This is a genomic window from Massilia sp. BHUDP2 (genome assembly GCF_046236355.1).
Taxonomy (GTDB): domain Bacteria; phylum Pseudomonadota; class Gammaproteobacteria; order Burkholderiales; family Burkholderiaceae_D; genus Telluria; species Telluria varians.
In genome coordinates this window covers 1-56,881 of the sequence record NZ_JBJUVW010000004.1, presented here as the reverse complement: position 1 = coordinate 56,881, position 56,881 = coordinate 1, and the positions used below count along the sequence as shown (strand labels likewise).

At 66.3% G+C, this 56,881-nt stretch carries 49 protein-coding genes and 2 tRNA genes (1 of these 51 cut by a window edge); 29 read left to right on the top strand and 22 right to left on the bottom strand.

The annotated features are described in order from the left end of the window. From ACK6C6_RS21850 to ACK6C6_RS21840, 3 genes are all read right to left on the bottom strand, one after another. Positions 1 to 69 carry the beginning of a flagellin gene (locus tag ACK6C6_RS21850; protein WP_209588063.1) on the bottom strand. Its footprint begins 771 nt before the window's first position, so the window shows 69 of its 840 coding nt (coding positions 1–69); its start codon is at positions 67 to 69; its stop codon lies off the left edge, out of view. Between the two features lie 181 nt (positions 70 to 250). Further along, positions 251 to 1,081: a flagellin gene (locus tag ACK6C6_RS21845; protein WP_409269262.1), complete on the bottom strand. Its 831-nt coding sequence runs from the start codon at positions 1,079 to 1,081 to the stop codon at positions 251 to 253. 181 nt (positions 1,082 to 1,262) lie between these two features. Next, positions 1,263 to 2,096 (bottom strand): flagellin, encoded by an 834-nt coding sequence (locus ACK6C6_RS21840; RefSeq protein WP_209588065.1) that lies wholly within the window; start codon positions 2,094 to 2,096, stop codon positions 1,263 to 1,265. Between the two features lie 197 nt (positions 2,097 to 2,293). Between ACK6C6_RS21840 and dusA the strand changes: the two genes are divergently transcribed. The 4 genes from dusA (at position 2,294) to ACK6C6_RS21820 (ending at position 6,417) form a co-directional block, all read left to right on the top strand. Continuing rightward, entirely contained in the window at positions 2,294 to 3,301 is a 1,008-nt protein-coding gene (gene dusA / locus ACK6C6_RS21835; RefSeq protein ID WP_409269261.1) for a tRNA dihydrouridine(20/20a) synthase DusA, read from the top strand. A 364-nt stretch (positions 3,302 to 3,665) separates the two neighbouring features. Further along, positions 3,666 to 5,438 carry a methyl-accepting chemotaxis protein gene (locus tag ACK6C6_RS21830; protein WP_409269694.1) on the top strand — a complete coding sequence of 591 codons (1,773 nt, stop codon included), beginning with the start codon at positions 3,666 to 3,668 and terminating at the stop codon, positions 5,436 to 5,438. Between the two features lie 60 nt (positions 5,439 to 5,498). Continuing rightward, positions 5,499 to 5,843 (top strand): energy transducer TonB, encoded by a 345-nt coding sequence (locus ACK6C6_RS21825; protein WP_027866883.1) that lies wholly within the window; start codon positions 5,499 to 5,501, stop codon positions 5,841 to 5,843. A 172-nt stretch (positions 5,844 to 6,015) separates the two neighbouring features. Continuing rightward, positions 6,016 to 6,417: a YXWGXW repeat-containing protein gene (locus tag ACK6C6_RS21820; protein ID WP_409269259.1), complete on the top strand. Its 402-nt coding sequence runs from the start codon at positions 6,016 to 6,018 to the stop codon at positions 6,415 to 6,417. 47 nt (positions 6,418 to 6,464) lie between these two features. On the opposite strand, the gene ACK6C6_RS21815 is transcribed toward ACK6C6_RS21820, so the two are convergent. From ACK6C6_RS21815 to ACK6C6_RS21795, 5 genes are all read right to left on the bottom strand, one after another. Next, complete coding sequence (locus ACK6C6_RS21815; protein WP_409269257.1) at positions 6,465 to 8,054, bottom strand: diguanylate cyclase; 1,590 nt, start codon at positions 8,052 to 8,054, stop codon at positions 6,465 to 6,467. A gap of 165 nt (positions 8,055 to 8,219) precedes the next feature. After that, a tRNA-His gene (locus ACK6C6_RS21810) sits at positions 8,220 to 8,295 on the bottom strand. 74 nt (positions 8,296 to 8,369) lie between these two features. After that, positions 8,370 to 9,239: a glutamate racemase gene (gene murI, locus ACK6C6_RS21805; RefSeq protein ID WP_409269256.1), complete on the bottom strand. Its 870-nt coding sequence runs from the start codon at positions 9,237 to 9,239 to the stop codon at positions 8,370 to 8,372. Positions 9,240 to 9,284: 45 nt separating this feature from the next. Continuing rightward, entirely contained in the window at positions 9,285 to 10,820 is a 1,536-nt protein-coding gene (locus ACK6C6_RS21800) for a fumarate hydratase (protein WP_409269255.1), read from the bottom strand. 24 nt (positions 10,821 to 10,844) lie between these two features. After that, positions 10,845 to 11,447, bottom strand: a complete 603-nt coding sequence (locus ACK6C6_RS21795) for a TIGR00645 family protein (protein WP_027866879.1) — start codon at positions 11,445 to 11,447, stop codon at positions 10,845 to 10,847. 207 nt (positions 11,448 to 11,654) lie between these two features. Here ACK6C6_RS21795 and acs point away from each other — a divergent pair, with 207 nt between their 5' ends. Next, positions 11,655 to 13,652 carry an acetate--CoA ligase gene (gene acs / locus ACK6C6_RS21790; protein WP_409269254.1) on the top strand — a complete coding sequence of 666 codons (1,998 nt, stop codon included), beginning with the start codon at positions 11,655 to 11,657 and terminating at the stop codon, positions 13,650 to 13,652. Positions 13,653 to 13,736: 84 nt separating this feature from the next. Here acs and ACK6C6_RS21785 read toward each other — a convergent pair whose 3' ends face one another. Then, positions 13,737 to 14,027 (bottom strand): KTSC domain-containing protein, encoded by a 291-nt coding sequence (locus ACK6C6_RS21785; protein WP_409269253.1) that lies wholly within the window; start codon positions 14,025 to 14,027, stop codon positions 13,737 to 13,739. 24 nt (positions 14,028 to 14,051) lie between these two features. Further along, positions 14,052 to 14,417: a VOC family protein gene (locus ACK6C6_RS21780; protein ID WP_209588072.1), complete on the bottom strand. Its 366-nt coding sequence runs from the start codon at positions 14,415 to 14,417 to the stop codon at positions 14,052 to 14,054. 80 nt (positions 14,418 to 14,497) lie between these two features. Between ACK6C6_RS21780 and ACK6C6_RS21775 the strand changes: the two genes are divergently transcribed. Next, positions 14,498 to 14,812 carry a helix-turn-helix domain-containing protein gene (locus ACK6C6_RS21775; protein ID WP_409269251.1) on the top strand — a complete coding sequence of 105 codons (315 nt, stop codon included), beginning with the start codon at positions 14,498 to 14,500 and terminating at the stop codon, positions 14,810 to 14,812. A gap of 90 nt (positions 14,813 to 14,902) precedes the next feature. Continuing rightward, positions 14,903 to 14,993, top strand: a tRNA-Ser gene (locus ACK6C6_RS21770). Positions 14,994 to 15,453: 460 nt separating this feature from the next. On the opposite strand, the gene ACK6C6_RS21765 is transcribed toward ACK6C6_RS21770, so the two are convergent. From ACK6C6_RS21765 to ACK6C6_RS21750, 4 genes are all read right to left on the bottom strand, one after another. Continuing rightward, the gene (locus ACK6C6_RS21765; protein WP_409269250.1) at positions 15,454 to 15,711 is read right to left on the bottom strand and encodes a Txe/YoeB family addiction module toxin; all 258 of its coding nucleotides are present in this window, start codon (positions 15,709 to 15,711) and stop codon (positions 15,454 to 15,456) included. After that, entirely contained in the window at positions 15,686 to 15,985 is a 300-nt protein-coding gene (locus ACK6C6_RS21760) for a type II toxin-antitoxin system Phd/YefM family antitoxin (protein WP_409269692.1), read from the bottom strand. The genes ACK6C6_RS21765 and ACK6C6_RS21760 overlap by 26 nt, the downstream gene beginning before the upstream one ends. 334 nt (positions 15,986 to 16,319) lie before the next feature. Next, entirely contained in the window at positions 16,320 to 18,590 is a 2,271-nt protein-coding gene (locus ACK6C6_RS21755) for a TonB-dependent receptor (RefSeq protein WP_409269248.1), read from the bottom strand. A gap of 90 nt (positions 18,591 to 18,680) precedes the next feature. Beyond that, the gene (locus tag ACK6C6_RS21750; RefSeq protein WP_409269247.1) at positions 18,681 to 19,067 is read right to left on the bottom strand and encodes a DUF2946 domain-containing protein; all 387 of its coding nucleotides are present in this window, start codon (positions 19,065 to 19,067) and stop codon (positions 18,681 to 18,683) included. Positions 19,068 to 19,171: 104 nt separating this feature from the next. On the opposite strand from ACK6C6_RS21750, the gene ACK6C6_RS21745 reads away from it, so the two are divergent. From ACK6C6_RS21745 to ACK6C6_RS21685, 13 genes are all read left to right on the top strand, one after another. Then, positions 19,172 to 21,994 (top strand): MASE4 domain-containing protein, encoded by a 2,823-nt coding sequence (locus ACK6C6_RS21745; RefSeq protein ID WP_409269245.1) that lies wholly within the window; start codon positions 19,172 to 19,174, stop codon positions 21,992 to 21,994. Between the two features lie 147 nt (positions 21,995 to 22,141). Next, entirely contained in the window at positions 22,142 to 23,755 is a 1,614-nt protein-coding gene (locus ACK6C6_RS21740; protein WP_409269244.1) for an ABC-F family ATP-binding cassette domain-containing protein, read from the top strand. Between the two features lie 34 nt (positions 23,756 to 23,789). After that, positions 23,790 to 24,809, top strand: a complete 1,020-nt coding sequence (gene waaF, locus ACK6C6_RS21735) for a lipopolysaccharide heptosyltransferase II (RefSeq protein ID WP_409269243.1) — start codon at positions 23,790 to 23,792, stop codon at positions 24,807 to 24,809. Positions 24,810 to 24,833: 24 nt separating this feature from the next. Continuing rightward, complete coding sequence (gene rfaD / locus ACK6C6_RS21730) at positions 24,834 to 25,835, top strand: ADP-glyceromanno-heptose 6-epimerase (RefSeq protein WP_409269242.1); 1,002 nt, start codon at positions 24,834 to 24,836, stop codon at positions 25,833 to 25,835. A 146-nt stretch (positions 25,836 to 25,981) separates the two neighbouring features. After that, positions 25,982 to 26,728, top strand: coding sequence for a TorF family putative porin (locus tag ACK6C6_RS21725; RefSeq protein ID WP_209588080.1), 747 nt, complete (start codon positions 25,982 to 25,984; stop codon positions 26,726 to 26,728). Between the two features lie 130 nt (positions 26,729 to 26,858). Continuing rightward, complete coding sequence (locus ACK6C6_RS21720) at positions 26,859 to 26,951, top strand: potassium ABC transporter ATPase (protein WP_200880009.1); 93 nt, start codon at positions 26,859 to 26,861, stop codon at positions 26,949 to 26,951. After that, entirely contained in the window at positions 26,948 to 27,037 is a 90-nt protein-coding gene (locus tag ACK6C6_RS21715) for a potassium-transporting ATPase subunit F (RefSeq protein ID WP_036215423.1), read from the top strand. Before ACK6C6_RS21720 ends, ACK6C6_RS21715 begins: the two co-directional genes overlap by 4 nt. Before the next feature lie 2 nt (positions 27,038 to 27,039). Continuing rightward, positions 27,040 to 28,782, top strand: a complete 1,743-nt coding sequence (kdpA, locus tag ACK6C6_RS21710; protein WP_409269690.1) for a potassium-transporting ATPase subunit KdpA — start codon at positions 27,040 to 27,042, stop codon at positions 28,780 to 28,782. Between the two features lie 2 nt (positions 28,783 to 28,784). Then, positions 28,785 to 30,893, top strand: coding sequence for a potassium-transporting ATPase subunit KdpB (kdpB, locus tag ACK6C6_RS21705; RefSeq protein WP_409269241.1), 2,109 nt, complete (start codon positions 28,785 to 28,787; stop codon positions 30,891 to 30,893). 10 nt (positions 30,894 to 30,903) lie between these two features. Beyond that, entirely contained in the window at positions 30,904 to 31,488 is a 585-nt protein-coding gene (gene kdpC, locus ACK6C6_RS21700) for a potassium-transporting ATPase subunit KdpC (RefSeq protein WP_409269240.1), read from the top strand. 3 nt (positions 31,489 to 31,491) lie between these two features. Beyond that, positions 31,492 to 34,200 (top strand): DUF4118 domain-containing protein, encoded by a 2,709-nt coding sequence (locus tag ACK6C6_RS21695; RefSeq protein WP_409269239.1) that lies wholly within the window; start codon positions 31,492 to 31,494, stop codon positions 34,198 to 34,200. Then, positions 34,197 to 34,892, top strand: a complete 696-nt coding sequence (kdpE, locus tag ACK6C6_RS21690; protein ID WP_209588084.1) for a two-component system response regulator KdpE — start codon at positions 34,197 to 34,199, stop codon at positions 34,890 to 34,892. Before ACK6C6_RS21695 ends, kdpE begins: the two co-directional genes overlap by 4 nt. A gap of 115 nt (positions 34,893 to 35,007) precedes the next feature. Continuing rightward, a complete protein-coding gene (locus ACK6C6_RS21685; RefSeq protein ID WP_209588085.1) occupies positions 35,008 to 36,165 on the top strand; it encodes a HAMP domain-containing sensor histidine kinase in 1,158 nt (385 codons plus the stop codon). 3 nt (positions 36,166 to 36,168) lie between these two features. Here the strand turns inward: ACK6C6_RS21685 and ACK6C6_RS21680 are convergent, their stop codons facing one another. Then, complete coding sequence (locus ACK6C6_RS21680) at positions 36,169 to 36,582, bottom strand: putative quinol monooxygenase (protein WP_409269237.1); 414 nt, start codon at positions 36,580 to 36,582, stop codon at positions 36,169 to 36,171. 131 nt (positions 36,583 to 36,713) lie between these two features. On the opposite strand from ACK6C6_RS21680, the gene ACK6C6_RS21675 reads away from it, so the two are divergent. Next, entirely contained in the window at positions 36,714 to 38,342 is a 1,629-nt protein-coding gene (locus tag ACK6C6_RS21675; RefSeq protein WP_409269235.1) for a M28 family peptidase, read from the top strand. On the opposite strand, the gene ACK6C6_RS21670 is transcribed toward ACK6C6_RS21675, so the two are convergent. From ACK6C6_RS21670 to ACK6C6_RS21660, 3 genes are all read right to left on the bottom strand, one after another. Continuing rightward, a complete protein-coding gene (locus tag ACK6C6_RS21670; RefSeq protein ID WP_409269234.1) occupies positions 38,332 to 40,905 on the bottom strand; it encodes an ATP-binding protein in 2,574 nt (857 codons plus the stop codon). The two genes, ACK6C6_RS21675 and ACK6C6_RS21670, sit on opposite strands and share 11 nt — an antisense overlap. A gap of 81 nt (positions 40,906 to 40,986) precedes the next feature. Beyond that, the gene (locus ACK6C6_RS21665; RefSeq protein ID WP_409269232.1) at positions 40,987 to 41,484 is read right to left on the bottom strand and encodes an urease accessory protein UreE; all 498 of its coding nucleotides are present in this window, start codon (positions 41,482 to 41,484) and stop codon (positions 40,987 to 40,989) included. Next, positions 41,478 to 42,011 carry a GNAT family N-acetyltransferase gene (locus ACK6C6_RS21660; protein WP_409269231.1) on the bottom strand — a complete coding sequence of 178 codons (534 nt, stop codon included), beginning with the start codon at positions 42,009 to 42,011 and terminating at the stop codon, positions 41,478 to 41,480. Before ACK6C6_RS21660 ends, ACK6C6_RS21665 begins: the two co-directional genes overlap by 7 nt. 271 nt (positions 42,012 to 42,282) lie before the next feature. On the opposite strand from ACK6C6_RS21660, the gene ACK6C6_RS21655 reads away from it, so the two are divergent. Both ACK6C6_RS21655 and ACK6C6_RS21650 read left to right on the top strand, forming a co-directional pair. Continuing rightward, positions 42,283 to 42,762, top strand: coding sequence for a chemotaxis protein CheW (locus ACK6C6_RS21655; protein ID WP_409269230.1), 480 nt, complete (start codon positions 42,283 to 42,285; stop codon positions 42,760 to 42,762). A 47-nt stretch (positions 42,763 to 42,809) separates the two neighbouring features. After that, positions 42,810 to 44,420, top strand: a complete 1,611-nt coding sequence (locus ACK6C6_RS21650; RefSeq protein ID WP_409269228.1) for a methyl-accepting chemotaxis protein — start codon at positions 42,810 to 42,812, stop codon at positions 44,418 to 44,420. Between the two features lie 65 nt (positions 44,421 to 44,485). On the opposite strand, the gene ACK6C6_RS21645 is transcribed toward ACK6C6_RS21650, so the two are convergent. Then, positions 44,486 to 45,508, bottom strand: coding sequence for a porin (locus ACK6C6_RS21645; RefSeq protein WP_209588091.1), 1,023 nt, complete (start codon positions 45,506 to 45,508; stop codon positions 44,486 to 44,488). 337 nt (positions 45,509 to 45,845) lie between these two features. Here ACK6C6_RS21645 and ACK6C6_RS21640 point away from each other — a divergent pair, with 337 nt between their 5' ends. From ACK6C6_RS21640 to ACK6C6_RS21630, 3 genes are all read left to right on the top strand, one after another. Then, the gene (locus ACK6C6_RS21640; RefSeq protein ID WP_409269226.1) at positions 45,846 to 46,901 is read left to right on the top strand and encodes an aldose epimerase family protein; all 1,056 of its coding nucleotides are present in this window, start codon (positions 45,846 to 45,848) and stop codon (positions 46,899 to 46,901) included. A 409-nt stretch (positions 46,902 to 47,310) separates the two neighbouring features. Continuing rightward, positions 47,311 to 49,923 (top strand): GAF domain-containing protein, encoded by a 2,613-nt coding sequence (locus ACK6C6_RS21635; protein ID WP_409269225.1) that lies wholly within the window; start codon positions 47,311 to 47,313, stop codon positions 49,921 to 49,923. A 52-nt stretch (positions 49,924 to 49,975) separates the two neighbouring features. Beyond that, entirely contained in the window at positions 49,976 to 50,665 is a 690-nt protein-coding gene (locus tag ACK6C6_RS21630) for a fumarylacetoacetate hydrolase family protein (RefSeq protein ID WP_409269223.1), read from the top strand. On the opposite strand, the gene ACK6C6_RS21625 is transcribed toward ACK6C6_RS21630, so the two are convergent. Continuing rightward, complete coding sequence (locus ACK6C6_RS21625; RefSeq protein ID WP_409269221.1) at positions 50,637 to 51,452, bottom strand: hypothetical protein; 816 nt, start codon at positions 51,450 to 51,452, stop codon at positions 50,637 to 50,639. The two genes, ACK6C6_RS21630 and ACK6C6_RS21625, sit on opposite strands and share 29 nt — an antisense overlap. A 150-nt stretch (positions 51,453 to 51,602) precedes the next feature. On the opposite strand from ACK6C6_RS21625, the gene ACK6C6_RS21620 reads away from it, so the two are divergent. Continuing rightward, on the top strand, positions 51,603 to 52,460 hold the full coding sequence (locus tag ACK6C6_RS21620) for a hypothetical protein (RefSeq protein ID WP_409269219.1): 858 nt from the start codon (positions 51,603 to 51,605) through the stop codon (positions 52,458 to 52,460). Here ACK6C6_RS21620 and ACK6C6_RS21615 read toward each other — a convergent pair. Beyond that, positions 52,457 to 53,494, bottom strand: coding sequence for an asparaginase (locus ACK6C6_RS21615; RefSeq protein ID WP_409269218.1), 1,038 nt, complete (start codon positions 53,492 to 53,494; stop codon positions 52,457 to 52,459). The genes ACK6C6_RS21620 and ACK6C6_RS21615 overlap by 4 nt on opposite strands. A 398-nt stretch (positions 53,495 to 53,892) precedes the next feature. On the opposite strand from ACK6C6_RS21615, the gene ACK6C6_RS21610 reads away from it, so the two are divergent. Then, positions 53,893 to 54,291: a hypothetical protein gene (locus ACK6C6_RS21610; RefSeq protein ID WP_313034840.1), complete on the top strand. Its 399-nt coding sequence runs from the start codon at positions 53,893 to 53,895 to the stop codon at positions 54,289 to 54,291. On the opposite strand, the gene ACK6C6_RS21605 is transcribed toward ACK6C6_RS21610, so the two are convergent. Continuing rightward, complete coding sequence (locus ACK6C6_RS21605; protein WP_409269216.1) at positions 54,277 to 55,143, bottom strand: pirin family protein; 867 nt, start codon at positions 55,141 to 55,143, stop codon at positions 54,277 to 54,279. The two genes, ACK6C6_RS21610 and ACK6C6_RS21605, sit on opposite strands and share 15 nt — an antisense overlap. A gap of 123 nt (positions 55,144 to 55,266) precedes the next feature. Here ACK6C6_RS21605 and ACK6C6_RS21600 point away from each other — a divergent pair, with 123 nt between their 5' ends. After that, positions 55,267 to 56,790 (top strand): dipeptidase, encoded by a 1,524-nt coding sequence (locus tag ACK6C6_RS21600; protein WP_409269214.1) that lies wholly within the window; start codon positions 55,267 to 55,269, stop codon positions 56,788 to 56,790. The last annotated feature ends 91 nt before the right edge of the window (positions 56,791 to 56,881 follow it).

The window sequence follows — 56,881 nt, the reverse complement described above, 5'->3', positions numbered from 1 at the left end:
GGCCGACTGGGTGCGGCCGATCGAGTTTTGTGCGGACAGGGCAGCGTTGTTGGTGTGAAGGCTCAGCATGGGAACTCCTGTTGGGTTTTAGCGTTTCGGAGCAACGGTTGTCGCGCTCTTATCTGTACAAGGCGACGGTTCGGTCCCGTTCATTAAATTCCGTGTGGAAATTTTTTCGCTAAAAGTAAAAAGGCCAAGCGCGCGAACGCCTGGCCCCGGTGTTGCTGCCGGCGCGGCCGGCAAGAGGCGATTACTGCAGCAGCGACATGACCATCGAGGACATGCTGTTCGACTGCTTCAGCATGGCGGTGCCGGCTTGCATCAGCATCTGCTTGGACGACATGTTGGCGCTTTCGGCAGCGAAGTCGACGTCCATGATGCGACCGGTCGCGGCCTGGACGTTGGTGCTGATGTTCGACAGGTTGTTGTACACGTGCTCGAGGCGGTTCGATGCCGCGCCGATGGCCGAGTTCAGGGTGCCGACGGCGTCGATCGCAGCGGTCAGTTCGGTGATCGCGTCGGTTGCGCCGGTCAGGGTGCCGACGTCCTTGTTGATGTTGGTGTTGACGGCGGTGGTGACCGGGGTCAGCTTGCCGCTCAGGTCGAGCGCCCAGACTTCGCCGGCCGATGCGCCGGTCTGGAACTGCATGCCCGCGCTCAGCGTGCCGTTGAACAGGTTCTGGCCGCCGAAGGTGCTCTTGGTCATGATGTTGCTGACTTCCGAGCGCAGGCTGTCGTATTCGGCCTTGATGGCGCCGCGGTCGGCAGTGCTCGAGGACTGGTCGGCCGACTGGGTCGCCAGGTCCTTCATGCGGATCATCATGTTGGTCACTTCGGTCAGCGCGCCGCCGGCGGTCTGCAGCATCGAGGTGGAATTCTGGGTGTTGCGCATTGCAACGGCCATGCCGCTGGTCTGCGATTTCAGGCGGGTAGCGATCTGCAGGCCGGCGGCGTCGTCCATCGCCGAGTTGATGCGATAGCCGGTCGACAGGCGGGTCATCGAGGTCGACAGGGCCGACTGGGTGCGGCCGATCGAGTTCTGCGCCGACAGGGCAGCGTTGTTGGTGTGAAGGCTCAGCATGGAGGATCCTGGTTCTGGTTATTGGTTCGGAGCAGCGTCGATCGCGCTCTCATCAATACAAGACGACCGTTCTTCGACATTTATTAAATGCCGTATGGAAATTTTTTCGCTAAAAATGAAAAAGGCCAAGCGTGCGTACGCCTGGCCCGGTATTTTTGCCGGCTGGGCCGGCAAGAGGCGATTACTGCAGCAGCGACATGACCATCGAGGACATGCTATTCGACTGCTTCAGCATGGCGGTGCCGGCTTGCATCAGCATCTGCTTGGACGACATGTTGGCGCTTTCGGCGGCGAAGTCGACGTCCATGATACGGCCGGTAGCGGCCTGGACGTTGGTGCTGATGTTCGACAGGTTGTTGTACACGTGCTCGAGGCGGTTCGATGCCGCGCCCAGCGCCGAGTTCAGCGCGCCGACGGCGTTCAGCGCGTCGGTCAGGTTGGTGATGGCCGCGGTCGAGCCGGCCAGGTCGCTGACGTCGTCGGCCACGATATCGGCCACGGCGTCGGTCACGTCGGCCAGTTCCTTGGTGTGCACGTCGAGGGTCCAGATGTCGTCGTCGGCGGCGCCGGTCTGGAACTGCATGTCGGCGGCGAGGGTGCCGGTGAACAGGTTCTGGCCACCGAAGGTGGTCTTGGTCATGATGTTGTTGACTTCCGACGCCAGGCTGGAGAACTCGGCCTGGATGGCGGTACGGTCGGCATCGCTCGAGGACTGGTCGGCCGACTGGGTCGCCAGGTCCTTCATGCGGATCATCATGTTGGTCACTTCGGTCAGCGCGCCGCCGGCGGTCTGCAGCATCGAAGTGGAATTCTGGGCGTTGCGCATCGCGACAGCCATGCCGCTGGTCTGCGACTTCAGGCGGGTGGCGATCTGCAGGCCGGCGGCGTCGTCCATCGCCGAGTTGATGCGGTAACCGGTCGACAGGCGGGTCATCGAGGTCGACAGGGCCGACTGGGTGCGGCCGATCGAGTTCTGCGCGGACAGGGCAGCATTGTTGGTGTGAAGGCTCAGCATGGGAACTCCTGTTGGGTTAGCGTTTCAGAGCTAGGTTTATTGCGCTCTCAGGAGTACAAGACGACCGTCCTCGGGTGGTTATTAAGTGCCGTACGGAAATTTTTTTGATGGGACAGCATGCGAAGGACGGCAGCACGGGTTTAGCGCTATGATGTCGCCCTCGTTTCGCAACCGCATATATATACATAGAAGCCGCCGTGACCACCGCTACTTCCCCTTACCGCAGCCGCCGCCTGTCGGTCGCCCCCATGATGGACTGGACCGACCGCCACTGCCGCGTCTTCCATCGCCAGATCACCCGCCACACCTGGCTGTATACAGAGATGGTCACCACCGGCGCCCTGGTCTACGGCGACGTCGAGCGCCACCTGCGCTACGACGAGGTAGAGCACCCGATCGCCCTGCAGCTGGGCGGCAGCGACCCGCTTGATCTGGCGAAAAGCGCGAAGCTGGGCGAGCAGTGGGGCTACGAGGAGATCAACCTGAACTGCGGCTGCCCGTCCGAGCGGGTGCAGAAGGGCGCCTTCGGAGCCTGCCTGATGGGGGAGCCGCAGCTGGTGGCCGACTGCGTCAAGGCGATGCGCGACGCGGTCTCGATCGACGTCACGGTCAAGCACCGGATCGGCATCGACTACAACGAGGAATACGGTTTTGTCCGCGACTTCATCGGCACCATCGCCGACGCCGGTTGCCGGACCTTCATCGTGCATGCCCGCAATGCCGTGCTGAAGGGCCTGTCGCCGAAGGAAAACCGCGAGATCCCGCCGCTGCGCTACGAAGTCGCCTACCAGCTCAAGCGCGAGTTCCCGGAACTGGAAATCATCATCAACGGCGGCATCAAGACCGACGCGGAGATCGCCCTGCACCTGGAGCACGTGGACGGGGTCATGCTGGGCCGCGAGGCCTACCACAACCCTTGGGTCATGGCGTCCTGGGACCGCCTGTTCTACGGCGACAAGGAGGCTCAGCTGAAAACCCGGGTACAGGTGCTGGAAGCCATGATTCCCTATATCGCCGAGCAGTTGCGCCTGTACGGCCAGCATGGACTGAAGCTGAACAGCATCACGCGCCACATGCTGGGCATCATGACCGGGCTGCCGGGCGCGCGCGCCTTCCGCCAGATGCTGTCCGATCCCAAGAAACTGGCCGGCGCCGATCCGGCCCTGCTGCTGGAGGCGGCAGGGCGCATGCCGGTCGCTACCTGAGACGCGGTTTCCCTCTTCTAAAGGCGTGCTTCGGCACGCCTTTTTCATTTCCTGTCGGCAAATAGATACATTTATTGCCGAAAGCGCATAGCTGAATTGTGAAAAGCTTGCCGTGTGGAAAGTATGGACGCATAATTTCTTCCGCTCCCTACGCGTTGATGAACATCAACTCTGTTGTTGAGCTGAAACAGTTCGGATGTTACAGTCGATTTCCAACTTTCCGGGTGGAACTTTTGATTTATCCTCTTGGAAATACCATAGGCGCATGAACGGCTTGTGACACGCGTCGCACGGCGCAAGAATCCGGGCGAATTTCGATCAATAGATACAGGGATGAACAGGAAAAATGGCTTTTTTGAATAACTTGAAGGTCGGTACCCGCCTCGCGCTCGGTTTCGCACTGGTGCTGGTGCTGCTGATCGCCGTGACGGTGGTCGGCATCCTGCGCATGGCGCAGATCCAGGACCGCCTAGACAAGGTCGTCAGCGTGAGCAACGTCTCGACCGGCCTGGTCATCGAGATGCGCAACAACGTGAGCGACCGCATCGCTTCGCTGCGCGTGCTGACCCTGATGACCGATCCGGCCGACATGGAACCGGAAATGGTCAAGTTCAAGGAACAGACCCGCAAGTACGAAGAAGCCCAGAAGAAGCTGTCGGCACTGTTCGCCGCCCACGCCAGCGACAAGGAAAAATCCCTGCTGGCCCAGATCAAGGAATCCGAAGGCCTGGCCATGCCGGCCATCGCCAAGGCATCCGAACTGTACCTGTCGAACAACGCGATGGACGCCACCCGCGTCATGATCCGCGAAGTGCGTCCGGTGCAGAAGAAGTGGACCGACGCACTGGACCAGCTGGCCGCCCTGGAAGAGAAGCAGAATGCCCAGAGCAAGGCCGACGCCGAATCGGAATTCGTCAATGCCCGTAACTTCATGATCGGCATGCTGGTCGCCGCCGTCGCCATGGGCATCGCAGCAGCCTGGGTCATCTCGCGCAGCCTGCGCAAGCAGCTGGGCGGCGAGCCGGCCTACACCGCGCAGATCGCCGCCAGCATCGCCCACGGCGACCTCGCCGTGGCGATCGAGACCGAAGAATCGGACCGCGGCAGCCTGCTGGTGGAAATGAAGGAGATGCGCAACAGCCTGGTCGGCATCGTCCAGCAAGTGCGCCGCGGTACCGAAACCATCGGCACCGCCTCGCGTGAAATCGCGGCCGGCAACATCGACCTGTCCTCGCGTACCGAACTGCAGGCCAGCTCGCTGGAAAAGACCGCCTCGGCGATGGAAGAGCTAACCTCGACCGTCAAGCAGAACGCCGACAACGCCCGTCAGGCCAACGCCCTGGCCGCGACCGCCTCGGACGTGGCCCGCAAGGGTGGCGAAGTGGTGTCGCAGGTGGTGGGCACCATGGGCGAGATCAACAGCTCGGCAAGCAAGATCTCGGACATCATCGGCGTGATCGACGGCATCGCCTTCCAGACCAACATCCTGGCGCTGAACGCCGCGGTGGAAGCGGCCCGTGCCGGCGAACAGGGCCGCGGCTTCGCGGTCGTGGCATCGGAAGTGCGCAACCTGGCCCAGCGTTCGGCTGCGGCGGCCAAAGAGATCAAGACCCTGATCGGCGACTCCGTCGAGAAGGTCGAGCGCGGCAGCAAGCTGGTCGGCCAGGCCGGCGTGACGATGGATGAAGTGGTGACGAGCGTGAAGCGCGTGACCGACATCATGAGCGAAATCGCCAACGCCAGCGCCGAGCAGAGCGCCGGCATCGAACAGGTCAACCTGTCGATCATCGAGATGGACAGCATGACCCAGCAGAACGCCGCCCTGGTGGAAGAGGCCGCTGCCGCCGCGCAGAGCCTGCAGGACCAGGCAAGCGAACTGGCCCGCGTCGTCAGCATCTTCAAGCTGAGCGAGGGCGAGCAGTACCAGGCCGAGGCGGCAGTCGCTGCTCCGGCCACCGGCACCGCGGTAGTGGTGCGCCCGGCCGCCGTCAAGCGTCCGGCTCCGGCCCTCAAAAAGCCGGCAGTGAAGAAGCCTGCCGCAGCCCCGGCTGCGGCGAAGGAAGATGCACCGGCCGCACCGGCTCCTAAAGCCAAGAAAGCCGCCACCGTCGCCAGCGACGAGTGGGAAGAATTCTAAGAGAAAAGACCGCCGGTCCCCGGGCAGGCGGAGCTTAAACAAAAACCTTTTGGGGAAACCATGAAAAACCTGACCGTGAAACTGATCGCTGCAATGACCCTCGCCACCGCCGCCGGCGCCACCTTCGCTGCCGAAGTGCCGGCATCGTTCGACCCGAAGAAATGCGCGGTCGAATACCCGAAGGCCTCGCTGATGAACGAAGAGCAGGGCACCACCTCGGCATCGTTCCTGGTCAGCGCCGACGGCACCGTGACCGAATCGAAGCTGGAAAAGTCGAGCGGTTTCAAGAACCTGGACAAGGCGGCCCTGAAAGGCCTGTCCTCGTGCAAGTTCAAGCCGGGCACCAAGGACGGCGCGCCGGCCGCGACCTGGACCAAGGTCGACTACGCCTGGAAGCTGGACTGATCGGGTTTTCTTCCCTTTACAAGCAGCCGGCCTTGCGCCGGCTGTTTTGTTTTCTACCCTCGGTTACATTTTCGTGGCGGCATGTTTCGAGTGTAAGCAGGTTTTTCATTTCTCCCGTGTGCGGTCGAGGCTGGCTATAGTGGTTCCAACACCAACCGAAAGGAGAAGTACCATGAAAACGATTCTTGCCGCTACCGCAGCTGTCCTGATCAGTGCCGCAGCCTTCGCGCCGATCCAGGCGCAGGCCCAGGGCCGCACCGAAGTGATCGTGGTGCACAAGGCGCCGCCGCCGCTACGCCACGAAAGCATCCCCGCCGCCCGCCGCGGCTACGAATGGGTGCCGGGCTACTGGAACTGGAACGGCCGCCGCTACGTGTGGGAACGCGGCCACTACGAGCGGGTGCGTGCCGGCTACGTCTACCAGAAGCCGGTGTGGCGCCAGGACCGTAAGGGCTGGTACATGGACCGCGGCGGCTGGGTCCGCGACGACCACCGCCTGGCGCGCCGCGACCGTGACCGCGACGGCGTCCCGAACCGCTACGACGCCCGTCCGAACAACCCGAACCGCTACTAAGCTTCACCGGCTCGGCCACCAAACCGCCTGCATCGCAGGCGGTTTTTTTATGTGGCTGCGGGCGGCGCCATGCCGCTGTCGCTGGCATCGGTCGCGACCCGGTTGCGGCCCTCGTCCTTGGCGCGGTAGAGCAGGGCGTCGGCCTGCCGCACGAAGGCATCCGGATCCTCGTCTTCGCCCGGCTTGCCGTGGAAGGTGCAGGCGCCGGCGCTGATCGTCACCAGGCCGGGGGGATTGGCGGCATGCGCGATCCCGAGATCCAACACGGCCAGGCGCAGGCGCTCGGCCACGTAGCGCGCGCCGACCTGGCCGGTCGCGGGCAGGATGACGGCGAACTCTTCGCCGCCATAGCGGGCCGCCAGGTCGGTGGGACGGGCCAGGCCGCCGCGCAGGGCAGCCGCCACCTGGCGCAGGCAGTCGTCGCCGGCCACGTGGCCGTAGCGGTCGTTGTACTTCTTGAAGAAATCGACGTCCAGCAGCACCAGCGACAGCGGCGCCCCGGTCCGCCCGGCTCGCTTGAGTTCGAGGCGCAGCGTCTCCTCGAAATGGCGGCGGTTGGCCAGGCCGGTCAGGCCGTCGCGGGTCGCCAGCACCGTCAGTTCCTGGTTGCGCTCCTGCAGGTGCTCTTCCGCGATGCGCAGCTCGGCCTCGAGCTGGTCGCGGATCATGATCTGGCGCACCAGGCGCGCGCCGACGCCGGCCAGCAGCAGCACCACCAGCACGGTGGCGCCGGTCATGACGAGGGTCGACTGCTCCCACTCGGCCAGGATCTCCTTCTTGGATTGCGCGGTCGCGACGACCAGGGGCACGGCGCCCAGGTGGCGGTAGCTGTACAGGCGCACGACGCCGTCGATCTTCGAGCGCAGCATGGCGGTGCCGACCGGACCGGAAGAGCGGTACATCGTGAACACCGGCCCGTTGGCGATGCTGGTGCCGATCAGCTTCTCGTTCAGGGGCCGCCGGTAGATCAGGGTGCCGTCGTCGCGCGCCAGCATCACCACGCCTTCCTGGCCGACGTCGAAGCTTTCGTACAGGTCGGCGAAGAAGGCGATCTGGATGGTGCCCAGCGCCACCCCGGCAAAGCTGCCGTCGGGCTGGTCGAGGCGGCGCGACACCGGCAGCAGCCAGACCCCGGACAAGCGGCTGCGGAATGGCTTGCCGACATAGGCATTGCGGCTGCGATTGTTCAGGTGGAACTGGAAGTAGTCGCGGTCGGCGTAGGTGCCGGCGAGCGGATGGTCGATCGAGGACACCAGCCAGCTGCCATCGGCGCCATAAATGGACAGGCTGTGCAGCTCGTTCACCTGCAGCACCATGTTGCGCATGTGCGCGCGCAGGCGCTCGTTCAGGGCCGGGGTCGATCCGTCACGCTCGACTCGCTCGACCACGCCGGCCAGCACCGTTTCGACGATCCTCACCGAGCTCTCGGCCTGGGCCGCGAGCGCATTGGCCATGTTCGAGGTCGCGGCCGCATGCTCGTCCAGCCGGCTCTGGCGCGCGCTCCAGGCGCTCCAGACCTGGGCGGCGACCAGCAGCATGCAGAACAGCAGCAGGAGGCGGATGGCGTACAGGACGGCCGGGCGCTTCTTGGCCGTGAGGCTGGTGATGGGAGTCGGGGCCGGGTGCAATTGCGTCATCAGGGGCGCCACTTGCGTGACAGGGTTGCCGGAGCCCCGAGAATAGCCATGGTGCGTGGAAAAGTCGAGCAGCAAAGGGCGTGTAACCCGCCCAGACGTCCTTTGGCGCGCGGAAAACAAAAAAGGCCTACATGCGGAACATGTAGGCCTTCTTGTCGAATTCTTTGGGGTGGCTGATGGGACTCGAACCCACGACGACAGGAATCACAATCCTGGACTCTACCAACTGAGCTACAGCCACCACTGTCTTACTGCTTGTCTCGCTGTTTCCGAGACAGAACAAGATTATACAAAGCGCTTCCCGAACTGGCAAGTCTAAATGTGCGTGCCTGCCGGGTTCGAGAGCGTGGCGCCGATCGCGACCTCGTGCACGGGCGGATTTTGCCCCAGCAGGCTGGCGAAAGTGGCGCCCAGGGCGGTGCCGCTGGCACTGGTAAATCCTTCCAGGTGCGCAGCCGCGCCCCCGGCTGGGCGCAACATCCCCGCGGCCTCGAGCAGGCGCGCGAGCTGGCGCGCCACGGCCTCGCCGGTATCGATCAGCGTCACCTCGGCATCGGTATGCCGGCGGATCACGCGCTCGATCGAGGCCTGCACCAGCGGATAGTGGGTGCAGCCGAGCACCAGGGTGTCGGCGCCCTGCGCCAGCAGCGGGGCGATGTAGCGTTCCAGCATGGCGTCCAGCGCCGGTGCGCCCGGTTCGCCGAACTCGATCTGGTCGGCCAGGCCCACGCAGGCTTGCAGGAGGAAGCGCGCGCCGGTCGCTTCGACGATCTGGTCGCGCAGCAGCAGGAATTTTTCGCCGGCGAGGGTGCGCTCGGTAGCCAGTACGCCGACCGTGCCCTTGCGGGTACTGGCGGCGCCGGGTTTCAGGCCCGGCTCGACGCCGACGATCGGCATGTCGGGATAGCGCTCGCGCAGGATGCGCACGGCGGCGACGGTGGCGGTATTGCAGGCCACCACCAGCGCCTTGACGCCGCGCGACACCAGGAAGGCGGCGATGCCGAGCACGCGCTCGATGACGACGTCTTCCGGCTTGTCGCCGTAGGGAGCAAAGCCGGAATCGGCGAAGTACAGGAGGTGTTCGTGCGGCAGCTGCGCCTGGATGTGGCGCAGTACCGAGAAGCCGCCGACGCCCGAGTCGAAGATGCCGACCGGGGCGCCAGGGGAGAGGGTGGGTGTGGTCATGGTTGAAAACGCGGGCGTATCGATCGATCCGCCCGCGCGATTCAATCAGGCGGTGGCGACCGGGATGCCCTTCAGCGACTCGATCTTGGCCGACCATTCCTTGGGGCCAGTGTTGTGCACCGAGGTGCCGGTCGAATCGACGGCCACCGTGACCGGCATGTCGGTCACGTCGAATTCGTAGATCGCTTCCATGCCCAGGTCCTCGAAGCCGACCACCTTGGCCGACTTGATCGCCTTGGAGACCAGGTAGGCCGAGCCGCCCACCGCCATCAGGTAGGCCGACTTGTGCTTCTGGATCGATTCGATCGCCGCCGGGCCGCGCTCGGCCTTGCCGATCATCGAGATCAGGCCGGTCTTCTCCAGCATCATGTCGGTGAACTTGTCCATGCGGGTCGCGGTGGTCGGGCCTGCCGGGCCGACGACCTCGTCGCCCACCGGATCGACCGGGCCGACGTAGTAGATCACACGGTTGGTGAAGTCCACCGGCAGCTGCTCGCCCTTGGACAGCATGTCCTGGATGCGCTTGTGCGCGGCGTCGCGGCCGGTCAGCATCTTGCCGTTCAGGAGCAGGGTCTGGCCCGGCTTCCACGAGGCGACTTCTTCCTTCGTCAGCGTGTTGAGGTCGACGCGCTTGGACTTCTCGGTGTCCGGGGTCCAGTGCACTTCCGGCCAGGTGGACAGCGCCGGCGGTTCGATGTAGGCCGGACCCGAGCCGTCCAGCACGAAGTGGGCGTGGCGGGTGGCGGCGCAGTTCGGGATCATCGCCACCGGCTTGGAAGCCGCGTGGGTCGGGTACATGTTGATCTTCACGTCCAGCACGGTGGTCAGGCCGCCCAGGCCCTGGGCGCCGATGCCCAGCGCGTTGATCTTGTCGCACAGTTCGATGCGCAGTTCTTCCAGCTTGTTCTGCGGGCCGCGCTGCTTCAGCTCGTACATGTCGATGTCGTCCATCAGCGACTCTTTCGCCATCAGCATCGCCTTCTCGGCGGTGCCGCCGATGCCGATGCCCAGCATGCCCGGCGGGCACCAGCCGGCGCCCATCAGCGGCACGGTCTTCATGACCCAGTCGACCAGCGAATCGGACGGGTTCAGCATCACGAACTTGGTCTTGTTCTCCGAGCCGCCGCCCTTGGCCGCCACTTTCACGTCGACGGTGTCGCCCTCGACCAGTTCCATGTGGACCACGGCCGGGGTGTTGTCCTTGGTGTTCTTGCGCTCGAAGTGCGGGTCGGCCACGATCGAGGCGCGCAGCTTGTTGTCCTCGAAAGCGTAGGCACGGCGCACGCCTTCGTTGACCGCGTCGGTGACGGTGCCGGTGAAGCCTTCGAAGCGCACGCCCATGCCGATCTTCAGGAACACGTTGACGATGCCGGTGTCCTGGCAGATCGGGCGCTTGCCCTCGGCGCACATGCGCGAGTTGGTCAGGATCTGGGCGATCGCGTCCTTCGCGGCCGGGCTTTGCTCGGTCTCATACGCGCGCGCCAGGTGCTGGATATAGTCGGCCGGGTGGTAGTAGCTGATGTACTGGAGGGCTGCCGCGACCGATTCGATGAGGTCGCTCTGGGTGATAACGGTTGCCATGGATTTCTCGATCAGGAGGAAGTATTAATGTTTCGAATGCGTGGTCATGACGATGCGGTCGGTGTAGGCGATGGCCATCGCCGACAGCAGGAAGGCGATGTGGATGATGGTCTGGAACATCATCGTATTGTTGCTGTAGTTCGCCGCGTTGATGAAGGTCTTCAGCAGGTGGATCGACGAGATGCCGATGATCGCCATCGCCAGTTTCGTCTTGAGTACCGAGGCGTTCACGTGGGACAGCCATTCGGGCTGGTCCGGGTGGCCTTCGAGGTGCATGCGCGACACGAAGGTTTCGTAGCCGCCGACGATGACCATGATCAAGAGGTTCGAGATCATGACCACGTCGATCAGGCCGAGCACCACCAGCATGATGGTCGTTTCGGTCAGCTTGGTCGGACGCGCGGCGCCCGGGACGGTGACGACGTCCAGGATGTGCTCCAGCGACGCGGCATTGCCTAATGCGGCGCCGATCAGGTCCTTGAGCTCGACCCAGAAGTGGAACACGTAGACGCACTGCGCCAGGATCAGGCCCAGGTACAGCGGCAACTGCAGCCAGCGGCTGGCGAAAATCAGGTTGTTAAGCGGACTGAGCTTTTTTGCTTCGTTTGGGGGAATTAACTGCGCCATCGGGATCTGGGTTCCTGGATGCTGGACAAATTACAGCCGAGCATTCTACACCCGCTTGCACGGCTTTGCGGGTTCTTCGCCGCTTTGCGGCGAGGTTGGTAGAATGGCATTCCAGCAGAAGGCATGCTTGCGGAGCCATGTAAGGGCTCAGTAAGCGAGCGCCCCTAAGGTGTTCGGTAAAACACTTACTAAACTATGGAGACTAGCATGGCCGAGAACGAGACCCAGCAAGAAGAATTCACCCTCCAGGAAAACCGTGTGTTCCCGCCGCCGAGCGAGTTCGCCGCCAAGGCCGCCATTTCCGGCATGGAAGCCTACGAAAAACTGTGCGCCGAGGCGGCCAGCGACTACGAAGGCTTCTGGGCCCGCCTGGCGCGCGAAAACATCGACTGGCAGAAACCCTTCACCAGCACCCTCGACGAATCGAATGCGCCGTTCTACAAGTGGTTCGCCGACGGCCAGCTGAACGCGTCCTACAACTGCCTCGACCGCAACCTCACCAACGGCAACGCGGACAAGACCGCCATCATCTTCGAGGCGGACGACGGCACGGTCACCCGCGTCAGCTACCGCGAACTGCACGCGCGCGTCTGCAAGTTCGCCAACGCCCTGAAGTCGCGCGGCATCAAGAAGGGCGACCGCGTCATCATCTACATGTCGATGTCGATCGAAGGCATCACCGCGATGCAGGCCTGCGCCCGCATCGGCGCCACCCACTCGGTGGTATTCGGCGGCTTCTCGGCGAAGTCGCTGCAGGAACGCATCATCGACGCCGGCGCCGTGGCCGTCATCACCGCCGACGAGCAGCAGCGCGGCGGCAAGTCGCTGCCGCTGAAGGCCATCGTCGACGAGGCGCTGGCAATGGGCGGCTGCGACACCATCCGCGACGTCATCGTCTACAAGCGCACCGGCGGCAACATCAATTTCAAGGAAGGCCGCGACCTCTGGCTGCACGAGCTGGTCGACAGCCAGCCGGCCGAATGCGAGCCGGAATGGGTGGATGCCGAGCATCCGCTGTTCATCCTCTACACCTCGGGCTCGACCGGCACCCCGAAGGGCGTCCAGCACTCGACCGGCGGCTTCCTGCTGTGGGCCGCGCTGACGATGAAGTGGACCTTCGACATCAAGCCAAGCGATGTGTTCTGGTGCACCGCCGACATCGGCTGGGTCACCGGCCACACCTACATCTGCTACGGCCCGACCGCGGTGGGCGCCACCCAGATCGTGTTCGAAGGCGTACCGACCTTCCCGCATGCCGGCCGCTTCTGGGAAACCATCGCCAAGCACAAGGTCTCGATCTTCTACACCGCCCCGACCGCGATCCGCTCGCTGATCAAGGCATCGGACGTGGACGAGAAGGTGCATCCGAAAAACTTCGACCTGTCGAGCCTGCGCCTGCTGGGTTCGGTCGGCGAGCCGATCAATCCGGAAGCCTGGATGTGGTACTACAAGAACGTCGGCCAGGAACGTTGCCCGATCGTCGACACCTTCTGGCAGACCGAGACCGGCGGCCACATGATCACCCCGCTGCCGGGCGCGACCCCGCTGGTGCCGGGTTCGTGCACGCTGCCGCTGCCAGGCATCATGACCGCGATCGTGGACGAAGCCGGTAACGACGTCCCGAACGGGCAGGGCGGCATCCTGGTGGTCAAGCGTCCGTGGCCGTCGATGATCCGCACGATCTGGAACAACCCGGACCGCTTCCGCACCAGCTACTTCCCTGACGAACTGGGCGGCAAGTACTACCTGGCCGGCGACGGCGCGGTGCGCAACAAGGACACGGGCTACTTCACGATCACCGGCCGCATCGACGACGTGCTGAACGTGTCGGGCCACCGCATGGGCACGATGGAAATCGAATCGGCGCTGGTGGCGCACCCGATGGTGGCGGAAGCCGCGGTGGTGGGTAAACCTGACGACACCACCGGCGAGGCGATCTGCGCCTTCGTGGTGCTGAAGCAGGCGCGCCCGAGCGGCGAGGATGCCAAGAAGCTCGCGACCGAGCTGCGCAACTGGGTGGGCAAGGAGATCGGCCCGATCGCCAAGCCGAAGGAAATCCGCTTCGGCGACAACCTGCCGAAGACCCGTTCCGGCAAGATCATGCGCCGCCTGCTGCGCGTGCTGGCCAAGGGCGAGACCATCACCCAGGACGTGTCGACGCTGGAGAATCCGGCGATCCTGGAGCAACTGAAGGAAACCGCCTGATGGCGGGCGCGTCCGCCTGAACCGGCGGGCGCGGAAAGATTCTTGAGAGCGCCGCCCTGTTTTGACAGGGCGGCGCTTTTTTATTCAGGCGTCGTCCGGATTGCCGCCAAAAGCTTTCATCAGGGCTTCGCGGTCGAGGGCCTTCTTGTCTGGATTGACGGCGGCGCGGCCGCGGCGGCCAGTGAACTCTTCCTCGATGTTGTCGCGGTAATAGCTCCAGGGAGAGCCGGAACTCGACAGCTTGCGCCAGACTTCAAGGCCCACGGCGTCGTAGTCGATGGCGCTGCCGTCGTCGAATTCCACGCGCAGGATGCGTTCGCGCGCGTCATAGCCGATGGCGCGCAGCTTGCCGGCGTTGATCTTCTTCATTTCCATGGTGCTCTCCTGTTCGCGGCTCTATCAGGAAGACGATAGCACGAAGGTATTGCCGTCCGGGTCCTTGAACTTGGCGAACGAGCCCCACGGCTGCACGGTCGGCGGCTCGATGAATTCGACGCCGCGCTGGCTCAGCTGGCGGTAGGTCGCTTCCACGTTGTCGCAGGCGAAGGCGCCGTTGAAGAAAGTACCGATGCGATCTTCCTGGCCGTCCATCGTGAACAGCACGACGCGCGTGCCGGACGAGGCGATGCGCAGCTCGATCCAGCGCTTGCCCGGGCCCATTGGCTGGTCGGTCGAAATCTCGAAGCCGAGCTTGTCGGTGTAGAAGGCGAGGGCGCGGTCCTGGTCCGAGACCGGGATGCTGACGAATTTCAGTTGGGTGATCATGGTGGATTCTTGTGGTTGTGGTGGCGAGCATTATCGTGGCAGACTCGCGGTTGAGTGTGTTTTTAATGACTATAGTATTCATGACTACCCGACAGTCTTCGCTTGATGCCTATGTGTTCGAGGTCTTGATGCCGGACCTGGTCGGGCATGACCGGCGGCCTGCCGCCTTTGTCGTCTATCTCTATCTGCTCCACAGTGCGGAGGCGCTCGGCCGCGACCAGGTGCCGGCGAGCCTGCAGACGATCGCGCTCAAGACCGGCTTGTCGAAGTCGGCAGTGCAGGTGGCGCTGCGGCACCTGAAGCGGCGCGGGCTGGTGGCGGAGGACGAGCTTGGGACGCAGGTGAACCCGGTGCGGCAGGTGCTGCGGCCGTGGCGCCGGCGGCTGGACGCCTGAGCTTACGTGGTGACTGTTGCCAGAACAGTCTTGTATAGCAGAGAAACCTTGTTATAATAGGCGGCTTCGTGGACACACGAGACCCCATCAGGAGAGATGGATGAGTGGTTTAAGTCGCACGCCTGGAAAGCGTGTATAGGTTAATAGCCTATCGGGGGTTCGAATCCCCCTCTCTCCGCCAGGAATACAAAAACAAATGGCCACCCTCGGGTGGCCATTTGTTTTTGTTTCATGGCGGAGAGAAGCAGAGCCCCTGCGGGCTCTGCGTGGGGGATTCGAAGCCTTGCGCGTACTCGCGCAAGGGCGGCCCGCGGAACGTGGGCGAATCCCTGCTTGCTCTGCCGTGAACGAATCGAAGCCGGCCACCCATCGGGTGGCCTTTTTTTGTTGCCTGGCGGAGAGAAGCAAGGGTTGCAGGGCGTGGGGCGCCCTGCAACGCGGCCTCTGCGTGGTCGCCAAGGCGGCAAGCCTTGCGCGTACTCGCGCTAGGGCGGCCCGCGGAACGTGGGCGAATCCCTGCTTGCGTCGCCGTCAACGGAATCGAAGTCGGCCACCCTCGGGTGGCCATTTGTTTTTGTAGAAGCGGCGCACCAAAGGCGACTCGCATTGTGCAAAGGGAGCGTTTCCGCTCCCTGGTGCGATCAGTAGTGATAGCGGCACGAGATGATAACCAACTCCTCATCACGTACTTCGTAGACAAGACGGTTTGCTTCATCAATCCTGCGTGACCAAAAGCCGCTCAGGCTGTAACGCAAAGCTTCGGGTTTGCCGATTCCCTCGAAAGGGTTTCTCTGTGCATCTTTGATCAGATCGTTGATGCGTTTGAGCGTCTTCTTATCTTGAGTTTGCCAGTAAACGTAAGTTTCCCAGGACTCAGGTGTGAACTTCAGGTTGAGCATGCTGCTGTTCCTCAGCTTCAGAGGTTTCTATTAACTCCCGATGCTGCGCTTGACCCGAACGTGCCTGAGCAATGGATCTGGCTAGGTGAGCCGCATTAGCAGGTGAGCTCAACAGGTGCACAGTCTCCATGAGGCTGCTGTAATAATCGAAGGACATCACTACCGCATCAGGCGCATCGCGGCGCGAGATAATGGTAACGTCAGCGTCCTCGACTACTTGGTCGATAACAGTCCGAAGACTGTTGCGAGCATCGGAAAAGTTAACGATCCGCATTTCTTTACTCCGCATAATCATATTGTAGAGAGACATGTTGTTGCCTTTAGTCTCGTGCGTGATGAGGTAGTTCGATGATGACTATCTGTTTCGTCAATGTGGCCCGTAGTAAAACATGCAATAAATTAGTACTTGTACTGTAAGTTGTACAAGTCGAGTATAGGAGCATTTGCTACAGTTTGCAAGCTGGTAGCACTACCTGCGTTGTAAGAGCGTAGGTAGTGTTACTAAAGCTACAGGTAGAGAGCAAACATACTCTTACAGCCATTCAGAGTCGACCCACCGTGTGCTCAACCTGTCCGGCGCTTGGGGGGGGCGTATACTTGCGCATCCATCACAGGTCGTAACGCGCCTCCAGCACCCAAGTCCGCTGCGAATACGGATGAAAATTCCAATACTGGTAATTGTTCAGATTATCCACCCCCACCGCCACAGTCCAGCGCTTGACCGGCTTCCACGTCACCCGCGCATCCACCGTAAAGTACCTGCTCGCCCCCTGATAAGCAAACCCGTTCGGATCCGAATTATCCAGCGTCGAAAACTGCCTTCCTGAATAGCGCGCCGCCAGCGAGTACGCCAGCCGATCACCAACACGGTAAGTCGCCACTCCCGTCGCCCGCCAGCGCGGAATCCGCGGCTGCCACTTGCCCACACTGGCTGGAAACTTGTCATTGCGCGTAATCTCCGACTCCGTCCAGGTCACGCTCGACTGCAGATCAAGCCCATCCACCCCCACGTCGTCCGCGTCGTAAGCCAGCTCCAAGCCCTTGGTCTCGATCCGCCCTACGTTCTGCACATTGCTCACATTGGGCGTTACCAGCACATTGGTCTGCGAGTACAGCGCATCCGAGGTCCGCTCCGCAAACGCCGTCAAGCGCAGCAATCCCTTGTCGAGCTGGTGCTCCGCACTCAGCTCCCCCGTCCACGACCGCTCCGGCTGCAGGTTCGGATCATTGTTGATCAGGGTCCCGCTGCCACTGATGCCCCCTTGGTATAGCTCCGACACCGTCGGCATGCGCACCGCCCGCCCGGCCGATGCCTTCAACACCCAGGAAGGCAGGACCTGCCAGGCCAGTGCCGCCTTCGGCGACACATAGCTTCCTGAACGTTCCCCGTGCGCGACAGTGGTAGCAGCATTCGACGTCCGCCCATCCCGCGCCTGCCAGTGTTCCACCCGCACCCCCAGCACGGCTTTCCAGCTTGGTGCGAACTTCCAGGTGTCCTGTCCCCACAAGGCCTGCGTCGTCGTGCGGCCCGAAAACGCCTGATTGCGGGCACCGGGCGCACCACCCAGCCAATCACCCGTCGCATGCTCGATGCTGGCCAACTTGTAGGCTTCGCGCTGGTAGCCGAACTCCACGATATGCGCCCCGGCCAGGCCATACGGCCGCCAGGTGCCCTTGGCCGCAAAGGTATTCCAGCCGGTCCCCGACATGTCCACGATCCGCCCCGCGCCGCCGTTCAGCGCGGCGGGCAGGGCGGTGGTCGGCGCGCGCAGCAGGTCCTGGTCATAGTCATACAGGCTCGCCGCCAGCTCCCAGTCGAACACGCCCTTGCTGTGGCTCTTCACCGACAGCCCGTGCATGAGATGGCGCAGCTCCTCGTTCGACGCATTGAAGTCGGTGGCGCCAAGGGTATAGCCGCGCCCGTCGATATCGATGCGGCCGCTGTACACCGGCGTCCCGGCAGCGTCGCGCAGGTAGGACATCGGCCGGCCTTTGGAATCGTTTTGCCACACGCCCAGCGTATAGCTGGCCCGCAGCGTCGGCGTCAGGTCGTAGGCGAGCTTCACTTTCATATGGTCCTGCACCGTGTCGTACTGCGTGCCCGCGCCCAACAGGTACCACGCGCGATTGGTCCGGTCCTGGCCGAGGACAGCCCCGCTAACGGCCGTGCCGCCCGGCGCCGCACCGGCGCTCAGGTAGCGCGTCGGAAAAGTCAGTGGCTGCCCTTCGTTGCTGCTCCGGTTCACGTCGATGAACCAGGACCAGCGCCCATCGCGGTTACCGAGCGAGGCGCTCGCCTGGCGCCCGTTGTAGCGCTCGTGCGTCCCGTACAGGTCGAAAGGCTGGTGGGTGAAACCGAACTTGGCATGCGCCTCGAACTTCGTCGGCATGCGCGTCACGTAGTCGACCACGGCGCCCACCGAATTGCCGCCATACGCCGCCGAGAACGGCCCGTACAGCACGTCCACGCGCTCGATTTCCTCGGGCGTGACCATGCCCCAGCGCGGCGCGAAGTTGGCACCGTTGCCGAGGTAGTTCGACAGCAGGATGCCGTCCGCGTACACCATCGAGCGCGCGCTGTTGCCGGTGCCGGAGGCGCGGGTCGACAGCACGGCGTGGTTGTAGTCGCCGATGTAGCGCTTGCGCACCAGCAGGCTGGGGAGGTATTTCAGGGCGTCTTCCGCGTCGGTGGCGTTGATGCTGCGCTCGATCTCGGCGCGGGTGATGCCTTCGATGGTGGTCGGGATCTGCGTCGGCAGCGAGGTCGGGCGCAAGCCGGTGATGGTAACGGTGCCCAGTTGCTTGACCGGGCCGTCCTGTCCCTGCGCAAGCGCGGCGTGCGTGACCGCGGCGAGCAGGGTGATTGCTAGCTTCTTCATGGCGTTTCCTTGGCGCGTGACGGCGCGAACGTGGCGGGTCACACGCGATTGCGATTCTTCCGGTGTTCGACACCGGCACGAGGGAAATGGTCAGGAGAAGCTGGCGGGCGGCGCACGCGACTGCGCCGGCGTCCACGCGAACTGCGGGGAAGGGGACTGGTAGAAGAGCGGCGGATAGGTATCGCGTGCGAGGATGAGGAGCGGCGGCAGGTCGGGCGGCGAGGGCAGCGCGACCGGCGCATGGTGCGAGCAGCACAGGTCGCAGTGGGTCATGTCGGGCATCGCGCCGCGAGCCCCGTCCACCTCGTCGGCCACGGGCATCATGACCATGCCGGCGGCAGTACAGATCTCGGTCGTGTGCGCGACCAGCTGCGGCGGGGCGAGGGCATGCGACAGCGCAGGCGCAAACAGGCCGAACACGAAGGCCACGAGGGCGATCCATGTACGGATGAGCTGGCTTGTCGGTGAGCGGGACATGCCAGCATTATAAGCAGCGTATGAGGCGCGCGGTACCGTGCTCCGCTTCTGCTTTAGCTGACATACGATAAATACTGCAAAAACTTGGGTGACGCCTATTGCGCATGAACGACACATCCGAGTTGTCAGGCATCCTGCGCGAACGCGCAGCTCCTGCTGACAGCCAAGCAGCAAGAACCCTGTTCGAATACCAGGCCGGACCGGCTTCGGTGCGCTTGGCGCTGATCATCGTTGCGGTATCGCTCGGGATGTTTATCACGCTCATCCCTTTCGCGCGTACGCCGCTGGCAGCGGCGCCCTGGTTCATCCCGCTGCACCAACCGGTTCTCGTCATCAACGACCTGATCACGACGACGCTGCTGCTCGGCTATTTTAACCTCACCCGCAAGCACAGCATCCTGATCCTGGCCTGCGGCTACCTGTACTCGGCCGTCATGGCGACGGTCCACCTGTTGTCCTTTCCGGGGGTATTCGCGCCCGGCGGGCTGCTCGGCGCCGGCGCGCAGGGCACCGGCTACCTGCACGTTTTCTGGCACCTTGGCTTCCCCGCTTCGGTTATCGCCTATTCCTTCCTCAAGCAGGCCGACCGCCGTGCCGCCAGGCCGGGCTGGGCGACGGCAAAGGCGGTAGGGCTGACGCTCGCCTGCGCCGCCCTGCTCGGTACGCTGGCAACGGTGGGAGGCGACTGGCTGCCGCAGATGCTGCAGGACGACCGTTACTCGTCCGCCTTCAACATCGGGCGCTACGGCCAATGGATCGTTACCGGGCTGGCCCTCGTGATCCTGTTCAGCCGCCGCTCGGCCTCGACCATGGACATGTGGCTGGTGGTGGTGCTGTCCGCGTGGTTCTTCGAGATCGGGCTGGTCAGCGTGTTCAACGCCGGCCGCTGGGACCTCGGGTTCTACGCCGGCAGGGTATACGGGCTGGTCGCCTCGAGCTTCGTCCTTATCATGCTGCTAATCGAGCACGGGCGCATGTACCGCGACCTGGCCGAAGCCCAGGCCACCGCACGCACCGCCATCAAGCTCCAGGAAACGCAGCAGGTGCTGGGCCTGGCATTGGAAGCGGGAAGGATGGGCGTATTCAGCTGGGACCTGGTCAAGGATCGCGCCTGGTGGAGTCCGGAGGTGGAGCACAACATCCTCGGGCTGCGCCCCGGGGAACTGGCGCAGGAGCCGGGCGCGCTCACGCCCTACGTTTTTCCCGAGGACCGCGAGCGCCTGCGTGCGCAGATTCGCGACTGCATCGGCAAGCGGCGCGAATGCGACGTCGAGTTCCGCCTGCGCGACGCGCAGGGACACGCGCGCTGGGCGTCCGCGCGCGGGAAAGCCCGCTACGACGAGGATGGCAGGGCGACGGTGGTATTCGGCGTCCTTGCCGACATCACGGAGCGCAAGCGCGGCGAGGCCGCGGCGGCCGAGATGGAGATGCATTTCCACACGCTGGCGGACGAATTGCCGGAGATCGCCTGGATGGCGCGGCCGGACGGCTGGATCTACTGGTTCAACCGGCGCTGGCACGAGTACACCGGACTGTCGCAAGGCGAGGCCGAAGGCTGGGGCTGGCGGCAGGTGAACGAACCGACGCTGGTGCCGGCCATCGTCGCCAGGTGGCAGCATTCGGTCGCCACCGGCGAGCCGTATGAAATGGTGGTGCCCTTGCGCGGCACGGATGGGCGCTGGCGGCAGTTCCTGAGCCGGGCGGTGGCGCTGCGCAACAGCGAAGGGCAGATCATCCACTGGTTCGGGGTCAATGCCGACATCACCGCGCAGACCGAGGCCGAACAGGCGCTCAAGCTGGCGGACCAGCGCAAGGACGAGTTCCTGGCGACGCTCGCCCATGAGCTGCGCAATCCGCTGGCGCCGATCCGCAATGCATCCGCGCTGCTGGCGCGCATGCCCGGCTTGCCGAGCAACGTCGAGCGGGCCTTTGCCATTATCGACCGCCAGTCGCGCCACCTCGCGCGGCTGGTCGACGATTTGCTGGAGGTGTCCCGCATCACCCAGGGCAAGATTGCCCTGCGCAAGACCGAGGTGTCGCTGGTCGACTGCCTGTCCGACGCGCTGCACGCCGTGGAAGGCGCGCTCAAGGCGGCCGGGCACGAGGTGCTGGTGCACCTGCCCGGCGACCCCTTGTATGCGTATGCGGACTCCACCCGCATGGTGCAATGCTTCCTCAACCTGCTGAACAACGCGATCAAGTTTACCCCCCACGGCGGGGTGATCAGCGTATCGGCCGAGCGGCTGCCGGGCCAGGCGAAGATTGCGATCTCCGATAGCGGCATCGGCATCGCGCCGGAACACATCAAGGATATCTTCGGCCTGTTCTCGCAAGTCACCCCCGCGCTCGAGCGCAGCCAGGGCGGCCTCGGGATCGGTCTGTCGCTGGTGAAGGGCTTCGTCGAACTGCATGGCGGCAGCGTCGAGGCGACGAGCGAAGGCGCCGGCAGCGGCAGCACCTTCACGGTGTGCCTGCCGCTGATCGAGCGGCCGGCCGCATCGCCGGCCGAGGCGCCGCTCGCCGGCCACGATGCCGGCCACGCGGCAAGGCAGCAGCCGCGCCGCGTCCTGGTCATCGACGACAACCGCGATGCCGCCACCAGCATGGTCGCCCTGCTGCAGGCCGCCGGCCACCAGGTGCGCGAGGCCCACGACGGACGGGAAGGGCTGGAGATCGCGTTGGCATTCGCGCCGGAAGTCGTCCTGCTCGACCTGGGCATGCCCGGCATGTCGGGCTTCGACGTGGCGCGCGAACTGCGGGGACGGGCGGCCCAGCCGGCGCCGCGCATCATCGCCGTCACCGGATGGGGCCAGGAAAACGACCGCCGGCTGACGCGCGAGGCCGGCTTCGATTTTCACCTGACCAAGCCGGTCAATCACACGGAACTGGAGATGCTGCTGTCGATGGACTTGCCGGCACGCGATTAGATCGTCGATGCGAAGTTTGCTATCATTCCCAGCACATTTACTTTGGAGGTGTCGTCCCATGCGCCATTGATGCCGCCGTCTGCTTGACGGCCAGTTCTTCCCACCTTCCCGCAATAGCAGGGGAGTTCCGGCATCCATGGAGGTTCAATGACACACCCTTTCCTTGCGCTCGACAGCGCATCTTTCATTCTTCCCGACGGTCGCCCCCTGCTGTCGGGGCTTACAGAAGCATTTGATACGCGCCACACCGGCCTGGTCGGCCGCAACGGCATCGGCAAGAGCGTGCTGGCGCAGCTGCTGGCGGGCATGCTGGCGCCGTCCTCGGGCAGCTGCCTGCGCGAGGGCAGGGTGCACTACCTCTCGCAGCAGGTCGACCAGGCGCGCGATGGCACGGTGGCCGCATTGGCCGGCGTGCAGGACGTCCTCGACGCCCTGGCGCGCATCGAGGCCGGCAGCATCGCGGAGGCCGACTTCGCGCTGGTCGGCGAACGCTGGGACCTGCCCGCGCGCCTGCGGCATGCCCTCGACCAGGCCGGCCTTGGCCACCTGGACGCCGCCACGCCCGCCGGCCGGCTGAGCGGCGGCGAAGCGATGCGCGTGGCGCTGCTGGGCGCCATGCTCTCCGATGCCGACTTCCTGATCCTCGACGAGCCCACCAACCACCTCGACGGCCCCAGCCGCCAGGCCTTGGCGGCGCAGCTGCGCGCCTGGCGGCGCGGCCTGATCGTGGTCAGCCACGACCGCGCCCTGCTGGGACAGATGGAGCGCATCGTCGAGCTCTCGCCCCAGGGCCTGCGCAGCTACGGCGGCAACGTCGATTTCTACCTTGAGGCGCGCGCCGCCGAACAGGCCGGCGCCCTGCACGAGTTGGGGCACGCGCGCCAGGCATTGCAGCGCGAGGAGCGCGCCATGCGCGAGCAGCACGAACTCCAGCAGCGCCGCCAGGCGCAAGGAGCACGCGAAGGCAAGGCCGCCAACCAGGCCAAGATCCTGCTGGGACGGCAGAAGGAACGCAGCGAAAACAGCAGCGGCCGCCTGCGCCAGCAGCATGAGGAAGCGCGCCGGCAGCTGCACGAGCGCGTGCGCGAGGCCGCGCACGGCCTGCGCGAGGACGGCGCCGTGCGCCTGCACGCCACGCAGGTCGCCGCCGTTGCCCAGCGCCGCGTCGTCGAGCTGATCGATGCCGAACTTCCGTTTGCCGCCCCGGCCCTGCGCACGATCAGCCTGGTCGTCACCGGCCGGCAGCGCATCGGCATCACCGGCCCGAACGGCTGCGGCAAGTCGACCCTGCTGAAGGTGATCGCCGGCGAACTGGCTCCGCTATCCGGGCGCGCCGTGCGCGACCCGGCCTGCGCCTGGCTCGACCAGCGCCTGGGCACGCTCGACCCGGGCCGCAGCACGATCGAGCAGCTGCTGGCGCGGAACCGCAGCACGGGCCAGGACCGGCTGCGCACTTACCTGGCGCAGATCGGCCTGGACGCCCGCCAGGTGGCGCAGCCCACCGGGCAGCTGAGCGGCGGCGAGCGCCTGAAGGCGGCGCTGGCCTGCGCCCTGTACGCCGATCCGCCGGCCCGGCTGCTCCTGCTGGACGAGCCGGGCAACCACCTCGACCTGGCGTCGATGGCGGCGCTGGAAGCGATGCTGAGGCAGTATGCCGGGGCGCTGGTGGTGGTCTCGCACGACGAGGTCTTCCTGGAGCGCCTGGGGCTGACCCACCGGCTCGAGGCGACGGCCGCCGGCTGGCGGCAGCGATTGTTATAATCGCGGATCACCATTGCAGGATTACGAAAGCCCCATGTTGCGCACGCTTGTCATCTCCCCCAACTGGATCGGCGACGCCGTCATGGCGCAGCCGCTGCTGCGCCGCCTGCGCGAACAGCATCCCGAGCGGCCGATCGACGTGCTGGCGCCGACCTGGGTCGCGCCGGTCTGGCGCGCCATGCGCGAAGTGGACGAGGTCATCGAATCGCCCTTCAAGCATGGTTCGCTGCAGTGGAAGGAACGCAAGGCCTTCGCGAAAATGCTGAAGGCGCGCGGCTATGCCGACTCCTATGTGCTGCCGAACACGCTCAAGTTCGCCTTGATCCCCTGGCTGGCGGGTATCAGGAAACGCGTCGGCTACAAGGGCGAGATGCGCTACGGCCTGGTCAATGTGATGCACCACGACGACAAGGCCGCGCCGCGTCCGATGGCGCAGTTCTACCAGGCGCTGGCCGACGAGCCGGTGCGCCACCTGCCGCGTCCGGAAAAATTGCCGGAGCCGGAAATGCGGGTCGAAGCAGGCCAGGCCGACGCCGCCATCGCGCGCCTCGGCCTGCCGCCGGGCACCTACGTGGCCTTCGCGCCCGGCGCCGAGTTCGGCCCGGCCAAGCGCTGGCCGGCGCCATACTTCGCCGAGCTGGCCTCGATGATCCGCGCGAATGTGCCGGACGCGCAGATCCTGTTGCTCGGTTCGCCGAAGGACCGCGCCGTCTGCGACGAGATCACCGCCATCGTGCCGCAAGCGCACAACCTGGCCGGTTCCACCTCGCTGAGCGAGGCGATCGCGCTGATCTCGGTTGCTGCCGCGGTGGTGACCAACGACTCCGGCCTGATGCACATCGGCGCCGCGCTGCGCCGCCCGGTGGTGGCGATCTACGGCCCGACCGACCCGCGCCACACGCCGCCGCTGTCCGAACTGGCGAAGATCCTGTGGCTGCACATCGAGTGCTCGCCCTGCCAGCAGCGCGAATGTCCGCTGGGGCACCAGAACTGCATGAAGCAGATCCTGCCCAAGGATGTGTGGCAACCGCTGCAGCCCATGCTCGCAGCCTGAACGATTATTGAAACGAGGTAGAAAATGATACTGGTTACTGGCGCTGCAGGCTTCATCGGAGCCAACCTGGTCCACGCCCTGTCGAAGCGCAAACCCTTCAGCGTGTTCGCGGTCGATAACATGGCGCGTCCGGAGAAATTCCTGAACATCGTCGATGCCGAAGTGGCCGACTACCTCGACAAGGAAGACTTCATCGTGCGCCTGAAGGCCGGCGAATTCGACGGCAAGTTTTCCGCCGTGCTGCACCAGGGCGCCTGCTCCAACACCATGGAGACCGACGGCCGCTACATGATGAAGAATAACTACGAGTACACCATCGCGCTGTTCGAGTTCTGCCAGCGCGAGCGTATTCCCTTCATCTACGCCTCGTCGGCCGCGGTGTATGGCGGCGGCAGCGTGTTCAAGGAAGAGCGCCAGCACGAGCGCCCGCTCAACGTCTACGGCTATTCGAAGTTCCTGTTCGACCAGTACATGCGCCGCTACTGGGCGCAGCACGGCATGGCCAAGGGCAGCCAGGTGGTAGGCCTGCGCTACTTCAACGTGTACGGACCGCTGGAAGGGCACAAGGGCACGATGGCCTCGGTCCCGTTCCACCAATACCACCAGTTCCAGAAAGAGGGCAAGGTCAAGCTGTTCGGCGCCAACGAAGGCTATGATGCCGGCACCCAGATGCGCGACTTCATCTACGTGGAAGACGTGGTCAAGGTCAATCTGTTCTTCCTCGATCATCCGGACAAGCGCGGCATTTTCAACCTCGGCACCGGCCGCGCCCAGCCCTTCAACGACCTGGCGGTGGCCACGGTCAATGCGCTCGCCAACGAGGGCAATGCGCCGCTCACGCTGGCGCAGATCGTGGACAAGGGCCTGCTCGAATACATCCCGTTCCCGGACAAGCTGAAGGGCAAGTACCAGAGCTTCACCCAGGCCGACATCGGCGCGCTGCGCGCCGCCGGCTACACCGAGCCCTTCACCGACGTCGCAACCGGCGTCGCGAAATACATGCAGTATCTGAAAACGGCCCGCTAAGCCGGCATCGTCGCCCCCGCGCAGGCGGGGGCCAGTTTCCCCGCAGTCCGATACATCCCGTTTACGCTCTGTCCCCCAGCTTTTAGCGCGTTTTTACACGCGATCACCTAGGCTTTCACCTGCTCCAACGACAACAGCAGGACACCATGAAAGCATTGATCCAAGCCTCCGTGCTCGCCGCCGCCATCCTGGCCCCGGCCGCCCACGCGCAAACCGATGCGCCGGCATCGACCACCACCTTCAACCTCGCCGCCACCAGCGACTATCGCTACCGCGGCATCTCGCAGACGCGCCTGCAGCCCGCGTTGCAGGGCGGCGCCGACTACGTCCATTCCTCCGGCTGGTACGCCGGCGCCTGGGCCTCGACCATCAAGTGGATCGAGGACGCCGGCGGCGACGGCAAGGTCGAACTCGACCTCTACGGCGGCAAGCGCGGCGAACTCGCGCGCGGCCTGAGCTATGACGTCGGCGTGCTGCGCTACCTGTACGCAGGAAATGACCTCGGCAGCGTACCGGGCTTCGCCCACGCGAACACCACCGAAATCTACGCCCAACTCGGCTACGGGCCGGCCTACCTCAAGTACTCGCACGCTACCAGCAACCTGTTCGGCTTTGTCGGCAGCGACAACACGTCCTATCTCGACCTCGGCGCCAACCTTGATGCCGGCAACGGCGTCACGGTGCAGCTGCACGCCGGCCGCCAGCGCGTCGAGAACAACGGCGCCGCCAGCTATACCGACTGGAAGCTCGGCGCCAGCCGCGCGTTCGGCGCCGCCAGCGTCGCGCTGGCGGTGGTCGGCACCAACGCCGGCAAGAGCGCCTACGCCTCGCCCGTCAACGGCAAATTCATGGGCAAGACTGCGCTCGTGCTGAGCGTCGCGGCCAGCTTCTAAGCCGGTCACGCCCGATCCCCGACATACACCTCATTTACACCCCGTTTACACGGCGCCGCGCGCTTTTTACGCACCATTTCGCGTGGCGCCCCTACCTTCCATCCAATCACAACACTGGGTACGAGTGCACATGGACTTCCTTTTCATCGGCGCCTTCCTCCTCCTCTTCGCGCTGACCTGGCTGCTGCTGGCCGGCTGCCACCGCCTGGGAGGCAAGCAATGACCACCTTTTATCTCGTCGGCGCCCTGGTCGCCGCCGGCCTGCTGGCCTATTTGCTGGCGGCCCTGTTCATGGCGGAGGAACTGTGAGCATGTTCTCCGACTTCCTGCCGCTGCTGGCGGTCTTCTTGCTGGTGTTGCTCCTGCTTGGCTATCCGCTAGGGCTGTTCATGGCGCGTGTCGCCGATAGCGCGGCGGTGCCCGGCATGCGCTGGATGGGCCGCGTCGAGGCGCTGTTCTACCGCGCCGCCGGCCACGGCTCCACGGCCGCGCAAGGCTGGAAAAGCTATGCGCTGGCGCTGGTCGCCTTCAACGCCGTCGGTGCGCTGGCTGTGTATGCGCTGCAGCGCGTGCAGGCCTGGCTGCCGCTCAATCCCGAGGGCATGCCCAACGTCGGCGCCGACTCTTCCTTCAACACCGCGGTCAGCTTCGTCGCCAACACCAACTGGCAGGGCTACAGCGGCGAGCAGACCATGAGCATCCTGACCCAGATGCTGGGACTGGCCTGCCAGAACTTCTTCTCGGCCGCGACCGGCATCGCCGTGGCCTTCGCCCTGATCCGCGGCTTCGCGGCGCGCTCGAGCAGCGCGATCGGCAACTTCTGGGTCGACCTGACCCGCGCCACCCTGTACGTGCTGCTACCGCTGTCGATCGCGTTCGCGCTGTTCTTCGCCAGCCAGGGCGTGGTGCAGGGCTTCTCCGCGCACGTCGACGCGCAGGTGCTCGATCCGGCCAGCTATGCGCTTCCGGACGGCGCCGGGACCGCGCAGGCCGTCACGCAGACCATCCCGATGGGACCGGTCGCGTCGCAGGAAGCCATCAAGCTGCTGGGCACCAACGGCGGCGGCTACTTCAACGCCAACTCGGCCCATCCGTTCGAGAACCCGAACGCGCTGTCGAACTTTGTGCAGATGATCGCCATCTTCCTGATACCCGCAGGTTTGTGCTTCACCTTCGGACGCGTGGTGGGCGACATGCGCCAGGGCTGGGCGGTACTGGCCACCATGACCGTGCTGTTCGTCGTCGCGGCCAGCCTGGCCTTCGCGGCCGAGCAGCAGGCCAATCCGCTGCTGGGCGCGCTCGGGGCCGATACCTCGGCCGGCAACATGGAAGGCAAGGAAACCCGCTTCGGCATCGCCGCCTCGACCCTGTTCGCGGCGGTCACCACCGCCGCCTCCTGCGGCGCAGTGAACGCCATGCACGACTCCTTCATGCCGCTCGGCGGCATGGTGCCGATGGTGCTGATGCAGCTCGGCGAAGTGGTCTTCGGCGGCGTCGGCACCGGCCTGTACGGCATGCTGGTGTTCGCCATCCTGGCGGTCTTCATTGCCGGCCTGATGATCGGCCGGACCCCCGAGTACCTGGGCAAGAAGATCGGCGCCTACGAGATGAAGATGGCCTCGCTGGTCATCCTGATCACGCCCTGCCTGGTCCTGCTCGGCACTGCCGTCGCGGTCGTGGCCGACGCCGGCAGGGCCGGTGTCGCCAATCCTGGCGCGCACGGCTTCTCGGAGATCCTGTATGCGCTCAGCTCCGCCGCCAACAACAACGGCAGCGCCTTCGCCGGACTGTCCGCCAATACCCCGTTCTACAACACCCTGCTGGCGGTGGCGATGTGGTTCGGCCGCTTCGGCGTGATCGTCCCGGTGCTGGCCATCGCCGGCTCGCTCGCCGCGCGCCGGCGCCTCGACGCCAACGCGGGCACCATGCCGACCCACGGGCCGATGTTCGTCGGCCTGCTGGCCGGCGTGGTCCTGCTGGTCGGCATCCTCAACTACGTGCCGGCGCTCGCACTGGGCCCGGTGGTCGAGCACCTTCAGCTGTTCGCAAAGTGATCATGGATACACCTTTCATCGAAACACCCATTCCCCAGGCCCTGCCGGCACGCCGCAACCTGAATTTGTTCGACGCGAAACTGGTCGGTCCGGCCGTCGTCGATGCCTTGCGCAAGCTGCATCCGCGCGTCCAGCTGCGCAGCCCGGTGATGTTCGTGGTCTATGCCGGCAGCATCCTGACCACTCTGCTGGCGCTCGACGCGCTGGCGGGGCAGGGCGAGGCGCCGGCCGGCTTCATCGCCGCCACCGCCGCCTGGCTGTGGTTCACGGTGCTGTTCGCGAACTTCGCCGAGGCGCTGGCCGAAGGCCGCAGCAAGGCGCAGGCCGCCTCGCTGCGCAGCCTGAAGCAGACCGTCATGGCCAAGAAGCTGCCGTCGCCGCAGCATGGCGCCACCTGGTATCCGGTCAAGTCGGAAGAGCTGCGCAAGGGCATGCACTTCCTGGTCGAGGCGGGCGACGTGATTCCGGTCGACGGCGAAGTCCTGGAAGGCGTGGCATCGGTCGACGAGAGCGCCATCACCGGGGAATCGGCGCCGGTGATTCGCGAGTCGGGCGGCGACTTCAGCGCCGTCACCGGCGGCACCCGCGTGCTGTCGGATTGGCTGGTGGTGCGCGTCACCGCCGACCCGGGCGAGACCTTCCTGGACCGCATGATCGGCATGGTCGAAGGCGCCTCGCGCAAGAAGACTCCGAACGAGGTCGCGCTGACCATCCTGCTGGTGGCATTGACCATTGTGTTCCTGGTGGTGACTGTCACGCTGCTGCCGTTCTCACTGTTCGCGGTGGAGGCGGCCGGCAGCGGCACGCCGGTGACGATCACGGTGCTGGTGGCACTACTGGTCTGCCTGATTCCGACCACCATCGGCGGCCTGTTGTCGGCCATCGGCGTGGCCGGCATGAGCCGGATGATGGGCGCCAACGTCATCGCCACCTCGGGCCGCGCGGTCGAGGCGGCGGGCGACGTCGACGTGCTCATGATGGACAAGACCGGCACCATCACCTTCGGCAACCGCCAGGCCAGCGCCTTCCTGCCGGCGCCGGGCGTCACCGAACGGGAACTGGCCGACGTCGCGCAGCTCGCGTCGCTGGCCGACGAGACCCCGGAAGGGCGCAGCATCGCGGTGCTGGCCAAGAGCCGCTTCAACATCCGCGAGCGCGACATGGCGGCGCTGGACGCCAGCTTCGTGCCCTTCACGGCCCAGACCCGTATGAGCGGCGTCGACGTCGGCGCGCGCCGCCTGCGCAAAGGCGCCGCCAGCGCCATCCACGCTTACGTCGAGGCGTTAGGGCAGGCCTATCCTGCCGAGGTGGCGGCGCTCGCGGACGCCGCCGCGCGCCGCGGCAGCACGCCGCTGGTAGTAGCCGACGGCGGTCGCGTGATGGGCGTGGTCGAGCTGAAGGACGTGGTCAAGGGCGGCATCCGCGAACGCTTCGCGGAACTGCGCCGCATGGGCGTCAAGACCGTGATGATCACCGGTGACAACAAGCTGACCGCCGCCGCCATCGCGGCCGAGGCCGGGGTCGACGATTTCGTGGCCGAGGCCACTCCCGAGGACAAGCTGGCGCTGATCCGGCGCTACCAGGCCGAGGGCAAGCTGGTCGCGATGACCGGCGACGGCACCAACGACGCGCCGGCGCTGGCCCAGGCCGACGTGGCGGTGGCGATGGCCTCGGGCACCCAGGCCGCCAAGGAGGCCGGCAACATGGTCGACCTGGATTCGAACCCGACCAAGCTGCTCGAGATCGTCGAGATCGGCAAGCAGATGCTGATGACGCGCGGCGCATTGACCACCTTCTCGATCGCCAACGACATCGCCAAGTATTTCGCCATCGTGCCGGCGGCCTTCGTCGGCACCTATCCGGCGCTGCAGGCGCTCAACGTCATGCAGCTCGCCAGCCCGGCGTCGAGCATCATGTCGGCGGTGATCTTCAATGCCCTGATCATCGTGTTCCTGATTCCGCTGGCCCTGAAAGGGGTGCGCTACCGCGCGATCGGCGCCGCCAGCCTGCTGCGCCGGAACATGCTGGTGTACGGCCTGGGCGGCATTGTTCTGCCCTTCGCCGGCATCAAGCTGATCGACATGGCGCTGACCGCGCTGAACCTTGTTTGAGGAACCGAGCATGCAATCTGTCATTCGTCCCGCGCTGGTATTGTTCGGCGCATTGACCCTGGTCTGCGGAGTCGCCTATCCGCTGCTGGTCACCGGCGTCGCCCAGGCCGCCTTTCCCGGGCAGGCCGGCGGCAGCCTGGTGAAGCAGGGCGACCGTGTGGTCGGCTCGCGCCTGATCGGCCAGCATTTCAGCGCCCCGCGATACTTCTGGGGCCGTCCCTCCGCTACCGGCCCGATGCCGAACAACGGCGGCGGCTCGTCCGGCTCCAACCAGGGGCCGCTCAACCCGGCCCTGCACGATGCGGTCAAGGCCCGCATCGAAGCCTTGCGCGCCGGCGATCCGGGGAACCATGCGCCGATCCCGGTCGACCTGGTCACCGCATCGGGCAGCGGGCTCGATCCCGAGATCAGCCTGGCGGGCGCGCGCTGGCAGGCGGCCCGGGTGGCCAGGGCGCGCGGCCTGGCCCGCGCCGACGTCGAGCGGCTGATCGATGCCCACGCCGAGGGCAACGCGCCCGGTCCCTTCGGCACCCCGCGCGTCAACGTTCTGGCCCTGAACCTGGCGCTGGACGCGCAGGTGCGCGATACTCGCTGAACGATGCCGAACAACGCTTCCCAACGACCCGACCCCGATGTCCTGCTTGCGCAGCTGCGCGAGCAGGAGCGCAGCGCCGCGCGCGGCAAGCTCCGCATCTACTTCGGTGCCTCGGCCGGCGTCGGCAAGACCTGCGCGATGCTGCAGGAAGCGCACCGCTTGCGGGAGGAAGGCGCAAGCCCGCTGGTCGGCGTGGTCGAAACGCACGGGCGCGAGGAGACCGCACGCTTGCTCGACGGCCTCGAGGTGTTGCCGCGCCGCCAGGTCGAGGATCGCGGCGTGCGTATCGCCGAGTTCGACCTCGATACCGCGCTGGCACGGCGGCCAGGGGTGATCCTGGTGGACGAGCTGGCGCATTCGAATGCGCCCGGCTCGCGCCATCCCAAGCGCTGGCAGGACGTCGAGGAACTGCTGGACGCCGGGATCGACGTGCTCACTACCGTCAACGTGCAGCATCTGGAAAGCCTGAATGACGTGGTCGGCGGCATCGCCGGCGTGCGGGTGGCCGAGACGGTGCCCGACGGCGTGTTCGACGCGGCGAGCGAGATCGTGCTGGTCGACCTCCCGGTCGACGCGCTGCTGGCGCGCCTCAAGCAGGGAAAGGTCTACCAGCCGGCCCAGGCCGAGCGCGCGGCCGGCAACTTCTTCAGGAAGGGCAACCTGATCGCGCTGCGCGAGCTGGCGCTGCGGCGCACCGCCGACCGTGCCGAGGACGAGGTGCGCGCCTGGCGCATCGAGCAGTCAGTCGAGGCGATCTGGAAGACCGGCGCCGGCCTGCTGGCCTGCGTCGGGCCGGACGGCGGAGCCGAACACCTGGTGCGCAGCGTCGCGCGCATGGCCTCGCAGCTGGGCACCAACTGGCATGCGCTCTACGTCGAGACGCCCGGCCTGTCGCGCATGCCGGGCCGCGCCCGCGAGCGCACGCTGGCCGCACTCCGGCTGGCCGCCAAGCTCGGGGCCGACACGTCCACGGTCGCTGGCGACGACATCGCGCTGGCCGTGGTCGACTATGCCCGCAGCCACAACCTGTCGAAGATCGCGCTCGGCCGTTCCGGCGCACGCTGGCCCTGGCAGCGCCGGGTAGCGCGCCGTCTGGCGCGGCTGGCGCCCGGGCTCGACCTGATCGAGGTCGGCGCCCCGGCCGTCGCGGCCAAGCCCGAAACGGCGTCCGCCTCGCGCGACGCCGCTCCGCGCGCGCTGCGGCCCCTGCCGCATCTGGCGGCGGCCGGCGCCGGCCTGCTTGCCGCAGCAGTCCTGATGCCGCTGCAGGACTGGCTCGACCTGGCCAACATCGCCATGCTGTTCCTGTTGGTGGTGCTGCTGGTGGCGGTGCGCTTCGGCCGCGCCCCTTCCGTCACCGCCACTTGCGTCGGCGTGGCCTGCTTCGATTTCTTCTTCGTGCCGCCGCACTTCACCTTCGCGGTGTCCGACTTCCAGTACCTGATCACCTTCGCGGTCATGCTGGCGGTCGGGCTCATCACGGGCCATCTCACGGCCGGATTGCGCTTCCAGGCGACGGTCGCGGCCCAGCGCGAGCAGCACGTTCGGGCGCTGTACGAATTTGCGCGCGATCTCTCGGGCGTGCTGGTGGCGGACCAGGTGGTCGAGGCTACCCAGGCCGTCGTCCGCGACTCGTTCGGGGCCGGAGCGGTTCTGCTCGCGCCCGATGCGGACGGCAGGCTGGCCGTGCCCGGCGCCGTGCCGCCGGGTTTCGATGCGGGCATTGCCCAGTGGGCCTTCGATCATGCGCAAAGCGCCGGCTTGGGCACGGATACGCTGCCGGCCAGCCCGGTGTTCTACCTGCCGCTGGTGGCGCCGATGCGTACCCGCGGGGTATTGGCGATCGAGCCGGATGCGGGGCGCTGGGTCCTGGTTCCCGAGCAACGCCGCCAGCTCGACGCCCTGGCGGCGCTGGCCGCGATCGCGCTCGAGCGCGTGCACTACGTCGAGGTCGCGCAGTCGGCCCTGGTCAGCATGGAGTCCGAGCGCCTGCGTAATTCGCTGCTGGCCGCGCTCTCGCACGACCTGCGCACGCCCCTCACGTCGCTGGTTGGCCTGTCGGAATCGCTCCTGCGCGGCGAGCCGCCGCTGGCGGAGCAGGCCGCCGGCCTGGCCGGGGCGCTGCACGAGGAGGCGCTGCGCATGAGCACCCTCGTGACCAACCTGCTCGACATGGCGCGCATTGAGAGCGGCCAGGTGCAGGTCAACCTCGACTGGCAGGCGCTGGAAGAGGCGGTCGGGGGCGCGCTGCGCGCTAGCCGCGCGGCCTTGCGCAGTCACCACGTGATGGTGCGCCTGCAGCACAACGTGCCTTTGCTGCGCTTCGACGCCGTACTGGTCGAGCGGGTGTTGTGCAACCTGCTCGAGAATGCCGCAAAATATACGCCGGCGGGTTCGCGCATCGAAGTGTCGGCGACGCTGCGCGGCGCGGTGGTGGAGGTCATGGTCTGCGACAGCGGTCCTGGCTTGAGCCCGGGGAGCGAGGATCGGATCTTCGACAAGTTCACCCGAGGCGAGCGCGAATCGGCGCTGCCGGGCGTCGGCCTGGGGCTGGCCATCTGCCGCGCCATCGTCGAGGCGCACGGCGGCGGCATCCGCGCCTGTGCTTCGCCGCTGGGCGGCGCCGCCTTCGTGTTTTCGCTGCCGGCAGGCAGTCCGCCCGACATGCCGGACGCCGAACTGCCCGACGGCTTCGATGAAAGCAAGCAATGAGTGACAAACCGAGTGCCCTGCTGGTCGAGGACGAGCCCCACATCCGCCGCTTCGTGCGCGCCGCGCTGGAGCAGGAGGGCTGGCAGGTCCATGAGTCCGCCAGCATGGCGCGCGGCCTGATCGACGCCGGCACCCGCCGCCCCGAACTGGTGGTGCTCGACCTCGGCCTGCCTGACGGCGATGGCATCGACTTCATCCACGACCTGCGCAAATGGTCGGCGGCCCCGGTCATCGTGCTGTCGGCCCGTTCGATGGAGAGCGAGAAGATTCGCGCGCTGGACGCCGGCGCGGATGACTATCTCACCAAGCCTTTCGGTACCGGAGAACTCCTGGCGCGCGTGCGCGCTACACTGCGGCGCCAGCGCCAGCCCGTCACCCGTGACGACGGTAGCGTGCGTTTCGGCAGCGTCGCCGTGTATCCCCAGGAGCGCAGCGTCACGCGCGACGGCAAGCACGTGCACCTGACCCCGACCGAGTACCGGCTGTTGTCGGTCCTGGTCGGCAGTGCCGGCCGGGTCATGACCAATCCGCAGCTGCTGCGCGCGGTCTGGGGACCGGGCCATGCCGAAAGCGGCCACTATCTGCGCATCTACATGGGCCACTTGCGCCACAAGCTCGAGGACGACCCGGCCCAGCCACGCCATCTGCTGACCGAAACCGGAGTCGGCTACCGCCTCTGGCTCGGCCAGTAGGCCGGTACCGCACCAGGAACGCTGGAGCCGGAGCCAATTCATTCACGCGCCGCCCGTAAAGACCGTCGTGTAGACTGGGGTCACGTTCTAATCTGACAACGCGACCGCTTTCCCGATGAGCGCCAACCTGACCGGACACCTGTCCCCGGACGATCCCGATTTGTCGCCCGTCACGCGGGCGATGGTGGCCTTGCGCCGCCCCATCATCGACGCCTGGATGATCGAGGTACGCGCCGCGGTGCCGCAGGCGCAGGAACTGGCCCCGCCGATCGCCGAGAACACCCTGCCGGCCTACTTCGATACCCTGGCCGCGCTGCTCACCCCGGGCCATTCGGCGCGCCTGCTCACCGACCTCGGCGCGCTCGCCAGCGAGCATGGCGGCGAGCGTGCGCGCATGACGAGCTACGATGCCACCGCCGTCATCCACGAGATGCAGATCTTCCGCAACGTCCTGTTCCGCGAACTGGTCCATCACGGCGTGCTGCTGGACGAAGGGCAGCGCGCCACCTTGTTCGCCCACATCGACGCCACCATCCGCGAGAGCGCGAACGCCTTCACCGTGGTGCAGGCGGCCCTGCGCGAGCAGTTTGTCGCGGCGATGGCGCACGACCTGCGCACGCCGCTGTCCACGGCCCAGATGGCGGCCGAGATGATCAACCACACCTCGCAGGACCCGAACGCGCGCCGCTTCGCCGACAAGATCGTGGCCAGCACCCAGCGCATCGACGGCATGACGCGCGAGCTGCTCGACCGCATCGCCTTCTGCAAGACCGGCAAGGTGAGGCTGCAGATCGACCGCGTCGACCTGGCAGCACTGGTGCGCGACGTCGTCCAGTCGGCCGAGGCTTTCCACCCGATCGCGCTGGCGATCGATGCAGAGCCGCTCGAAGGCTGGTGGTGTGCAGAAGCGATCCGGCGCGCCGTCGAGAACCTGGTCAACAATGCAATCAAGTACGGCGACCACGAGGCGCCGATCCAGGTGACAATATCGACCACGGCCGAGCGGGTGCAGCTGATGGTGCATAACCAGGGCCCGCCGATCGCGCCGGAAGACAGCGAGAGCATCTTCCAGCTGTACCGCCGCGCCGGCAAGCAGGGCCTAGCGGAGTGCAATGGCGAAGGCTGGGGCGTGGGCCTGCCTTATGTGCGGCGCGTGGCCGAAGCCCATGGAGGCAGCGTGATGATGTCCAGTTCCCTGGAAGAAGGCACCGCCTTCGTCATCGACATCCCGCTTGACGCGCGGCCCTTTGCCGGGGCGCCCACCGCCGCCTGAACGCTACGCGGACTTCTTCGACATCGTGGCGTGGCCGCCCACCGGCTCGGTCTCGAAGCGCTCGCCGAAGCCGGCGATCAGCGGGCGTCCCTTGGCGATTGCCGCCTGCACCGCGGGCAGCGACAGCGAGGCCTTGTGGCTGTCCTGGTCGACCCAGGTCTCGGTGATCCACAGCGCGTCGGCATCGAGCTTGTCCTTGGCGATGCCGTAGCTGAGGCAGCCCGGCATGGCGGCCGTGCCCTCCAGCAGGATGGCGATGAGGGCATCGCGCTGGCCCGGATGGGCGCGCATTTTTCCGATCAATCCGTACATGGGCGAAGCTTCCTTCTTGTCTTTCCCGGCCTGGGCCCGGGTGGCGAGGGGCAGGGCGGCCAGGGCAACCAGTGTGGTAGCGGCGGTGCGGCGGGTGATGGTCATGGCATGTCCCTGTTCGGTAGAAGGCAAGTATAGGCGCGCGAGGCAGGGCGCCGCAAGGCAACCGCGCCGAATATGGTTGCCGGGTTAAGATGGCGCTTTTGCCGAGCCGGCATTCCACAATGGATTCTTCGATGCGAATTTCCCGCCTTGCCCTGGCCGCCGCGCTGGGCCTGTCCACCCATGCTGTTGCCCAGCAGGCGCCCGCGGTCTCCGAACCGGTCCTGCGCGGCCACCTGGCCTTCCTCGCGGACGACCTGTTCGAAGGCCGCGGCACCGGCCAGCGCGGCGGCGAGCTTGCGGTGCGCTACCTCGAGACCCAGGCCGCGATCATCGGCCTGAAACCGGCCTTTCCCAAGGGCGAGGGCTACCGCCAGAAGGTCGAGATCGAAGGCACCAGGCTGCTGCCGGGCAGCGCGGTGAGCTTCCAGGCCGGATCCAGGCGCATCGTGCCGGAGATCGGCAAGGGCATCGTGTTCGGCACCGCCAGCGGGCGCACCGAGCTGTCGTTTGACGCGCCGCTACTGTTCGTCGGCTATGGCGTATCGGCCCCCGAGGAGAAGTGGGACGACTACAAGGGCCTCGACGTCAGGGGCAAGATCCTGGTCATGATGGTCAACGACCCGCAGCCCACCGTGGAAGAACCGAAGCGCTTCGCCGGCAAGGCCTACACCTGGTATGGGCGCTGGCTGTACAAGTTCGAGGAAGCCGTGCGCAAGGGCGCGGCCGGGGTGCTGCTGATCCACACGCTGCCGTCCTCGTCCTACCCGTGGAGCGTGCCGGCCAACGGCTTCTCGCACGAGCGCTTCCACCTGGCGGGCCCCGGCAACCCAATCGAAGGCTGGCTGCACGAAGAGACTGCGCGCGAGCTGTTCGCGCTTGGGGGCTTCGACCTCGACACGCTGCGCGCCCAGGCCGAGCGGCGCGACTTCCGTCCGGTGGACCTCAAGATTGCCGCCCACGTCGAGATCAAGTCCGCCATCCGCATGGTCGAGCAGTACAACGTGGCCGGCATCGTGCCGGGCACCGACCCGAAACTGAAGGAACAGGCGGTGGTGTATTCCTCGCACTGGGACCACATGGGCATCGACGAGAAGCCTCAGCCCGGTAAAACGGACCGCATCTACAACGGCGCCATCGACAACGCTTCCGGCACCGCCGCGCTGCTGGCAATGGCCGCCGAGGCGGTCAAAAAGCCGGCGCGCCGCACCCAGGTGTTCCTGTGGCCGGCGGCCGAGGAGCAGGGCCTGCTGGGCAGTGCCGCCTACGTGAAGAACCCGGCAGTGCCGCTGGCCCGGACCGCCGCCGACCTGAATCTCGACAGCCTGAACTTCGTCGGCAAGACGAAAGACATCGGTGTACCGGGCGCCGAACGCAGCACTCTGTACGACACCGCCGCTCAGGTGGCGAAGGGAATGGGACTGAAACTCGCCCCGACCATCCCCGACCTGTCGGGTGCCTACTTCCGCGCCGACCACTTCAATTTCGCCAAGGCGGGCGTGCCGGCCTTTAATGTGGGCTCGGCCGTGTTCTCGGGCGACGGCCACTTCGAGTTCGCCCACGACCACGCCGCCTCGAGCGAGAAGATGGTGGGCTTCAAGAAGGACTACCACCAGGTGAGCGACGAGTACCGCCCCGAGTGGGATTTGTCGGGCATGGTGCAGCAGGCCCAGTTCACCCTCAACCTGGGCTATGCGGTGGCCAACGCGCCCACCATGCCGTCCTGGAAAAAGGGTGACCCCTTCGGCAGCGTCAAACGCTAGAAGGCTCGGCCGCGGCGCCCGCCAGGATCTTCTCCAGCGCCACCATGTCCACCGGTTTCACCAGGTGGTGGTCGAAGCCGGCTTGCGCGCTGTTGCGCCGGTCCTGGTCCTGGCCGTAGCCGGTCACCGCCACCAGGGTCGCACCGGCGGTGGCCGGGTGCCGGCGCAGGCGGCGCGCCAGTTCGTAGCCGTCCATCTCCGGCAGCCCGATGTCGAGCAGGCAGAGCTCGGGCGCGAAGCTGGCGGCCTGCGCCAGCGCCTCGAGCGAGTCGTGTTCGACCCGCACCTCATGCCCTTGCGCGCCCACGTACATCGAGAGCATCTGGGCCGCGTCGACGTTGTCGTCCACCACCAGCACCCTGAGGCTCGATCCTGGCGCCGCGTCGCCGGCGGCGCCGTCCGCGTCACCGGCGCGTTCCTGGCAGCGCGGTAGGCGCACCGTGAAGCTGCTTCCCATGCCATGGCCGGCGCTGCTCACATGGACGCTGCCGCCATGCAGTTCGACCAGGCTGCGCACCAGCGCCAGGCCTATCCCCAGGCCGCCGAGCGAACGGTCGGGCGTGCGCTCGCCCTGCACGAACATGTCGAAGGCGCGCTCCTGTTCCGTAGGGAGCATGCCGATGCCGTTGTCGCGCACCTCCACCATTACGGTCTCGCCGGCGCTGCTTACCGCCACCGCGATGCGGCCGCCGCGCTCGGTGAACTTGGCTGCGTTGTGCAGCAGGTTGCCGACTACCTGCACCAGGCGCTTGCGGTCGCCCAGCACGAAGCAGGGCTGGGGCAGCAGCTGCACCTCGAGGCGGTGCTCCTTGCCGTGCACCAGGGCCTGCACCTGTTCGGCGGCGTCCTGCACGACGGCATTGATGTCGATGCGCTCCTTGGTCAGGACCACCAGGCCGCGCGTGACGCGCGAGACGTCCAGCAGGTCGTCCACCAGGCCGGCCATGTGGCGCGCCTGGCGCGCGATGATGGCGCTGATCTGCTTGACGCGCGCCGGCTCGAGGCTGTCCTGGCCGAGCAGCTGGGCGCCTGAGGAGATCGGCGCCAGCGGGTTGCGCAGTTCGTGCGCCAGCATCGCCAGGAATTCGTTCTTGCGCTGGTCGGCCTGGCGCAGGGCTTCCTCGGCGCGCACGCGCTCGGTGATGTCCTGCATGCTGCCGCGCAGCGCCACCACCCGGCCGTCGGAACCATGCACGCTCTCGCAGCGGTAGTCGAGCCAGATGCGGTGGCCGTCGGCGTGGAAGGCATGCAGCTGCAGCTTGCCGCTGCCGCCCTGGCGCACCAGTTCGCCGGTGAGGCGCTGCACCTGCAGCCACGACTCTTCGCTCAGCACGGTGCCGCGCTGCTGCGGGAAGGGCGGCATCGGCCGCCCGAAGATGTGGGGGACCGAATCGGAGACCTCGATCTCTTCGCTGCCGAGCTTCCACTGCCAGGTGCCGAAACGCGCCAGCATGTGGGTCTCGCGCAGCGCCGATTCCTTGGCGGCCAGCTGGCGCGAGCGTTCCGACAGCAGCGTGGCGGCATCGGCCATGGCCGACGCCACTTCCGCGGCTTCGCGCACGTGCACGTCTTCGAGCGGCGGCAGCGTGTCGCCCATGCCGAGCGCCTGCGCCCGGCCCGTGAGCGCCTGCACCGAGCGCGCCAGGCGGCCGCCGATCAGCCAGGCCAGGCACAGGCCGATCGCGAACAGCGCCGCGGCGACGCCCGCCATCAGGGCAAGCTGGTCCATCAACTCCGTGCGCAGGGATTCACGCTGGATGCCGATCGCCACGCCCCAGCCGCTCAGGGGCGAGCGCGCGAAGCTGGTCAGGAGCGGCTTGCCTTCGCGCGAGCGCGAGGCGATGGTGCCTTCCTGCTGGCGGCTGGCCGCGTCGCGCAACAGCGGGTTGACCGGCTGGCCGATCGACTTGTCGCGGTTCATGTTGCGGTTGAAGATGATCCCCTTGCGGTCGAACAGCGAGGCGACGGCGCCTTCCGGCACCGAGGTCGGGCCCAGCAGGCCGTCGAATTCTTCCGGGCCCAGGCCGATGCTCAGCACGTAGCGCACCTGGCCGCGCACGAGCACCGGCACGTCGACGCTGGCCAGCGCGCTCTTGCGCAGCTGGCCCTGGAACACGTCCGACACCGCCGGCCGGCCGGTGACGAAGACCTGCTCGATGGAAGGGGTGGGGTGGCGCGGCAGCGGGGTGCCGTAGTCGACCGCAGTGTTGATCAGCTGCTGGCCGCTACGGTCGCGCAGCACCGCGTTCATGCGTCCGCCGGCCAGCGCCAGCGCTTCGCGCGCCTGGTAGTGGGTGCGGGCGAAGTCCTCGGCCGCGAGGGCGTCGATGGTGGACAGGGTCTGGGCGATCGAGCGCGCCTCGCGCAGCTTGTTGTCGGTGCTGTGCACCAGGGCGCGCACCGTCTGCAGCGTGTTCTTCTCGATCTGGGCACGCGCCTTCTGGTACTGGTGGACGAACAGGATCGACGCTCCGATGACGCCGGGCAGCAGGGTAGCCAGCACCAGCCAGAGCAGGTAGGCGCGCAGGGGCCTGCGGACGATCGAGGAGCTGGTGCCGGTCACGTTGTATTCTGGACACTTGGTAATGCCTGATTCTACGTGACATTTCACATGAGCACCGACTTAGTATGTGCCCGAGGGCGTTCAGGCGCCGTCCACCTCGACCGGGCGATGGTGTTTCCGTGGCAGCGTTGCCGGCCGATTGGCGACGCCTGCGGGCGGGTCCGTGCCGGCGTCCGCTTCCGGTTCGAACGCGGCCAGCTCTTCCTCCACCGCGGCGCCCAGCTCCAGCACCAGGTCGCGCAGCACCGGGTCGGCGCGCATGCGCAGGCCCCAGGCGCATACCTGCAGCCGGGCGTGGCGCTTGCCGAGCTGGTAGGCGCAGCGCGCCAGCACCAGCGGATCGCGGCAGCGCAGCGCATAGGTCGGTTCCGGCGCGGCCGCCACGCGCACCACGCGGCCGTCGTCGCCGCGCAGCAGGTCGCCGTGGCGCAGCGGGGCGCCGCGCGGCAGGAACAGCGCGACCTCTTCGCCGCAGGCCAGGGTGGCGCGCATGCGGCAGCGCTCGCGCCGCTCCCAGGGCAGCGCCAGGGTGCCGTGCACCCGCGCGGCCGCGTCGATGCGGGTATTCAGGATCAGCATGGGCGCACGCGCGAGAACAGGGTCTTGTACCAGATCGCCGCGGCGCGCCAGTGCCCGTTCGGGGTCGAGCAGTACTCGGGCAGTTCGCCCACGCGGACGTAGCCGACCTTGCCGACCAGCTGCTCGGCCGTGGCGCCGGCTTCGGTTTCGAGGAACAGCAGGCCGCGGCGCAGCGACAGCGCCTCGATCTCGGCCGCTTCCAGCAGGGCGCTGCCGATGCCGCGCCGGCGCATCGTGCAATGCACCAGCATCTTCTGCAGTTCGGCGCGGTTGCTGCCGTTCGGTTTCTGGCACAGGTCCAGCTGCACGCTGCCGACCAGCACTCCGGTGCGCTCGGCGGCCAGCAGCACGCGGGTGCCGCGCGCCACCTCGCGCTCCACGCCGCACCAGTACGCCTCGAGCTGCACGTCGTCGAGGCCCGCCAGGAAGCCGAGCGAATGGCCATCGGCGACCGCGTCCAGCAACAGGGTGGCGAGCTGGGTGCGCACCTTTCCGATGGCGCGCGCATCGAGTCTGCGGATGATCATGCCTGCCTCTCATGGTGTTGACACCCTTGGTCCATGCAGGATACGTGCCAGCCCTGGAGGGGGCGAACGGTCGTGCGATATGTTTACTGAACAATAAGAACTCAGCGGTGAAGCGGGACAAAGGCGTTGCAAAGGCGCCATACCGTGCACCGTTTTGGCAAATAAATCGCCTTGTTTTGCCGTTTCGCCATCGAATCCGCACCAGATTGGACGTAATGTATCTTGCGCTCAGGCAATATGACCTTGCGCAAGAAACCAGAAAGTGACAACGATGGATACCCACAAGACCAACCAAGACAACGAAGTGCTGTCCTTCCGCCTGGCGAAGGAAGAGTACGCGATCAGCATCCTGAAAGTGCAGGAAATCCGAGGCTACGAAGAGCCCACGATGCTGCCGAACGCACCGGCCTGCATCAAGGGGATCATGAACCTGCGCGGCTCGATCGTGCCGATCGTCGACATGCGCATCCTGTTCAATCTGGGCGAGCCGAGCTACGACCAGTTCACCGTCGTCATCGTGCTGAACATCAGGAACCACGTGATCGGCATGGTGGTCGACAGCGTCTCGGACGTGGTCACCCTGATGGACGAACAGATGCGTCCGGCGCCCGACATGGGCGCTACCACCGACGGCGACACCATCCTCGGCCTGGGCACGGTCGGCGAGCGCATGCTGATCGTGCTCGACATCGACAAGCTGATGAGCTCCGAGCAGCTCGGCCTGATCACCAACGTACAGAAAGCCGCCTGAGCGGATACCACCCACCGGGCAGGACATCCAGCCATAAGGAGAACCACATGAACCTCGCCAACCTGAAAATCGGCACGCGCCTCGGCCTCGGCTTCGGCCTGCTCTGCGTCCTGCTCGTGTGCATGATCGTGATGAGCACGACCATGCTGGGCCGCATCAATGCAGGCACCGATGAAATCGTCAACAACCGCATGCCGAAACTCGAGATGACCGGTCATCTGCTCGGCCAGGTCGACGTGATCGCCATCGCACTGCGCAACATGATGCTCAACGAAGAGCGCAGCGACCGTACCAAGCAGATCGAGGCAATCGCCGCCGCGCGCAAGGCGATCGAGGCCGACATGACCCAACTGGACAAGACCCTGCAGAATCCGCAGGCACGCGCGCTGCTGGACCGGATGAAGCAGCAGGCCGGCCGCTACCTGCAGGGCCAGGAGCAGCTGCTCAAGCTCGTCAACGACGGACTGGACGAGGAAGCGCGCCAATACCTGGCCGAAGAGCTACGTCCCAGGCTGGCGGAGCTGAAGAAGGACATCAACGAGCAGGCGGCCTTGCAGAAATCGATCGCCATGGACAAGGCTGGCGAAGCCCAGCGTACCTACGACAACACCGTCCGCATGATGTGGGCACTGGGCGCGCTCGCCCTGGCCCTGGCGGCAGGCGTGGCATGGTGGATCACCCGTTCGATCACCCGCCCGGTGCAACGCGCGCTGGAAGTGGCGAATACGGTCGCCGCCGGCGACCTGAGCAGCCGCATCGAGGTGACGACCCGTGACGAAGCCGGCCAGCTCCTGCAGGCGCTGAAGGCCATGAACGAGAACCTGGCGCGCACCGTCGGCACAGTGCGCAGCGGCACCGATGCCATCACCGTGGCCGCCTCGGAAGTCGCGGCCGGCAGCCAGGACCTCTCGAGCCGTACCGAACAGCAGGCGTCCTCGCTGGAAGAAACCGCGTCCTCGATGGAAGAACTGACCTCGACCGTCAAGCAGAACGCCGACAATGCGCGCCAGGCCAACGTGCTGGCGGAAGCGGCCTCGCAGGTGGCGCTGCGCGGCGGCACCGTGATCGGCCAGGTGGTGGGCACCATGTCCGACATCGATGCATCGGCCGGCAAGATCAGCGACATCATCGGCGTCATCGACGGTATCGCCTTCCAGACCAACATCCTGGCCCTGAACGCCGCCGTTGAGGCGGCGCGTGCGGGCGAGCAGGGCCGCGGCTTCGCGGTGGTGGCGACCGAAGTGCGCAACCTGGCGCAGCGTTCGGCGGCGGCGGCCAAGGAAATCAAGGCCCTGATCAACGACTCGACCGACAAGGTCGCGAACGGCAGCAAGCTGGTGGCCGAAGCCGGCGCCACGATGCAGGAGATCGTCGACAGCGTGCGCCGCGTGACCGACATCATGGGCGAGATCACCTCGGCCAGCCAGGAGCAGACCGCCGGCATCGAGCAGATCAATCAGGCCGTGGTCGAGATGGACCACGTGACGCAGCAGAACGCCGCGCTGGTGGAAGAAGCGGCCGCCGCCGCCGAAGCGATGAAGGACCAGGCGGCCAAGCTGAACGCGGCGATGGCGGCCTTCCGCATCGGCGCCGGCGAACAGGCGGCGCCGGAACCCGTGCGCGCACCGCAGCGTGCCTTGAAGGCGCTCGCGGCGTAAGAACGCCCGGGGCAAAAAAAACGGCAAGCCGCATGGGCTTGCCGTTTTTGCTTGGGGACGCTCGTTTAGAACGAGTGACGCACGCCCACGTTGAACACCGACGGATCGGCGCCGAGCGCGGTGGCCGGCGGTGCGAAAGTACCGCCTGCCGAAGCCAGGCCGAAGGCTGCGCGGCCGTTGTTGCGCACGCGGCCATACGAGCTGTACAGGTTGGTACGCTTGGACAGGGTATAGCTGTAGGCGACCGAGAAGCCATTGCCCTTGGCGCCGGTTGCCAGCTTCTGCTGGTGGCCCGACAGGTAGAACTTGTTCGGGCCCGAGGTGAACACGCCGCCCAGGGTGATGAACTTGTACTCGTTGTTCGCGCCGGTCGGGTCGGCTTCCAAGTAGGCCGCGCGCAGGTCGAAGGCGCCGAAGTTGTAGCCGGCGCCGAGTGCGTATTCCTTGTCGTCGCCGGTGGCCAGGCGCTCGGTCTGCTGGTAGCCCGCGCCCAGGTACAGCGGGCCGTTCTTGTATTCGACGGCGGCGCCGACCAGGTTGCCCGACGGGTCGTCGGTCTGGCGTTCGCCGGCGCTGTAGGCGGCCAGGAAGGTCAGGCCGCTCAGGTCGTTGCTCTTGTAGTTCACCGAGTTCGACAGGCGGCGGGTCAGGCGGCCGTTGCCGAAGCTGGTCAGGGTCGAGCCGTAGAAGCCGTGGCCGAGCGGGTCGGCCGACTGGGCCACCGCGGCGATCGGGCCGTACTCGCGGCCGATGGTCACGGTACCGAAGGAACCCTGCAGGCCGACGACGGCGCGGCGCTGGAAGGTGCCGGCGGCATCCTGGGCGCCGCTGTCGAGGGCGACGCCGGCTTCGATGTTGAAGAGCGCCTTCAGGCCATTGCCCAGGTCCTCGGTGCCACGGAAGCCGATGCGGCTGGTGGACTGGGTGCCCGAGCTGATCACGGTGCGGCTGTCTTCACCCGGTGCGTCGGTGTCTTCGATGCCGACCGAGGCATCGGCGATGCCGTAGATCTGGACGCTGGTTTGCGCTTGGGCGGCTGCCAACGGCAGGAGGGACAGCATGGCGATGGCCAGACTCTTCTTTTTCATTGATATCTCCAGTGTGGATGAATGGTGTTTCCGAACGCCGTTCTTGTTGTCGATTTAAAATATTGACAGAAACGTACAGTTGCAAAAAGCTTACATTACCAGTGCACTCGAAATGATGCCACGATTCGTTAGCTCTTTGCTTATTCGGTTTTTGGAAAGCATGTGCGCGTCGCCAAAAAGCTGCACGATCCAGCGCAAACTAAGTGGTTCTACTTAGGGTGCTGTTGTATTTAGGTAACGAAACCGCCATGCCGGACGGGCGGGCTACGTTGCGCAGGACTGTCTGCACACCATGTTAGGATCGGTTCATCGACCCACATCCAAGGACAAGAACAACGTGCGCACCGGTATCACACAAGCCCCCTTCGGCACACTGCCGGACGGCGAGGCCATCACCCAGTTCACGCTCACCAATGCCGGCGGCATGGTAGCCAGGATCATCGACTTCGGCGGCATCATCACCGAGCTGCACGCCCCGGACCGTGACGGCAGGCTGGCCGACGTCGTGCTGGGCTTCGACACGCTCGCACCCTACGGATCCGACAGCCCGTATTTCGGGGCCCTGATCGGGCGCTACGGCAACCGCATCGCCAAGGGCCGGTTCACGCTCGACGGCCGGGAATATGCGCTGCCGACCAACAACGGCAACAATCACCTGCATGGCGGCGTCCCCGGCTTCGACCGGGTGAAGTGGAGCGCCACGGTGGAAGGCAACAGCCTGCGCCTGGCCTATACCAGCCGCGACGGCGAGCAGGGCTACCCGGGCACGCTGGACGTCATCGTGGTGTATGAACTCCTCGATACCAACGAACTCGTCGTCCGCTTCCATGCCGTGACCGACGCGCCCACGCCGGTCAACCTGACCCAGCACAGCTACTTCAACCTGGCCGGTGGCGGCGACATCCTCGGCCACGTCCTCTCCATCGATGCCGATGCGTTTGTCGCCATCGACGAGGAATCGATCCCGACCGGGGCGCTGGCGCCGGTGGAGGGCACGCCCTTCGATTTCCGCACGCCGCGTCCGATCGGTTCGCGCATCGAGGAAGACGACGTCCAGCTGCGCAACGGCCAGGGCTATGACCACTGCTTCGCGCTCGACAAGCCGAACGGCAAGGGCATGACGCGCGCGGCCCGCGTGCTCGAGCCGAACTCCGGCCGGGTGCTGGAGCTGTTCACCGAAGAACCGGGCGTGCAGTTCTACAGCGGGAACTTCCTGGACGGCTCGCTCACCGGCAAGGGGCAGGCCTATGCCCATCGCAGCGGCTTGTGCCTGGAGCCGCAGCACTTCCCCGATTCGCCCAACCAGCCGCATTTCCCGAACGTGATCCTGCGTCCGGGCGAGGTGTACCAGACCGAGTCGCGCTTTCGCTTCTCTGTCGATCGCCAAGGCTGATCACTCCAGTGAGATGTCCAGCCGCTCGATCAGGTCAAGCGGGCGGCGCGCGACAGCGGCTATGGCACGGAATACAAGCTGCGCCGCGCCTTTTCCACCCAGCTGGGCGTCCTGCCCAGCGAGTACCAGTCGCGTTTCAGCTAGTCCGGCGCTATCGCGCGCGGCTCATCCGGATAGCTCGTTATAATCGTCCGCTTACAAAAAGTTAGCGGCGATACAACAAACCACGGCGACAGGTTTCCCACTCCTGCGACCGGGCGCCGCGTGGAATCGAACCGGGACTATCCTGATGAGTAACGAAAGCAGTCTCTCCCTTCTCGCGGAAGGTAGCGCGACGCTGCCCGGCCAGGCGATCGAACGACCCTGGCCCGTCTTCCCCTCCGTAAAACCCGACAATTGGCCCGAAGGCATGCAAGCCATCGCCGACCTGATCGTCGCCTCGCAGTTTCCGATGGCGATCGCCTGGGGGCCGGAACTCAGGCTGTTCTATAACGACGCCTATGCCTCCCTGCTGGGCGACAAGCATCCCGGCGCCATGGGCCAGCCGCTCCCGCTGGTGCGTCCGGAACTCTGGCCGCGCCTGCAGCCTTACGTCATGGAAGCCCTGTCGGGCCAGCCGGCCCAGTTCGAGAATGCGCTGCTGGAGTTCCACCGCAACGGCAAGCTGGAACGGCGCTACTTCTCGTCCTCGATCACCCCGGTACGCCACAATGGCGAGATCATCGGCGTGTATTTCGTGCTGTCCGATTGCACCTCGCGCGTGCTCGCCGAGCAGCGCCATGCCTTCCACCTGAAGCTGAGCGACACGCTGCGCGGCCTGATCGATGCGGTGGACGTGATGCAGGCCGCGAGCCGGCTGACCGGCGAATACCTCGGCGTGGCGCGGGTCGGCTACGGCGAGATCGACAGCTCCGGACGCATGGTGAGCGTGGACCGCGACTGGACCGACGGCGGCATCGCCAGCCTGGCCGGAGAATCGCGCGAACTCGACAGCTTCGGGCCGGCCATCATCGACCAGTTGCGCCGTGGGCGCACCCTGCGCCTTGACGATATCTCCCTGGACGAGCACGCGGCGCCGTATGCGGCCGGCTATGCCAGCATCGACGCGCGCTCGATGATCATCGTGCCGCTGATCGAAGAGGGACGCCTGGCGGCCATCTTCTACCTGCACCAGCAGCGCGTGCGCCACTGGAGCGACCAGGAAGCCGCGCTGGCCGAGGACGTGGCGCGCCATACCCGCGAGGTGGTGCGACGCGCCCGCGTCGAGGAATCGCTGCGCGACGAGAAGCGCGTGCTCGAGATGGTCAACCGTACCGGCCAGGCGCTGGCCTCGACCCTCGACCTGGGCACGCTGCTGCAGGCGATCACCGACGCCGGCACCGAGCTGGCGGGGGCGCGCTTCGGCGCTTTCTTCTATAACGCAGAAGACGAGCATGGCGAGCGCCTGCAGCTGTATACCCTGTCCGGCGCCCTGCGCGAGGACATGGAGCGCCTCGGCAAGCCGCGCGCCACCGAGATCTTCCGCCCCACCTTCGACGGCGAAGGCGCGATCCGCAGCGACGACATCACCGCCGATCCGCGCTATGCGCAGCTGGGCCCCGGCAGCGGCATGCCGCCCGGCCACCTGGCGGTGCGCAGCTACCTGGCGGTGCCGGTGGTGTCGCGCGCGGGGCGGGTGCTGGGCGGGCTGTTCTTCGGCCATCCGGAAGCGGGCGTGTTCACCGAGCGCACCGAACGCATCGTCGCCGGCGTGGCCGGCCAGGCCGCCATCGCGATGGACAATGCGCGCCTGTACGAGGTGGCCCAGAAGTCGGCGCAGGAACGCGACGCGCTGCTGCAGAGCGAGCGCGCGGCGCGCGTGCAGGCCGAGCGCCTGAGCCACGCCAAGGACGAGTTCCTGGCGATGCTGGCGCACGAGCTGCGCAATCCGCTGGCGCCGATCAGCAGTTCGGCCAGCCTGCTGTCGATGCAGTTCAAGGACGAGCCGCGCATCCGCCAGACCAGCACCATCATCAGCCGTCAGGTGCGCCACATGAGCCGCCTGATCGACGACCTGCTGGACGTGTCGCGCGTCACGCGCGGGCTCGTCAAGCTCAAGCTGGACGTGGTCGACTTCCGCGACATCGTCTCGGGCGCGCTCGACCAGGCGCGCCCGCTGCTCGAAGAAAAGAGCCATGCAGTGCAGCTGGCCTTGCCGCCCGCTCCCGTGTACGTGCGCGGCGACCAGACCCGCCTGGTGCAGAGCGTGACCAATATCCTCAACAACGCGGCCAAGTACACCCAGAAGGACGGACGCATCGCGCTGGCGCTCGACAGCAGGGACGGGCGCATGTGCCTGGACATCAGCGACAACGGTTCCGGCATGCCGCCGGAGCTGCTGCCGAGCGTGTTCGACCTGTTCACCCAGGGCGCACGCACGCTGGCGCGTTCGCAGGGCGGGCTCGGGCTAGGCCTGACCCTGGTCAAGCGCCTGGTCGAGCTGCACGGTGGCGAGGTCGGCGCGCACAGCGACGGCGTCGGCCTGGGCAGCCGCTTCACGCTCGCGCTGCCCTGCGTGGAGGCGGCGCCCGACGCCGGCGTGGCGACCGGGCCGCTGCAGCAAGAGAGCGCGCGGCTGGGCCGGCCGCTGCGCCTGGTCCTGGTGGACGACAATGCCGATGCGGCCGACAGCCTGTCGCAGCTGCTGGGCGTGCAGGGCTATCACACGGCGGTCGAGTACGACGCGCGCTCGGCCCTGCGCCGCGCGCGCGCCGAGCGCCCGGATGCCATGCTGGTCGACATCGGCCTGCCCGACATCGACGGCTACCACCTGGCGCAACAGCTGCGCGCGATGCCGGAAACGCGCCACACGGTGCTGGTGGCGATCACCGGCTACGGCCAGGCCAGGGACCGCGAGCGCGCCATCGAGGCCGGCTTCGCCCACCACCTGGTCAAGCCGGTGGACATGACGGCGCTGGGGCGCGTCCTGGAATCGGTCGGCGCCAGCGCGGCGCGCGCGGAGTCGCTGGCGACCGCGCCCTGACGAAGCGCCGGCCAGGCGGTTATCATGGGCGCTCGTCCATGAAAGGATTCGCATGTCCAGTTACGTCATCACCGCCCCGGCCCGGCCCTCGCTGGCCGTGGCGGACAGCCAGGAACGCTTCCCGATCCGCCGCGTGTTCTGCGTCGGCCGCAACTACGGCGCCCATGCGCGCGAGATGGGAAGCGATCCGAACCGCGAGCCGCCCTTCTTCTTCACCAAACCGGCCGACGCCGTGGTGCCGGCCAGCGGCGCCGTGCCATACCCGCCCGCCACCCAGGACCTGCATCACGAGGTCGAGCTGGTGGTGGCGCTCGGCGCCGGAGGCAGCAACATCGACCCGAGCGATGCCATGTCGCTCGTGTGGGGCTATGGCGTAGGCCTGGACCTGACCCGGCGCGACCTGCAGGCGCAGGCCAAGGATGCCGGCCGGCCCTGGGACATGGCGAAGGGTTTCGACGCCTCGGCGCCGTGCAGCCCGCTCATTCCGGCAGCGAAGCTCGGCCATCCGCAGGATGCGCGCATCTGGCTCGAGGTGAACGGTGCGCTGCGCCAGGAGGGAAACCTGAACGAGATGATCTGGCCGATCGCGGATGTCATCGCGCACCTGTCGCGCCTGGTCACGCTGGCGCCCGGGGACCTGATCTATACCGGCACGCCGGCGGGTGTTGCGGCATTGACGCCGGGCGACCGGGTGCGCGGCGGCGTGGATGGGGTCACGGAGTTCGCGTTGTCGATCGCGTGATGCGCTCGGCGATCAGCGCCTCCATCTGCGCCAGCAGTCCTTCTCTCGCCGCATCGATCTGCGCCCCATTGGTCTTGCTGGACAGCGCAGCACGCTCCTTGCGCCCCAGGAAGTACGCCACCCGCTCAGCATTCGCCCCCGACGGATGCGGCAGCCCGTGCAGCACACGTCCGGCAGGAATCACGCCTTCGGCGACCAGCCAGTCGAGCGTCTCGCTGACGCTGGCGCCCATCGGGATGTACAGCGCGTCCGGCAGCTGGCGCGCCTCCTGCGCGAACCAGCGCAGTACCTGCTCGCGCAGGAAGGCGTTACGCAGCGGCGAGGGCGAGCCGCTGTAGTTCTTGCCGTCCACAAAGATCGGATGGCGCAGGATCGCGCTCACCTGTACCAGCCCGGCATCCTCGCCGAACAGGGTGGCGCAGCCGGCGATGCCGAGCCAGCGCTGCACGCCGATCGCATCGAGCAGGGCCACGAAATTGGGCCGGATCGCGCCGCTGAAGGCGCCCGCCAGCCGCGCCGCGCGCAGCAGCTCGGCGTCGCCACTGCCTGCCGCCAGCTGGCGCTGCGCCTCGCGCATCGCGTTCTTCCACTGCACGAAACCGGGCGTGATGCCGGCGACCACGATGCGCGCCTGCGGGTGGATCGATTCGAAGGGAATGTAGTAGGCGCTGTAGCGTCCTTCGCGGCCCAGCAGGAAGGTCTCGGGGATCTGTGCGGGCGCCGCCACCTGCGCCAGGTCGAGCTTGCGGATCGCTTCGCGGTAGCGGGGAAAGAGCGGTTCTGGCATCGGGATCGGCGGTCGCTGAAAGCCTCATGGTAGCGCACCCCGGTACGGCAGCGCGAACGCATGCATTGCCACGAAAACTGGTACGCTGTCTCCATCGATGGATGGCCGCAGGATTCACAAAAACACGCGGCCCGGGAAGGGGAGGATGCCATGGCCGACGTGGCGCTGATCACGGTGCACGGGATGGGGGAAACCCCGCCCACCTATGCCGATGGGTTGATGGACCGGCTGCGCGGGCAGCTAGGCAGCCTGGCGGGGCAGGTGGTGATGCGCTCCGTGTACTACCAGAAGATCCTGCAGGACAACCAGAACTATGTGTGGGAGCGTACCCGCGAACACAGCATGGTGCGTTACCCCGACCTGCGCAAGTTCGTGCTGTTCGGCTTCGGCGACGCGGCCGGGCTCGAGAACCGCAAGGAGATCCCCGGTTCGGTCTACGAGCTGGCGCAGGGCGAGATCGCGCGCACGCTGCTGTCGGCGCACGCGCTGCGGCCCGGCATGCCGGTGGTGTTCGTGGCGCAGTCGCTCGGCTGCCAGGTCCTGTCGAGCTACATCTATGACGCCCAGAAGGCGGCCAGGGGCCAGCCCGTCGGCGCCGGCATCTGGCGCAACATCGATGCCTGGGCGCTAGCTGCCATCGGGCGCGCGCTTACCGCGAGCGAGAAGACCTTCCTGGGCGCGGGCACCTGCGCTGCGCTGGTCACGACCGGCTGCAACATCCCGGTGTTCATCGCCGCGCACAAGATCATGCACATCATCCCGATCGAGCGGCCGACCTCGCTCTTCAAGTGGATCAACTTCTATGATCCGGACGACGTGCTGGGCTGGCCGCTGCAGCCCCTGCCGGGCGGCTACAACGAACTGGTGGAAGACCGCATCGTCAACGCCAGCGGCGGTGTCGCCAGCCTGCTGCTGCGCAGCTGGAACCCGTTCTCGCACAACAGCTACTGGGACGACGCCACCGTCGTCGCCGCCATCGCCGCCATGCTGCGCCGCCTGGCCGCCTAGGACAGCGGATCGGCCTGCGGCATCAAGGTGAACAGGGTGCGGATGTCGCCCGCCTCGGTGCCGCGCGCGTTGCGGATCGGCGGCTGGCGGAATTCTTCCAGCTGCGCGCGCCGCTTCTCGTCGAGCAGGCCGAGCTGGTCGAGCACGCTGTACACCGCCGGGTGCAGGGCGCGGCTGTTGCCGTCCGCAATCTTGATCGCGATGCCCAGCCCCGCCGAGCGGATGCCGATTGCCTGCACCGCGTCGGCGCCGATCTTCGCGACCCAGTCGCCGCCGCCGGCCGTCATCCAGGCCAGGTCGGTGCGCGCCGTGCCCGAGACCAGGTCGGGCCGCGCCGTCATGGCATCGAACAGCATGCCCATGGCGCCGCCCAGCTGCGGGTCGGCGGCGCCTTGCGCGAGGCGCGCATACAGGTGCGCCAGGGTCGACAGGGGCATCGCATAGTTCGGCGCCGAGCAGCCGTCGAGCCCGACCTGCATCCAGTCGGCCGGCATGCCCACCACCTCGGACAGCGTGCTGCGGATCGCCTGCTGCAGCGGGTGGCTGCGCTCGACATAGCCGCGGGTGGGCGCGCCGTGCAGGCGGCACCAGGCCAGGAAGCCGCTGTGCTTGCCCGAGCAGTTGTGATGCAGCGGGGTCCAGCTGCGGTCCTGGGGCACCGGCTGGCCGGTGAACTCGTAGAACAGCGGCGTGGCGCAGCCGCATTCCAGGTGGCCGGGATCGAGGCCGATCTTGTCGAGGATGGCTTCCACGCCCTGCAGATGCTTCTCTTCGCCGGAGTGGCTGGCGCACAGCAGCGCCAGCTCGTCGCGGCTCAGGCCGAAGCGCGCGGGACCATCGGACAGGATGAAGGGCAGGGCCTGGAAGGGCTTGAGGGCCGAGCGCGTGAAGGTGGGGTAGAGCGGGTCGCCGCTCGCGTAGAGCAGGCGGCCCTGCACGTCGACGACCGCGATCGAGCCGGCATGGATGTTCTCGATGACGTAGCCGGAATCGGGGTAGCCGCGCGTGGTGGCGACGAGGGGAATGGCGTGCATGGTGTCGTGGCAAAAGGTGTGTGGAAAGCGATCGGAACCCTAATGTAAGGCATTGCGCAACATGCAGACGCACGTTCCCGCATATGCATGGAAGCGTCGCGTTTCGCCCGTCAATCCAGGCTTTCCGGGACATCTGCACGGCGTGCAGACGTCCAGAACCGGCGCCCATATGCATGCCCCGCCTGGTAGCTGTTTTCTGCATTTCGTCGCGCGTTTTCCGCGTTCCAGCGCTTCCGGCTTGAGCCTGCACGGCGTGTCGCTACACTTCCCTCATCGCCAGACAAACCGAGAGAAACGCTGGCGAAACTGAACAACGTGGTCCGAGCGGCGCGAGCAGAACCAGCCCTGAGTCGCACAGGTCCGAACCCATTCAATTTCGACTTGAAAGGAAGTACATCATGCGCACCAAACTGCTGCTGGCCGCCGCCGCCACCTTCTTCACCCTGACCGCCAGCGCGGCACCGCAAGGCACCGTCTCCGAGCGCGTCGACGTGGTCGGCGCCCAGCCGAAGCAGGCGCAGATGGCTGCCTTCATGTTCGACCGGGTGCAGGGCGAATACCAGCTCGACGACGGCCGCGTCCTCACCGTGAGCGGCAAGCGCGATGGCCAGGCCCGCAAGCTGTACGCCGACCTCGGCGACGGCGCCACCGAGATCGTCCACGTCGGCAAGAACCGCTTCGTGGCGATGAACAAGGACCTGCGCCTGTCCTTCGACCGTCCGAACGAGCGCCGCGTGGTCGACACGGTCCGCGTCAGCAACCTGGCCGGCCGCCAGGTCGCCCTAGCCCAGCGCTGAGCCGAAACGCCCGGCCTGGTAATCGTCGATGGCCTGCGCGATCTCCTCGCGCGTGCTCATCACGAAGGGGCCGTGAGAAACCACCGGTTCCCGGATCGGTTCCGCATGGCCGAACACCACCAGGGCGTCCTGGCTGGCGCGGATCTCGACCGTGTCGCCGGTCTCGTCCAGCTCCACCAGGTGCATCGGGCTGACCAGGTCGGCATGGTTGCCCACCTGGACCACCCCGCGCGCGACGTAGAGGAACACGTTGCGCCCCTCCAGTCCACCAAAGCGGATGCTGCCGCCCGCGCGCATCTCCAGCGTGCTCATGAACACGCCGGTGAGCGAATGCACCGGGCCCGTGCTGCCTTCCCATTCCCCCGCAATCAGGTTCAGCAACACCTTGCCCTCGTCGACCGCCAGGGCAGGGATGTCGGCGCGCTGCAGGCCGGTGTAGGCCGGCTCGCTCATCTTCAGGCGCGAGGGCAGATTGACCCACAGCTGCAGGATCTCGATCGGGCCGCCCTGCTCGAGGAATGCGCGTGGCGAGACCTCGGCATGCACGATGCCGCGCCCGGCCGTCATCCACTGCACGCCGCCGGCATGGATTACGCTTTCGTGGCCGGCATTGTCGCGGTGGGCCAGCATGCCTTCCAGGATGAAGGTGACGGTCTCGAAGCCGCGGTGCGGGTGCGGGCCGAAGGGCAGGCCGCGGTTGTGCGGCGGGTAGGTCTGCGGGCCGTGGTGATTGAGGAAGAGGAAGGGATCGATCTGGTCGACCAGGCGTCCGGGCAGCGGGCGCTGCGTGATGAGGTCGCCGATATCGTCGCGCATCGCGGGATGCAGGCGGTGGACACTGCGGGCTGTCATGGTGGGTCGCTCCTATGGTTCATTGGTCCTAACGATACTCCAAGGCCCCGTCTCGGGCGCACACGCCTGTGCTAGACTTCTTGCGCTTTTGCAACCATCGCTTTGCACTGGAGACGGGACCTCATGATTCGAAAAACACTGCTGGCCAGCCTGCTGCTGGCTTCCTTCACGCTGCCCGCCGCAGCGGCCCCGGCGCCCGTCAAGGCCCCGAGCGAGGTCGCCGTCAAGACCGCCAAGTACGCGGCCAGCACCTACCGCAAGGACATCGTCGACACGCTGGCCAAGCTGGTGAGCTACAACACGGTGGCCGACAAGAACGTCCCGTCCGACAAGAACCCGGTCCACATCGCCTTCAAGGAAGCGCTGAAGGCGGAAGCCCAGCGCCTGGGACTGGACTACGCCGACCACGGCTGGACCGTGATCATCGGCCTGGGTCAGGGCAGCGAACGCGTCGGCGTGATCACGCACGGCGACGTGCAGCCGGTCGACCCGAGCAAGTGGAAGAAGTCGCCCTTCGTGCTGGACCGCATCAGCGAGCCGGGCAAGCTGCTGGCGCGCGGCGCCGAGGACGACAAGGGCCCGATCGCCACCGCCATGTACGCGATGAAGTCGATCAAGGACAAGGGCCTGCCGCTGTCCAAGCGCATCGAACTCTATGTGTACATGGGCGAGGAGTCCGACTGGCAGCCGCTGGTGGAGTTCCTCAAGACCCACCAGCCGCCGCAGGTCAACATCACGCTCGACGCCGAATACCCGGCGGTGACGGCGGAGAAGGGCTCCGGCCTGGTCGCGGTGACGATCCCGAAGGCGGGCGCGGTCGCGCCGCCGCGAGGCGAAGCCTACGTGGCGGAATTCGGCGGCGGTTTCTTCATCACCCAGATTCCCGAGGATGCCAGCGCCGTGATCGCCAACGCGACCCCGGAGATCGAGCAGGCCATCCGCGCGCGCGGCGCCAAACAAGAAGGCATGCAGTACAGCTTCAACTGGGAAGGCAGCAGCTTGAGCGTGAAGGCCAAGGGGGTATCGGCCCACTCGTCCAAGCCGGAAGACGGCGTCAACGCGGTCAGCATGCTGGCCGATGCGCTGGCCGTGCGCCCCTGGGCCAACACGGTCGCCGGCGGCGCGGTGAACTACCTCAACGAGATGGTGGGGACCGGCATCTACGGCGAGAAGTTCGGCGCCATCGCCTACCGCGACAGCTTCATGGGTCCGATGAGCTTCGCGCCGACCGTGATCAAGCAGAACGACGACGGCATCGAAGTGCAGATCAACCTGCGCCGTCCGCAGGGCAAGAGCAGCGAGCAGCTGACCAATGAAGTCAATGCCGCGCTGGCGCAGTGGCAGGCGCGCCGCCTGCCGCTGGCCAACGTCAAGGTCCGCATCGGCGAGCCCTGGGTGCAGAAGAATGCGCCGCACCTGCCGACCCTGATGAACGTGTTCTCGTACTTCACCGGCATGAAGGATCCGCAGCCGATCGCGATCGGCGGCGGCACCAATTCGCGCCTGTTCCCGGGGGCAGTGAGCTTCGGTCCGGCGATGCCGGGCAAGGTCTACACCGGCCACTCCGAGCACGAGTTCATCACCGAGAAGCAGCTGCTGCTGAACCTGCAGATGTACACGGCGGTGCTGGTCGAACTGGCCAGGTAAGCGCGCACGCTGACATTCCAGCCCCGGCACCGTCCGGGGTTTTTTGGCGCTGTCACCGTTAGGTGTTGAAGATCTTGAACTGTTGAGCTGT

Coding starts and splice junctions, on each gene's coding strand:
- ACK6C6_RS21680 (WP_409269237.1), bottom strand. CDS start 36,582: ATGACCATCACCCGCCGCACCGCCGCTACCACACTGGTTGCCCTGGCC.
- ACK6C6_RS21800 (WP_409269255.1), bottom strand. CDS start 10,820: ATGGCAACCGTTATCACCCAGAGCGACCTCATCGAATCGGTCGCGGCA.
- ACK6C6_RS21820 (WP_409269259.1), top strand. CDS start 6,016: ATGAAAACGATTCTTGCCGCTACCGCAGCTGTCCTGATCAGTGCCGCA.
- ACK6C6_RS21815 (WP_409269257.1), bottom strand. CDS start 8,054: ATGACGCAATTGCACCCGGCCCCGACTCCCATCACCAGCCTCACGGCC.
- ACK6C6_RS21620 (WP_409269219.1), top strand. CDS start 51,603: ATGGCCGACGTGGCGCTGATCACGGTGCACGGGATGGGGGAAACCCCG.
- rfaD (WP_409269242.1), top strand. CDS start 24,834: ATGATACTGGTTACTGGCGCTGCAGGCTTCATCGGAGCCAACCTGGTC.
- ACK6C6_RS21760 (WP_409269692.1), bottom strand. CDS start 15,985: ATGCGGATCGTTAACTTTTCCGATGCTCGCAACAGTCTTCGGACTGTT.
- ACK6C6_RS21840 (WP_209588065.1), bottom strand. CDS start 2,096: ATGCTGAGCCTTCACACCAACAATGCTGCCCTGTCCGCGCAGAACTCG.
- ACK6C6_RS21785 (WP_409269253.1), bottom strand. CDS start 14,027: ATGGAAATGAAGAAGATCAACGCCGGCAAGCTGCGCGCCATCGGCTAT.
- ACK6C6_RS21650 (WP_409269228.1), top strand. CDS start 42,810: ATGAACCTCGCCAACCTGAAAATCGGCACGCGCCTCGGCCTCGGCTTC.
- ACK6C6_RS21635 (WP_409269225.1), top strand. CDS start 47,311: ATGCAAGCCATCGCCGACCTGATCGTCGCCTCGCAGTTTCCGATGGCG.
- ACK6C6_RS21630 (WP_409269223.1), top strand. CDS start 49,976: ATGTCCAGTTACGTCATCACCGCCCCGGCCCGGCCCTCGCTGGCCGTG.
- ACK6C6_RS21745 (WP_409269245.1), top strand. CDS start 19,172: ATGAACGACACATCCGAGTTGTCAGGCATCCTGCGCGAACGCGCAGCT.
- ACK6C6_RS21775 (WP_409269251.1), top strand. CDS start 14,498: ATGACTACCCGACAGTCTTCGCTTGATGCCTATGTGTTCGAGGTCTTG.
- kdpC (WP_409269240.1), top strand. CDS start 30,904: ATGCAATCTGTCATTCGTCCCGCGCTGGTATTGTTCGGCGCATTGACC.
- ACK6C6_RS21660 (WP_409269231.1), bottom strand. CDS start 42,011: ATGATCATCCGCAGACTCGATGCGCGCGCCATCGGAAAGGTGCGCACC.
- ACK6C6_RS21845 (WP_409269262.1), bottom strand. CDS start 1,081: ATGCTGAGCCTTCACACCAACAACGCTGCCCTGTCGGCGCAGAACTCG.
- ACK6C6_RS21725 (WP_209588080.1), top strand. CDS start 25,982: ATGAAAGCATTGATCCAAGCCTCCGTGCTCGCCGCCGCCATCCTGGCC.
- ACK6C6_RS21600 (WP_409269214.1), top strand. CDS start 55,267: ATGATTCGAAAAACACTGCTGGCCAGCCTGCTGCTGGCTTCCTTCACG.
- kdpB (WP_409269241.1), top strand. CDS start 28,785: ATGGATACACCTTTCATCGAAACACCCATTCCCCAGGCCCTGCCGGCA.
- ACK6C6_RS21755 (WP_409269248.1), bottom strand. CDS start 18,590: ATGAAGAAGCTAGCAATCACCCTGCTCGCCGCGGTCACGCACGCCGCG.
- ACK6C6_RS21675 (WP_409269235.1), top strand. CDS start 36,714: ATGCGAATTTCCCGCCTTGCCCTGGCCGCCGCGCTGGGCCTGTCCACC.
- ACK6C6_RS21625 (WP_409269221.1), bottom strand. CDS start 51,452: ATGCCAGAACCGCTCTTTCCCCGCTACCGCGAAGCGATCCGCAAGCTC.
- ACK6C6_RS21645 (WP_209588091.1), bottom strand. CDS start 45,508: ATGAAAAAGAAGAGTCTGGCCATCGCCATGCTGTCCCTCCTGCCGTTG.
- ACK6C6_RS21605 (WP_409269216.1), bottom strand. CDS start 55,143: ATGACAGCCCGCAGTGTCCACCGCCTGCATCCCGCGATGCGCGACGAT.
- ACK6C6_RS21740 (WP_409269244.1), top strand. CDS start 22,142: ATGACACACCCTTTCCTTGCGCTCGACAGCGCATCTTTCATTCTTCCC.
- ACK6C6_RS21715 (WP_036215423.1), top strand. CDS start 26,948: ATGACCACCTTTTATCTCGTCGGCGCCCTGGTCGCCGCCGGCCTGCTG.
- acs (WP_409269254.1), top strand. CDS start 11,655: ATGGCCGAGAACGAGACCCAGCAAGAAGAATTCACCCTCCAGGAAAAC.
- kdpE (WP_209588084.1), top strand. CDS start 34,197: ATGAGTGACAAACCGAGTGCCCTGCTGGTCGAGGACGAGCCCCACATC.
- ACK6C6_RS21610 (WP_313034840.1), top strand. CDS start 53,893: ATGCGCACCAAACTGCTGCTGGCCGCCGCCGCCACCTTCTTCACCCTG.
- ACK6C6_RS21615 (WP_409269218.1), bottom strand. CDS start 53,494: ATGCACGCCATTCCCCTCGTCGCCACCACGCGCGGCTACCCCGATTCC.
- ACK6C6_RS21655 (WP_409269230.1), top strand. CDS start 42,283: ATGGATACCCACAAGACCAACCAAGACAACGAAGTGCTGTCCTTCCGC.
- waaF (WP_409269243.1), top strand. CDS start 23,790: ATGTTGCGCACGCTTGTCATCTCCCCCAACTGGATCGGCGACGCCGTC.
- ACK6C6_RS21695 (WP_409269239.1), top strand. CDS start 31,492: ATGCCGAACAACGCTTCCCAACGACCCGACCCCGATGTCCTGCTTGCG.
- ACK6C6_RS21795 (WP_027866879.1), bottom strand. CDS start 11,447: ATGGCGCAGTTAATTCCCCCAAACGAAGCAAAAAAGCTCAGTCCGCTT.
- ACK6C6_RS21720 (WP_200880009.1), top strand. CDS start 26,859: ATGGACTTCCTTTTCATCGGCGCCTTCCTCCTCCTCTTCGCGCTGACC.
- kdpA (WP_409269690.1), top strand. CDS start 27,040: ATGTTCTCCGACTTCCTGCCGCTGCTGGCGGTCTTCTTGCTGGTGTTG.
- ACK6C6_RS21765 (WP_409269250.1), bottom strand. CDS start 15,711: ATGCTCAACCTGAAGTTCACACCTGAGTCCTGGGAAACTTACGTTTAC.
- ACK6C6_RS21780 (WP_209588072.1), bottom strand. CDS start 14,417: ATGATCACCCAACTGAAATTCGTCAGCATCCCGGTCTCGGACCAGGAC.
- murI (WP_409269256.1), bottom strand. CDS start 9,239: ATGACCACACCCACCCTCTCCCCTGGCGCCCCGGTCGGCATCTTCGAC.
- ACK6C6_RS21665 (WP_409269232.1), bottom strand. CDS start 41,484: ATGCTGATCCTGAATACCCGCATCGACGCGGCCGCGCGGGTGCACGGC.
- ACK6C6_RS21685 (WP_209588085.1), top strand. CDS start 35,008: ATGAGCGCCAACCTGACCGGACACCTGTCCCCGGACGATCCCGATTTG.
- ACK6C6_RS21750 (WP_409269247.1), bottom strand. CDS start 19,067: ATGTCCCGCTCACCGACAAGCCAGCTCATCCGTACATGGATCGCCCTC.
- ACK6C6_RS21825 (WP_027866883.1), top strand. CDS start 5,499: ATGAAAAACCTGACCGTGAAACTGATCGCTGCAATGACCCTCGCCACC.